This is a genomic window from Pseudomonas sp. GW823-FHT02C05 (genome assembly GCF_058797595.1).
The window spans coordinates 272,360-327,894 of record NZ_JBXAJU010000001.1; the positions used below are offsets into that span (position 1 = coordinate 272,360).

The 55,535-nt window shown below is 65.9% G+C and carries 52 protein-coding genes and 1 pseudogene (2 of these 53 running past the window's edge); 36 read left to right on the top strand and 17 right to left on the bottom strand.

Annotation, left to right across the window (positions count from 1 at the left end):
• Positions 1–218 carry the end of a DMT family transporter gene (locus tag AC1RGE_RS01340; protein ID WP_011060563.1) on the top strand. Its footprint begins 235 nt before the window's first position, so only the last 218 of its 453 coding nucleotides appear in the window; its start codon lies beyond the left edge, outside the window; its stop codon occupies positions 216–218.
• 7 nt (positions 219–225) lie between these two features.
• On the opposite strand, the gene AC1RGE_RS01345 is transcribed toward AC1RGE_RS01340, so the two are convergent.
• The 4 genes from AC1RGE_RS01345 to glcD are packed head-to-tail and all read right to left on the bottom strand — an operon-like array spanning position 226 to position 4,441.
• Positions 226–633, bottom strand: coding sequence for a heme-binding protein (locus tag AC1RGE_RS01345; RefSeq protein ID WP_492583070.1), 408 nt, complete (start codon positions 631–633; stop codon positions 226–228).
• Between the two features lie 23 nt (positions 634–656).
• Positions 657–1,874 carry a glycolate oxidase subunit GlcF gene (glcF, locus tag AC1RGE_RS01350; protein WP_346625257.1) on the bottom strand — a complete coding sequence of 406 codons (1,218 nt, stop codon included), beginning with the start codon at positions 1,872–1,874 and terminating at the stop codon, positions 657–659.
• A gap of 3 nt (positions 1,875–1,877) precedes the next feature.
• The gene (glcE, locus tag AC1RGE_RS01355) at positions 1,878–2,942 is read right to left on the bottom strand and encodes a glycolate oxidase subunit GlcE (protein ID WP_072451394.1); all 1,065 of its coding nucleotides are present in this window, start codon (positions 2,940–2,942) and stop codon (positions 1,878–1,880) included.
• Complete coding sequence (gene glcD, locus AC1RGE_RS01360) at positions 2,942–4,441, bottom strand: glycolate oxidase subunit GlcD (protein WP_011060567.1); 1,500 nt, start codon at positions 4,439–4,441, stop codon at positions 2,942–2,944. Before glcD ends, glcE begins: the two co-directional genes overlap by 1 nt.
• A 231-nt stretch (positions 4,442–4,672) precedes the next feature.
• Between glcD and glcC the strand changes: the two genes are divergently transcribed.
• Positions 4,673–5,440, top strand: coding sequence for a transcriptional regulator GlcC (glcC, locus tag AC1RGE_RS01365; protein ID WP_011060568.1), 768 nt, complete (start codon positions 4,673–4,675; stop codon positions 5,438–5,440).
• Between the two features lie 132 nt (positions 5,441–5,572).
• Positions 5,573–5,743, top strand: a complete 171-nt coding sequence (locus tag AC1RGE_RS01370) for a hypothetical protein (RefSeq protein ID WP_015635060.1) — start codon at positions 5,573–5,575, stop codon at positions 5,741–5,743.
• Between the two features lie 49 nt (positions 5,744–5,792).
• On the opposite strand, the gene AC1RGE_RS01375 is transcribed toward AC1RGE_RS01370, so the two are convergent.
• Positions 5,793–6,020, bottom strand: coding sequence for a DUF6555 family protein (locus AC1RGE_RS01375; protein ID WP_011060569.1), 228 nt, complete (start codon positions 6,018–6,020; stop codon positions 5,793–5,795).
• 224 nt (positions 6,021–6,244) lie between these two features.
• Here AC1RGE_RS01375 and AC1RGE_RS01380 point away from each other — a divergent pair, with 224 nt between their 5' ends.
• From AC1RGE_RS01380 to AC1RGE_RS01390, 3 genes are all read left to right on the top strand, one after another.
• Complete coding sequence (locus tag AC1RGE_RS01380) at positions 6,245–7,018, top strand: AraC family transcriptional regulator (protein WP_011060570.1); 774 nt, start codon at positions 6,245–6,247, stop codon at positions 7,016–7,018.
• A gap of 396 nt (positions 7,019–7,414) precedes the next feature.
• Positions 7,415–7,588: a DUF1427 family protein gene (locus tag AC1RGE_RS01385; RefSeq protein WP_015635062.1), complete on the top strand. Its 174-nt coding sequence runs from the start codon at positions 7,415–7,417 to the stop codon at positions 7,586–7,588.
• Positions 7,589–7,629: 41 nt separating this feature from the next.
• Entirely contained in the window at positions 7,630–8,586 is a 957-nt protein-coding gene (locus AC1RGE_RS01390; RefSeq protein ID WP_053157584.1) for a quinone oxidoreductase family protein, read from the top strand.
• Between the two features lie 286 nt (positions 8,587–8,872).
• Here the strand turns inward: AC1RGE_RS01390 and AC1RGE_RS01395 are convergent, their stop codons facing one another.
• Positions 8,873–9,901 (bottom strand): purine-nucleoside phosphorylase, encoded by a 1,029-nt coding sequence (locus AC1RGE_RS01395; protein ID WP_337153466.1) that lies wholly within the window; start codon positions 9,899–9,901, stop codon positions 8,873–8,875.
• A gap of 87 nt (positions 9,902–9,988) precedes the next feature.
• Positions 9,989–10,945, bottom strand: coding sequence for a nucleoside-specific channel-forming protein Tsx (locus tag AC1RGE_RS01400; RefSeq protein ID WP_015635066.1), 957 nt, complete (start codon positions 10,943–10,945; stop codon positions 9,989–9,991).
• A 262-nt stretch (positions 10,946–11,207) separates the two neighbouring features.
• Between AC1RGE_RS01400 and AC1RGE_RS01405 the strand changes: the two genes are divergently transcribed.
• The 3 genes from AC1RGE_RS01405 to mnmH are packed head-to-tail and all read left to right on the top strand — an operon-like array spanning position 11,208 to position 13,781.
• Positions 11,208–11,609 (top strand): nuclear transport factor 2 family protein, encoded by a 402-nt coding sequence (locus tag AC1RGE_RS01405; protein WP_239690425.1) that lies wholly within the window; start codon positions 11,208–11,210, stop codon positions 11,607–11,609.
• Between the two features lie 43 nt (positions 11,610–11,652).
• Complete coding sequence (gene selD, locus AC1RGE_RS01410; RefSeq protein ID WP_015635068.1) at positions 11,653–12,687, top strand: selenide, water dikinase SelD; 1,035 nt, start codon at positions 11,653–11,655, stop codon at positions 12,685–12,687.
• Positions 12,687–13,781, top strand: a complete 1,095-nt coding sequence (mnmH, locus tag AC1RGE_RS01415) for a tRNA 2-selenouridine(34) synthase MnmH (protein ID WP_492583072.1) — start codon at positions 12,687–12,689, stop codon at positions 13,779–13,781. The genes selD and mnmH overlap by 1 nt, the downstream gene beginning before the upstream one ends.
• A 168-nt stretch (positions 13,782–13,949) precedes the next feature.
• On the opposite strand, the gene AC1RGE_RS01420 is transcribed toward mnmH, so the two are convergent.
• Entirely contained in the window at positions 13,950–15,005 is a 1,056-nt protein-coding gene (locus tag AC1RGE_RS01420; RefSeq protein ID WP_248766040.1) for a permease, read from the bottom strand.
• Between the two features lie 414 nt (positions 15,006–15,419).
• Positions 15,420–16,196 carry an IclR family transcriptional regulator gene (locus AC1RGE_RS01425; protein ID WP_492583074.1) on the bottom strand — a complete coding sequence of 259 codons (777 nt, stop codon included), beginning with the start codon at positions 16,194–16,196 and terminating at the stop codon, positions 15,420–15,422.
• A gap of 171 nt (positions 16,197–16,367) precedes the next feature.
• Here AC1RGE_RS01425 and AC1RGE_RS01430 point away from each other — a divergent pair, with 171 nt between their 5' ends.
• From AC1RGE_RS01430 to AC1RGE_RS01445, 4 genes are read left to right on the top strand one after another with little or no spacing between them, the layout of a single operon-like run.
• Complete coding sequence (locus AC1RGE_RS01430; RefSeq protein ID WP_019094199.1) at positions 16,368–17,138, top strand: ABC transporter substrate-binding protein; 771 nt, start codon at positions 16,368–16,370, stop codon at positions 17,136–17,138.
• A 60-nt stretch (positions 17,139–17,198) separates the two neighbouring features.
• Positions 17,199–17,855, top strand: a complete 657-nt coding sequence (locus tag AC1RGE_RS01435; protein WP_011060581.1) for an amino acid ABC transporter permease — start codon at positions 17,199–17,201, stop codon at positions 17,853–17,855.
• Positions 17,852–18,598 (top strand): amino acid ABC transporter ATP-binding protein, encoded by a 747-nt coding sequence (locus AC1RGE_RS01440; RefSeq protein WP_492583076.1) that lies wholly within the window; start codon positions 17,852–17,854, stop codon positions 18,596–18,598. Before AC1RGE_RS01435 ends, AC1RGE_RS01440 begins: the two co-directional genes overlap by 4 nt.
• Entirely contained in the window at positions 18,595–19,884 is a 1,290-nt protein-coding gene (locus AC1RGE_RS01445) for an NAD(P)/FAD-dependent oxidoreductase (protein WP_019094198.1), read from the top strand. The genes AC1RGE_RS01440 and AC1RGE_RS01445 overlap by 4 nt, the downstream gene beginning before the upstream one ends.
• On the opposite strand, the gene AC1RGE_RS01450 is transcribed toward AC1RGE_RS01445, so the two are convergent.
• On the bottom strand, positions 19,885–20,559 hold the full coding sequence (locus AC1RGE_RS01450; RefSeq protein WP_492583078.1) for a histidine phosphatase family protein: 675 nt from the start codon (positions 20,557–20,559) through the stop codon (positions 19,885–19,887).
• A 227-nt stretch (positions 20,560–20,786) separates the two neighbouring features.
• Between AC1RGE_RS01450 and AC1RGE_RS01455 the strand changes: the two genes are divergently transcribed.
• From AC1RGE_RS01455 to AC1RGE_RS01485, 7 genes are all read left to right on the top strand, one after another.
• Positions 20,787–21,491, top strand: coding sequence for a glutathione binding-like protein (locus AC1RGE_RS01455; protein WP_011060585.1), 705 nt, complete (start codon positions 20,787–20,789; stop codon positions 21,489–21,491).
• A 217-nt stretch (positions 21,492–21,708) separates the two neighbouring features.
• A complete protein-coding gene (locus AC1RGE_RS01460) occupies positions 21,709–22,611 on the top strand; it encodes a PhzF family phenazine biosynthesis protein (protein WP_019094196.1) in 903 nt (300 codons plus the stop codon).
• Positions 22,608–23,204: a hypothetical protein gene (locus tag AC1RGE_RS01465; RefSeq protein WP_019094195.1), complete on the top strand. Its 597-nt coding sequence runs from the start codon at positions 22,608–22,610 to the stop codon at positions 23,202–23,204. The genes AC1RGE_RS01460 and AC1RGE_RS01465 overlap by 4 nt, the downstream gene beginning before the upstream one ends.
• A 286-nt stretch (positions 23,205–23,490) precedes the next feature.
• Positions 23,491–24,465, top strand: a complete 975-nt coding sequence (hemB, locus tag AC1RGE_RS01470; protein ID WP_011060588.1) for a porphobilinogen synthase — start codon at positions 23,491–23,493, stop codon at positions 24,463–24,465.
• A gap of 110 nt (positions 24,466–24,575) precedes the next feature.
• Entirely contained in the window at positions 24,576–25,097 is a 522-nt protein-coding gene (locus AC1RGE_RS01475) for a sigma-70 family RNA polymerase sigma factor (protein WP_011060589.1), read from the top strand.
• Positions 25,094–26,065, top strand: a complete 972-nt coding sequence (locus AC1RGE_RS01480; protein WP_011060590.1) for a FecR family protein — start codon at positions 25,094–25,096, stop codon at positions 26,063–26,065. The genes AC1RGE_RS01475 and AC1RGE_RS01480 overlap by 4 nt, the downstream gene beginning before the upstream one ends.
• A gap of 102 nt (positions 26,066–26,167) precedes the next feature.
• The gene (locus AC1RGE_RS01485) at positions 26,168–28,642 is read left to right on the top strand and encodes a TonB-dependent siderophore receptor (protein ID WP_492583080.1); all 2,475 of its coding nucleotides are present in this window, start codon (positions 26,168–26,170) and stop codon (positions 28,640–28,642) included.
• 39 nt (positions 28,643–28,681) lie between these two features.
• Here the strand turns inward: AC1RGE_RS01485 and AC1RGE_RS01490 are convergent, their stop codons facing one another.
• Complete coding sequence (locus AC1RGE_RS01490) at positions 28,682–29,587, bottom strand: LysR substrate-binding domain-containing protein (RefSeq protein WP_492583082.1); 906 nt, start codon at positions 29,585–29,587, stop codon at positions 28,682–28,684.
• Positions 29,588–29,748: 161 nt separating this feature from the next.
• Here AC1RGE_RS01490 and AC1RGE_RS01495 point away from each other — a divergent pair, with 161 nt between their 5' ends.
• Positions 29,749–30,606 carry an SDR family NAD(P)-dependent oxidoreductase gene (locus AC1RGE_RS01495; protein ID WP_103407871.1) on the top strand — a complete coding sequence of 286 codons (858 nt, stop codon included), beginning with the start codon at positions 29,749–29,751 and terminating at the stop codon, positions 30,604–30,606.
• Here AC1RGE_RS01495 and AC1RGE_RS01500 read toward each other — a convergent pair.
• Positions 30,593–32,143: an FAD-dependent oxidoreductase gene (locus AC1RGE_RS01500; RefSeq protein WP_492583084.1), complete on the bottom strand. Its 1,551-nt coding sequence runs from the start codon at positions 32,141–32,143 to the stop codon at positions 30,593–30,595. The genes AC1RGE_RS01495 and AC1RGE_RS01500 overlap by 14 nt on opposite strands.
• A 51-nt stretch (positions 32,144–32,194) precedes the next feature.
• Positions 32,195–32,809, bottom strand: coding sequence for a LysE family translocator (locus AC1RGE_RS01505; RefSeq protein WP_011060595.1), 615 nt, complete (start codon positions 32,807–32,809; stop codon positions 32,195–32,197).
• A gap of 331 nt (positions 32,810–33,140) precedes the next feature.
• On the opposite strand from AC1RGE_RS01505, the gene AC1RGE_RS01510 reads away from it, so the two are divergent.
• Positions 33,141–34,232 carry a DUF1615 domain-containing protein gene (locus tag AC1RGE_RS01510; RefSeq protein ID WP_207239038.1) on the top strand — a complete coding sequence of 364 codons (1,092 nt, stop codon included), beginning with the start codon at positions 33,141–33,143 and terminating at the stop codon, positions 34,230–34,232.
• A 413-nt stretch (positions 34,233–34,645) separates the two neighbouring features.
• On the top strand, positions 34,646–35,188 hold the full coding sequence (locus AC1RGE_RS01515) for an ATP phosphoribosyltransferase regulatory subunit (protein WP_026020092.1): 543 nt from the start codon (positions 34,646–34,648) through the stop codon (positions 35,186–35,188).
• Between the two features lie 329 nt (positions 35,189–35,517).
• Here AC1RGE_RS01515 and AC1RGE_RS01520 read toward each other — a convergent pair whose 3' ends face one another.
• On the bottom strand, positions 35,518–36,315 hold the full coding sequence (locus AC1RGE_RS01520; RefSeq protein WP_072444668.1) for a DUF4349 domain-containing protein: 798 nt from the start codon (positions 36,313–36,315) through the stop codon (positions 35,518–35,520).
• A gap of 197 nt (positions 36,316–36,512) precedes the next feature.
• Between AC1RGE_RS01520 and AC1RGE_RS01525 the strand changes: the two genes are divergently transcribed.
• Positions 36,513–36,932: a PaaI family thioesterase gene (locus tag AC1RGE_RS01525; protein WP_325985849.1), complete on the top strand. Its 420-nt coding sequence runs from the start codon at positions 36,513–36,515 to the stop codon at positions 36,930–36,932.
• A gap of 124 nt (positions 36,933–37,056) precedes the next feature.
• Here AC1RGE_RS01525 and rtcR read toward each other — a convergent pair whose 3' ends face one another.
• Entirely contained in the window at positions 37,057–38,649 is a 1,593-nt protein-coding gene (rtcR, locus tag AC1RGE_RS01530; protein ID WP_011060600.1) for an RNA repair transcriptional activator RtcR, read from the bottom strand.
• Positions 38,650–38,854: 205 nt separating this feature from the next.
• Between rtcR and AC1RGE_RS01535 the strand changes: the two genes are divergently transcribed.
• The 12 genes and pseudogenes from AC1RGE_RS01535 (at position 38,855) to AC1RGE_RS01590 (ending at position 54,782) form a co-directional block, all read left to right on the top strand.
• A complete protein-coding gene (locus AC1RGE_RS01535) occupies positions 38,855–40,399 on the top strand; it encodes an RNA-binding protein (RefSeq protein ID WP_011060601.1) in 1,545 nt (514 codons plus the stop codon).
• Between the two features lie 772 nt (positions 40,400–41,171).
• Positions 41,172–42,398: an RtcB family protein gene (locus tag AC1RGE_RS01540; protein ID WP_011060602.1), complete on the top strand. Its 1,227-nt coding sequence runs from the start codon at positions 41,172–41,174 to the stop codon at positions 42,396–42,398.
• Positions 42,399–42,402: 4 nt separating this feature from the next.
• Complete coding sequence (locus AC1RGE_RS01545; protein ID WP_015635089.1) at positions 42,403–43,746, top strand: hypothetical protein; 1,344 nt, start codon at positions 42,403–42,405, stop codon at positions 43,744–43,746.
• Between the two features lie 16 nt (positions 43,747–43,762).
• A complete protein-coding gene (locus AC1RGE_RS01550; RefSeq protein WP_103291292.1) occupies positions 43,763–44,392 on the top strand; it encodes a hypothetical protein in 630 nt (209 codons plus the stop codon).
• 15 nt (positions 44,393–44,407) lie between these two features.
• Positions 44,408–45,196 (top strand): nucleotidyltransferase domain-containing protein, encoded by a 789-nt coding sequence (locus AC1RGE_RS01555; protein WP_077933831.1) that lies wholly within the window; start codon positions 44,408–44,410, stop codon positions 45,194–45,196.
• Positions 45,197–45,204: 8 nt separating this feature from the next.
• The gene (rtcA, locus tag AC1RGE_RS01560) at positions 45,205–46,233 is read left to right on the top strand and encodes an RNA 3'-terminal phosphate cyclase (protein WP_492583086.1); all 1,029 of its coding nucleotides are present in this window, start codon (positions 45,205–45,207) and stop codon (positions 46,231–46,233) included.
• Between the two features lie 39 nt (positions 46,234–46,272).
• Positions 46,273–46,911, top strand: coding sequence for a glutathione S-transferase family protein (locus AC1RGE_RS01565; RefSeq protein WP_011060607.1), 639 nt, complete (start codon positions 46,273–46,275; stop codon positions 46,909–46,911).
• Between the two features lie 315 nt (positions 46,912–47,226).
• Positions 47,227–48,348, top strand: coding sequence for a site-2 protease family protein (locus AC1RGE_RS01570; RefSeq protein ID WP_072451372.1), 1,122 nt, complete (start codon positions 47,227–47,229; stop codon positions 48,346–48,348).
• A gap of 166 nt (positions 48,349–48,514) precedes the next feature.
• Complete coding sequence (locus AC1RGE_RS01575) at positions 48,515–48,808, top strand: DUF3144 domain-containing protein (RefSeq protein WP_492583088.1); 294 nt, start codon at positions 48,515–48,517, stop codon at positions 48,806–48,808.
• Positions 48,809–48,962: 154 nt separating this feature from the next.
• A complete protein-coding gene (locus AC1RGE_RS01580) occupies positions 48,963–52,406 on the top strand; it encodes a glycosyltransferase (RefSeq protein ID WP_239690424.1) in 3,444 nt (1,147 codons plus the stop codon).
• 618 nt (positions 52,407–53,024) lie between these two features.
• Positions 53,025–53,372, top strand: a pseudogene (locus tag AC1RGE_RS01585) (cache domain-containing protein); the annotation flags it as partial.
• A gap of 120 nt (positions 53,373–53,492) precedes the next feature.
• Positions 53,493–54,782: a methyl-accepting chemotaxis protein gene (locus tag AC1RGE_RS01590; RefSeq protein ID WP_492584232.1), complete on the top strand. Its 1,290-nt coding sequence runs from the start codon at positions 53,493–53,495 to the stop codon at positions 54,780–54,782.
• Positions 54,783–54,854: 72 nt separating this feature from the next.
• On the opposite strand, the gene AC1RGE_RS01595 is transcribed toward AC1RGE_RS01590, so the two are convergent.
• Positions 54,855–55,304 carry a hypothetical protein gene (locus tag AC1RGE_RS01595; RefSeq protein ID WP_210694245.1) on the bottom strand — a complete coding sequence of 150 codons (450 nt, stop codon included), beginning with the start codon at positions 55,302–55,304 and terminating at the stop codon, positions 54,855–54,857.
• A 27-nt stretch (positions 55,305–55,331) separates the two neighbouring features.
• A protein-coding gene (locus AC1RGE_RS01600; RefSeq protein ID WP_492583090.1) for a LysR family transcriptional regulator crosses the window boundary here: on the bottom strand, positions 55,332–55,535 show its final stretch. The gene runs 714 nt beyond the window's last position; the window shows 204 of its 918 coding nt (coding positions 715–918); the start codon falls outside the window, past its right edge; it ends in the stop codon at positions 55,332–55,334.

Sequence of the window (55,535 nt, forward strand, 5' to 3'; positions counted from 1 at the left end):
TCTACATGCTGGTGATGGTGGGGGCCGTGCCCCGGGTCGGCACTGCGGTGGCCACGGTGGCGGTGATTCTCGGGCAGTTGGGCATGGGCATGCTGATCGACAACTTCGGCTGGTTCGGCAACCCGGCCATCGAACTGTCGCCCAGCCGCCTGCTGGCGATGCTGTGCCTGGCCCTGGCGCTGCTGTTCATGTACCGCAGCAGCGTGCGCCGCGCCTGAACCCGCTTCAATCGCGCTCCAGGCACGCGGCGCCAGCCAGTGCCACCTGGGCGTCTTCACCGGACTTGACCCCGGAAACCCCCACCGCGCCGACCACCTGGCCGCCGACGCGGATCGGCACGCCGCCTTCCAGGGAGGTGAGCAGCGGCGCCGAGAGAAAGGCGCTGCGCCCGCCATTGACCATGTCCTCGTAGGCCTTGGTTTCGCGCCGGCCGAGGGCCGCGGTGCGGGCCTTTTCGGTGGCGATATAGGCACTGATCGGCGCGCAGCCGTCGAGGCGTTCCAGGGCCAGGGGATGGCCGCCGTCGTCGACCACGGCGATGCTCACCGCCCACCGGTGGCGCTGGGCCTCGGCGCGGGCGGCGGCGAGGATGCGGCGGACTTCGTCTTGACCCAGTACGGCTTTGTGCTGCATGGCGAGCTCCAGGGGCGTGAGGTTCAGGGCAGGGCGGCTTCCAGCACTTCGATCCAGTGCCGTACCGGGGTCCGGCCGGCGCCGTCGAGGTGGCTCTGGCAGCCGATATTGGCGGTGGCAATGAGGTCCGGCTGGCCGCTTTCCAGGGCCTGCAGCTTGTCGTCCCGCAGTTGCCGCGCCAGCGTCGGCTGGGTCAGCGAATAGGTGCCCGCCGAACCGCAGCACAAGTGGCTGTCGGGCACCGCGGTGAGGTGAAAACCCAGGCGTTGCAGCAGGCGTTCCACGGCGCCGCCGAGCTTCTGCGCGTGCTGCAGGGTGCAGGGGCAGTGGAAGGCCAGGCGCTGGTCGCTGTGGGCGCCGAGCTGTTCCAGGGGTTCGTCCCGCAGCACTTCCACCAGGTCCCGGGCCAGGGCACTGACGCGCTGGGCCTTGCTGCGGTAGGCCGGGTCATGGGCCAGCAGGTGCTGGTAATCCTTGATGAAGGCGCCGCAGCCGCTGGCGGTCTGGACGATGGCTTCGGCCCCCAGTTGCAGGTGCGGCCACCAGGCGTCGATATTGCGCCGGGCGCGCTGCAGACCGGCTTGCTGGGCATCCAGGTGATAGTCCACCGCGCCGCAGCAGCCGGCCTCGCTGACCGGTTGCACGCTGATGCCCAGGCGATCCAGGACCCGCGCTGCGGCGGCGTTGGTATTGGGTGACAGCCCCGGCTGCACGCAGCCTTCGAGCAGCAGCACGCGCCGTGCATGGCGCATGGGCGGACGCGGTTTGGCGCTGGGCACCTGGCGCGGCAGCTTGTCCTGCAGGGCCTGGGGCAATAGCGGGCGCAGGCGGCTACCGCCATGGATCAGGGCCTTGAACAGCTGCGGGTTGGCGCTCAGTGCCCGCAGGCCGCGGCGCAACAATTGCTGGCCGGCGGGCCGGGGCAGGGCGGCATCCACCGCGGCGCGGCCGATGTCCAGCAGGTTGTGGTAGTCGACCCCGGAAGGGCAGGTGCTTTCGCAGTTGCGGCACGACAGGCAGCGGTCCAGGTGCTGCTGCGTCTGGGCGGTGGCCGGGGCGCCTTCGAGCACCTGCTTGATCAGGTAGATGCGCCCCCGCGGGCCGTCCAGCTCATCGCCCTGCAACTGGTAGGTGGGGCAGGTGGCGTTGCAGAAGCCGCAATGCACGCAACTGCGCAGGATGCGCTCGGCTTCGGCGGCCCGGGGCAGTTGCCGGGCCTCGGGGCTGAGGGTGGTCTGCATGGTCTAGAGCTCCGCGTAGAGTCGGCCGGGGTTGAAGATCCCTTGCGGGTCCAGCTGGGCCTTGAGGCGCTGGTGGTAGTGCAGCAGGGTCGGCGCCAGGGGCTGGAACGGGCTGTCCAGCAGGCCGTGGCTGTAGCAGCTGGCGTGGCCGCCAACGGCGCTGACAACGGCGCGGATGTCGGCGGCCGTGGCATCGGTCTTCAGCCAGCGCTGGGCGCCGCCCCAGTCCAGCAGTTGTTCGCCGGGCAGGGGCAGCAGCGGCGTGTTGTGCGGCACCGACAGGCGCCACAGCGGCGGGCCGGGGTTGAAGAAGTCCAGTTGCTGCTCGTTGAGCTGGCTCCAGTAGCCCGGGTCCAGGGGCTCGCCGCCGAGCCGGTCATGGGCCGCCGCCACCGAGCCTTCACCGCCCTCCAGGCGTAGGTGCAGGCGTTCGCCGTCATGGCAGGCGGCGCTGATGGGCAAGGGCTGCTGGCCCCATTCGGCAAGCTGGGCGAGGGCCCGCTGGCGGTCCATTTCCAGGCTCAGGCTCAGGCATTGCCGGGGCTTGGGCAGGACCTTCAGCGAGACCTCGGTGACCAGCCCCAGGCAGCCGTAGCTGCCGGCCATCAGCCGTGACAGGTCATAGCCGGCGACGTTCTTCATCACCTCGCCGCCAAACCGCAGGTGTTGGCCGCTGCCGCTGATGACCCGGGTGCCGAGGACGAAATCGCGCACCGCCCCGGCCCAGGGCCGGCGCGGCCCGGACAGGCCGCTGGCGAGCATGCCGCCCAGGGTCGCGCCCGCGCCGAAGGACGGCGGTTCGCAGGGCAGCATCTGCCCGGCGGCGTCCAGGGTGGCGTGCAGCTCGGCGAGCGGCGTACCGGCCCGGGCGCTGATCACCAGCTCCGTGGGGTCGTAGCTGACGATGCCGCGATGGCTGCGGGTATCGAGTATTTCCCCGGCACTCTCGCGGCCGAGAAAGGCTTTGCTGTTGGAACCCTGGATGCGCAGCGCGGTGTCGCTCGCCAAGGCATCGCGCACCTGTTCCAGCAAGGTCTCGGCGGCGTCGAAATCGCTGGCCACGTTCATCAGAATCGCTCCAGTTCGGGGAAGGGCAGTTGCCCGTGGTGGATGTGCATGGCGCCAAATTCGGCGCAGCGGTGCAGGGTCGGGATGTTCTTCCCCGGGTTGAGCAGGCCGCTGGGGTCGAAGGCCGCCTTGATGGCGTGGAACAGGGTCAGCTCGTGGTGGTTGAACTGGGCGCACATCTGGTTGATTTTCTCCCGGCCCACCCCGTGTTCGCCGGTGATGCTACCGCCCACTGCCACGCACAGTTCGAGGATCTTGCCCCCCAGGGCCTCGGCCCGCTCAAGCTCGCCGGGCTGGTTGGCGTCGAACAGGATCAAGGGGTGCATGTTGCCGTCGCCGGCATGGAACACGTTGGCCACCCGCAGCTGGTGTTCGTCGGCCAGGCGGGCGATGCCCCGCAGCACCCCCGGCAGCTCGCGGCGGGGAATGGTGCCGTCCATGCAGTAGTAGTCCGGGGACAAGCGCCCCACCGCCGGGAAGGCGTTCTTGCGCCCGGCCCAGAAACGCACGCGCTCGGCCTCGTCCCGGGCCAGGCGCACCTCGCTGGCGCCGGCCCGTTCCAGCACCTGGCGCACCCGCTCGCAATCGTCGTGGACATCGGCTTCCACGCCGTCCAGCTCGCACAGCAGGATGGCCTCGGCGTCCACCGGGTAGCCGGCATGGATGAAATCCTCGGCGGCGCGGATCGCCAGGTTGTCCATCATCTCCAGGCCGCCGGGGATGATGCCCGCGGCAATGATGTCGGCCACGGCGCGGCCGGCGGCTTCCACCGAGTCGAAGGCCGCCAGCAGCACCTTGGCGATCTGCGGCTTGGGCAGTAGCTTGACCGTGACTTCGGTGATCACCCCCAGCAGGCCTTCGGAGCCGGTGAACAGCGCCAGCAGGTCGAAGCCCGGCGCGTCCAGGGCCTCGCTGCCCAGGGTCAGGGGCTGGCCTTCGACGCTGAGCATCTGGACCTTGAGCAGGTTGTGCACGGTCAGGCCGTATTTCAGACAATGCACGCCGCCGGCGTTTTCCGCGACATTGCCGCCAATCGAACAGGCGATCTGCGAAGAGGGGTCGGGGGCGTAGTACAGGCCGAAGGGCGCGGCGGCCTGGGAGATCGCCAGGTTGCGCACCCCGGGCTGGAGCCGGGCGCAACGGGCGGCGGGGTCGATCTGGAGGATTTCCTTGAAGCGCGCCATCACCAGCAGCAGGCCCTTTTCCAGGGGCAGGGCGCCACCGGACAGGCCCGTGCCGGCGCCCCGGGCCACCACCGGCACCCGGTGGGCGTGGCAGATCTGCAGGATGCGCTGCACCTGGTCCAGGTGCCGGGGCAGGGCCACCAGCATCGGCGTGCTGCGGTAGGCGCTCAGGCCATCGCATTCGTAGGGTTTGAGCTGTTGCTCCTGGTCCAGCAGCTCCAGCTCCGGTAGCTGCTGGCGCAGGGCCTGGATCAGGGCCTGGCGGTCGACGTCGGGCAGGGCGCCATCGAGGCGTTCGTCGTAGAGAATCGTCATGGCGGCTAAGGACCTTGTGTGGTTTTTATCAGGTCGCGAATGCTGTACGGCTGCCTTGCATGATTGGCCCGGCGGGCTTTAGTGTCCATGTGCGTTAGCAGTGGTCGAACCACTTTGTTTTCCAGGGCAGGCCGGGGTTTTTCCGAAAGATCAGGTTTTTCAAAAGCTTGGCGGGCGCGCGGAAATAGCCGGACAAATGGCACAGGGCTGGTCATACCAGTGGGAGGAAGCATGCAGGACACGCAAGCGGGGCGTCGGCCCCAGGTGGCGGACCTGGTCTGCGCACGGATCGAGCGGCTGATCGTCGACGGGGTATTCAAGACCGGCCAGTTGCTGCCCTCGGAACGGCGCCTGACGGCCAAGCTCGGGGTTTCGCGCACGGCTCTGCGCGAGGGCCTGAAACTGCTGCGGGCGCGGGGCATCATCGACACTCGACAGGGCCGCGGCTCCCAGGTGGCGCAACTGTCGGCCCCGGCGGCGCAGTCGCCGCTGATGCATCTGTTCAGCTCCCAGCCCCGCACCCTCTACGACCTGCTGGAAGTGCGCAGCCTGCTTGAAGGCGAGTCGGCGCGGCTGGCGGCCCTGCGCGGCACCGAAGCGGATTTCGTGCTGATCGAGCGCGCCTACCAGGCCCTGCTGCAGGCCCATGAACAGGCCCTGGAGCCCGCCGCCCTGGCGCGCCTGGACCACGCCTTTCACCTGGCGATCTGCGAGGCCTCGCACAACCCGGTGCTGGTGCAGACCCTGGGCTCGCTCACCGACCTGCTGCTGAACTCGGTGTTCGCCTCGGTCAACAACCTCTATCACCGCCCGGCGCCCAAGCGCCAGATCGACCGCCAGCATGCGCGGCTGTACAACGCAGTCACCGGGCGCCTGCCGGAACAGGCGCGCAAGGCGGCGGTGGCGCATATCCAGGGCATTGCCCGCAACCTCAGGGACATCGAGGACGAAGAACAGCGGCTGGTGCGCGCTACCTTGCGTTTGCAGGGCTGGGAGTGAGGGGCCGACCATCAGTCGCGTGCGCCCTGGCCGGGCGGTGCCTTGGCCTAACCTGTGGGGACTCGGCCCGAGCGGGGCGCTCGGTGAAGCACCCGCCCAAAGGCCCGAGCCTTGAACCCTAGGAGCCATGCCATGTCCACGCAAACCTGTGCCTGCCCGGCCTGCACCTGCAAGCTGGGCGCCCATGCCATCGTCCGTCACGGTAAGCACTACTGCTGCCAGGCGTGCGCCGACCATCACGCCCACGGCGAGCCTTGCGCTTCCACCGAAGGCTGCAAATGCGCCAAGGGCGCCCACGGCTGAGGGGGGATCGGCGGGTGGGGCCGTGCGGCTCCACCCGCGTTGCTGCGTCCTAGACCGAAGGGCGCCAGGTGACGTTTTCGATACCGAACTTTTCGGCCATGGGCTTGCTGGTCTTCTTCACCCGTTCGCGGCCGAAACGTCCTATCCGACCCACTCCAGCGTCGCAACTGGCCCAGTGCCAGGCCTCGGCGTTGTCCATCTTTTCCTGGCGGATGATGAAGGACTTGGGGGCGCCGTGGAGGGTGTATTCGATGACGAAAAGTTTTGCGTTGTTCATAAAGCCTTTGTTCCTCCCTGTGATCTTTTAGTGATCCTGGGGCGGCGGAAAAATTCACTCTGATTGTCCGTCCGGGCTACCGACGGTCATGGGCCGCCAGCCGCTCTATCCGAATGGATTCCCGAGCGGCGCCCAGGCCTTCATCCGGATGGGCGCGGCAGCGGTTGGCGGCGCCCCGGGCGGCTGGTTACCATGGGCGCCCGCCGACCTGCCGCGACCTTGCCATGGCCCTAGCCGCACCCCCCGACCTCAGCGACCCCGCGATCCCGGTGCAACCCCTGGCCCGCACCTATCCGCGGGGCTTGTTCATCGAGCCCCATGAACACGATTGGGGCCAGTTGCTCTACGCCATGAGCGGGGTGATGTGGGTCGAGACGCCCCATGAAGCCCTGGTGGTGCCGCCCCAGCGCGCGGTGTGGTTGCCGCCGGGGGTGAGCCACGGGATTCGCGTGGTCAGCGACCTGCAGATGCGCAACATCTACTTGCGCCCGTCCCTGGCGGCGACCCTGGACCCCAGCGTCCAGGTGCTGCAGGTGGACAACCTGCTGCGCGAATTGATCGTGCGCCTGGTGGAACTCGACCCGCCGCAGCCGGAGTACTACGAGGCGCTGGTGGGGCTGGCCCTGCTGGAACTGCGCCGGGCTCACCGCTCGCAATTGAAGATAGCCCTGCCGGACGCCTCCGACCGGCGCCTGGGCAGCCTGTGCCAGGCGGTGATGGCGGCGCCGTCCCTGGCCATCTCCTTTGAACAGCACGCCGATGCGGCGGGGGCCAGCGTGCGCACCCTGGCGCGGCTGTTCAAGGAGCAGTTGGGCGTGGGCTTTGCCGAATGGCGGCGCCAGGTGCAACTGGCCACCGCTGCCGCGGAGCTGATCCAGGGTGTACCGGTGAGCCGCATTGCCCGGGAGCTGGGTTATTCCCCCAGCAGCTTCAGCGACATGTTCCGCCGGGAACTGGGTGTCGCGCCTTCCCAGTACGCCAGCGCCAACCAGGTGTAGCCGCTGCCACAGGCTCGGGCCGCGTTCGGACGAACGGCTCCGCAGGAGACGCGGCAATCTCAAAGCCGCCATAGGTTCGTCGGGATATCGCCAAGCAAGGCCCTTCGGTCCTTTTCGCAGCTTCGCAGGCTCAGCAGCGGCTACAGGGACTGCCTGGCGTCGTGTAGCCGCTGCCGCAGGCTCGGGCCGCGTTCGAACGAACGGCTCCGCAGGAGACGTGAAGATCCGGAGAGCGCCGGATGTGCATCAGGCGGACGCCAGCCAAGCGACCGCCAGGGTTTCGGCCTTGGCCGAAATCCTGAAGCACTTGGCCGATGCCGCGGGACCGTGCCACCTAGACTGTGCCGCACACGCCACTTCACCCCGGCATGAGCCGCACGGCCTCTGGAGCGCAGCATGAACTACCTGATTTCCCTGGCCGCCGGCCTGTTGGTCGGCCTGCTTTACGGCGCCTTGCAGGTGCGTTCTCCGGCGCCGCCGGCAATTGCCCTGGTTGGCCTCTTGGGCATGCTCGGCGGTGAGCAGTTGTGGCCCCTGGGGCGCCAGTTGCTCGGGAGCTGGCTGTCCTGAACACGCATTTTTCCTTTCTCCCCCGACTCATGGAACCGACGATGAAAGCACTGCAATTTTCCGCCACCGGCGACCTCGCGGCCCTGCACGTAGTGGACCTGCCCACCCCGGTACCGGGTGCTGGCCAGGTGCTGGTGCGCATCAAGGCCGCGGGCCTCAACCCCAGTGATGTGAAGAACGTCCTCGGGCGCTTTCCCTACACCACACTGCCGCGGGTGCCCGGGCGGGACTTTGCCGGGGTGGTGGAGCAGGGGCCGGCGCAACTGCTGGGCCAGGAAGTCTGGGGCACCGGCAAGGAGCTGGGCTTCTTCGCCGACGGCAGCCATGCCCAGTACGTGGTGCTGTCCGCCCAGGGCGTGGCCCGCAAGCCACGGCACCTGAGCTTTGCCCAGGCCGCAAGCCTCGGGGTGCCCTACACCACAGCCTGGGATGCCCTGGAGCGCAGTGGCGTAGCCCGTGGCACCCGGCTGCTGGTGATCGGCGGCGGCGCGGTGGCCTCGGCGGCCCTGGCCCTGGCCAAGGTGCGCGGCGCCCGGGTGCTGGCGGCGGCGCGCCGGGTGGAGCAGGTCCAGGCGCTTGAAGCCCAGGGCTACCCGACCCTGCACCTGCAACAGCCGGAAACCCTGGCGGCCCAGGTGGCCGAAGTCTATGCCGGCGGTGCCGAGGTGATCTTCGACACCACCGGCTTCTGGCTGCCGGCCTCGGTGCCGGCCCTGGCCACCTTTGGCCGCATCGCCATCATCGCCGCCCCGGTGGACGGCCATGTGCAACTGCCGGCTCTGGCGCTGTACCGCAAGGGGGGCTCGGTGGTGGGGATCAACTCGCTGTTGTATGGCGTAGAGGCGTGCGCGGCGATGCTGGAGCAGTTCGGCCGCTATTTCGATGAAGGCCTGCTGCCGCTGCCGGAAGGCCTGGTGGAATCGCCGCTGGAGCGGGGGCTGGAGCGTTATGCCGAAGTGAACCAGGGGCGCGGCGAAAAAATTATCCTCATCCCCTGAGCGCAGCGGCCATCCCTGCGTAGGAGCCCGCTTGCTGGCGAAGGGGCCCTGAGATCGCCTTCGCCGGCAAGCCGGCTCCTACGGGGGATGCGTGCGCCGTGTGTCCTGTGTAGGAGCCAGCTTGCTGGCGAAGGGGCCCTTGAGATCGCCTTCGCCGGCAAGCCGGCTCCTACGGGGGATGCGCGCGCTGTGTGTCCTGTGTAGGAGCCAGCTTGCTGGGGAAGAGGGCCCAGAGATCGACTTCGCCGGCAAGCGGAACGCCGCCTGGCCGCTCCCGGGAGAGAAATCAGGTCTCGGGCACGCCCTTTTCCCAGGCCGACCAGTTGCCGAGGATGTCCTGCACCAGCGGATTGCCGGCCCGGTAGAGGTTCTCCAGGGCCGGGACAAAGCCGCCCTGGTCGGCGTACTTGAGCAGGTTGTCCACTTCGCTGGCCCCCGGGGCCGGGCGGTCGAAGTCGGAACCGGCGCGCACCACCGCCAGGCGCTGAATGTCCAGCAGGCCCTCGCGGCTGGCCCGCAGCAAGGCTTCGTAGGTGGAGTTGTCTTCCTGCTGGGTGGTGCAATAGGTGCCTTTGTTGTCGGTCAGCAAGCGGGTCCAGACCTCCGCCCGTTCGCTCAGGCGGGTGCCGGAAAACCAGGTGTTGCCCGCCAGGGTGTCGCAACGGGTCACCACCGGTGGCTGGTTGGCCGGGGCCTTGGGGTATTTCAGGCGCCAGGCCGCCGACTCCTTGCTCTCGCTCAGGGCCACGTTGCGGCTCAGGGCGAAGGCCTTGGCCTGGAGCTTGGGGTTCAGCTCGAAGACTTCGGTCTTGTAGTCCAGGGGCGGTTTTTCGTTGGGGCCCTTGGTGTTGATCCCCAGGTAGCCGGTGGGCCAGCCCTCGGGCGCATCCCGGGAGTCGATTTCCCACTGGGTGCCGAACTCCACTAGGTAATGGGCCCAGGCGGCGGTGCCGATGGTGCCGTGCTGGGGGCTGATGCCGGCGATCCCGGCAATCAGGAAATAGCTTTTGCGCAGGTCGAACTTCGGCGACAGGGCCAGCGCCAGGGTTGACGCCGCGGCGTTGGTCTGGCCCATGCCGGTGGTCAACAGGCACACGTCCCGGTCATTGCAGCGAATGCTCGGGTACTCCGCCGCCAGCCCCGGCACGCGAATCTCGCGCTTGAGCTCCAGGCGCTCGATCCAGTGCTGCGCTTCCGGCGCGAACATGCTGATCAGCACCACCTTGGGCTTGATCGGTGCCTCACTGGCCCAGGCGCCGCTAGCCACCAGTGCACTCAAGCCCATTGCCCACGAAACCTTTTGAATCCCACGCATACAACCTCCATGACTGCCGTTAACCGGCGCTTATCCTGCCTGATCCAGGTTGCAACTCATCGCAACCGCTCTTGTCTTGCCGCTGCTTTAAAACTGATAGCCAACCCCGGCGTAATAGCCCCAGCCATTGGAGCGGGCGCGGAACTCGCCGTCGCCGAAATTCAGCACGCTGCCATCCTCCCAGTTGCCGCCGTTGTGGAAGTAGCGGCCCACCAGGGTGAAGCGCAGGTGGGTGAAGGAATAGAGCAGCACGTTGGTGGCCACCGTGGCGTTGGCGGTGCGGGCCGGGTTGTCCTTGTGCAGGTCGGAGCCGAAATCGAAGTTGGTGAAGCCGATGTAGGTCAGCGAGGCACCGTTGCTGAAGCTGTCGATGGGCACGATGTATTTCAGCTGGGCGCGGTAGCCGTCCCAGGAGTATTCGTTGCTGGCGCCGTAGTTTTCCCACTGGTAGCGGCCATAGAAGTTGGCCGAGAGGTTGACCCGCGAATGGGTGTCAATGTCGGTGCCCAGGCCGCTGTACAGGGTGTTGGCGCGGTTGGCGGTGCGGCTACCGTGGTCGTAGATCCAGTCGAAGGCCACGTACCACTCCTTGAACGGGCCGATGGCCAGGCTGCGGCCGGCCAGGTAGTCGATGGAGATTCGCGGCTCGTGCTCCATGAACAGCGGCGAGCCGTGGTCCCAGATGCCCTTGTCGTGGCTGTTGCCGATGTCGAGGATCTTCGGCAGGTCGATGTAGCCGTACAGCTCGAAGGGGCCCTTGCGCCCGAAGTATTCGTATTCCAGGTAGATGTCGTCTGCCGGGCGCGGGCCGAAGCTGATGTCCTTGCTGCCGATGAGCATCAGGTCCTGGTTGTACCAGTCGGAGAGGTAGGCGCCCTGTTTGGCCGGTTGCACATCGGCGCTCAGGCTTTCGCCCTGGGCCGAGTCGTCCGCCGGGGCGGCGGGGGGCTGGGCGAAGGCGCTGGGTAGACCCGTAACGCCGGCCAGCCACAACGAAACAGCCAGGGTACGGCAGGACGCATGGCGTCGCAGAGGGTTGAGCATGGAAAGTCCCTGTTCTTGCAGTGTGAAGTCCCTTGTGCTCGACACTTCGAAAGAAGGCGGCGAACACCCACAAAATTACAACTCGCAAACGTTTGCATATGGCGTACCAACTTGAAACAGCGGCTTGCGACAAAGGCGTGAATGGCCGCGGGATTGGCGCTTGGGGCGGGGTGCGTGCCGATGGCGGGGAGGGCCGGGCGCTGCAGGCCTGGGCAATGCCCGGCCCCCAGGCCCGGCGCTGGTGCAGGCGCGCAATGCTAGAGTGCGCCACTTACCCGCCACCACCTCGGGAGTGACCATGGAGCTGTCCGACCACCTGCTGATGCTTGAACGCCAGTTGCAACAGGCCGAAGTGCGTGCCGATCGCCAGGCGCTGGAGGCCTTGCTGGCCGATGACTTTCTTGAATTCGGCGTCAGCGGCGGGCGCTGGGACAAGGCCCAGGTGCTGGCCAGCCTGCCGCAGCAGGTGTTCATCGAACGGCGCATCAGCGAGTTCGCCGTGCAGTGCCTGGGGGCCGAGCTGGCCCAGGTCACCTACCTGTGCCATAACGCCGCAGCGCCCGGGCGGGCGGCCAGCAGTGCCTGGCGCAGCTCGCTGTGGCGCTGCCAGGAGGGGCGCTGGCAGATGCTGTTCCATCAGGGCACGCCGCGGCCAAGTGCCTGAGGGCTCTGCTAGAATCCCGGTCCCAGACTTGACGAGGTGCCCCATGAGCGAGCCGATTCGCCTGACCCAGTACAGCCACGGAGCCGGCTGCGGCTGCAAGATTTCCCCCCAGGTACTGGAGGTGATCCTGGCCGGCAGCGGGGCGCAGAACCTCGACCCCAAGCTCTGGGTCGGCAATGCCTCGCGCGATGACGCGGCGGTGTACGCCATCGATGAAGAGCGCGGCGTGGTCTCCACCACCGACTTCTTCATGCCCATCGTCGACGACCCCTTCGACTTCGGCCGCATCGCCGCCACCAACGCCATCAGCGACATCTACGCCATGGGCGGCGACCCGCTGATGGCGATTGCCATTCTCGGCTGGCCGGTGAACGTGCTGGCCCCGGAAATCGCCCGGGAGGTGATCCGCGGCGGTCGCGCGGTGTGCGACGCCGCGGGCATTCCTCTTGCGGGCGGGCACTCCATCGATGCGCCGGAGCCGATCTTCGGCCTGGCGGTCACCGGGCTGGTGGAAAAACGCTTCATGAAGCGCAACGACACCGCCACCGCCGGTTGCCTGCTGTACCTGACCAAGCCCCTGGGGATCGGCGTGCTTACCACCGCCGAGAAAAAGGGCAAGCTGCGCAGCGCCGACATCGGCCTGGCCCGGGACTGGATGTGCACCCTGAACAAGCCAGGCAGCCGTTTCGGCAAGCTCGAAGGGGTGACCGCGATGACCGACGTCACCGGTTTCGGCCTGCTCGGGCACCTGGTGGAAATGGCCGACGGCAGTGGCCTGACCGCGCGCATTCACTACGACCGCGTACCGCGCCTGCCGGGGGTCGAATACTACCTGGACCAGGGCTGTGTGCCCGGTGGCACCTTGCGCAACTACAGCAGCTACGCCGACAAGGTCGGGCGAGTGCAGGAACTGCACAAGCGCGTGCTCTGCGACCCGCAGACCAGTGGCGGGCTGCTGGTGGCGGTAACCCCGCAAGGCAATGCCGAATTCCTGGCCCTGGCGGCGGAACTGGGCCTGGAACTGGCGCCGATTGGCGAGCTGGTAGAGCGACAGAGCCACGCGGTCGAGGTGTTCTGATGTCTCTGGACTGCACCGACTACCGCGAGATCTTCCTCAACGACCGGCCGATGATGGACACCCGCGCGCCGATCGAATTCACCAAGGGCGCCTTTCCCGGGGTGCTCAACCTGCCCCTGATGACCGACCAGGAGCGCCAACGGGTCGGCACTTGCTACAAGCAGCAAGGGCAGCAGGCGGCGATTGTCCTGGGGCATCAGTTGGTGTCCGGCGACATCAAGCAACAGCGCATCCAGGCCTGGGCCGATTTTGCCCGGGCCCATCCCGACGGCCTGCTGTACTGCTTCCGTGGCGGCCTGCGCTCGCAGATCGTCCAGCAGTGGCTCAGGGAAGCGGGCATCGACTACCCGCGGGTTGGCGGCGGTTACAAGGCCATGCGTACCTTCCTTCTGGACACCACCGAACAGGCGTTGCAGCAGTGTGATTTCGTCCTCCTGGGGGGCATGACCGGCACCGGCAAGACCCAAGTGCTGGGCCAGTTGGACAACGCCCTGGACCTGGAAGGCCACGCCAACCACCGCGGCTCCAGCTTCGGCCGCCGCGCCACCGGCCAGCCGAGCAACATCGACTTCGAAAACCGTCTGGCGGTGGACCTGCTGAAAAAGCGTGAGCGCGGCGTGCAGGCTTTTGTCCTGGAAGACGAAAACCGCATGATCGGCAGCTGCGCCTTGCCGCTGCCGCTGTACCAGAGCATGCAAGGCTTGCCCATGGTCTGGCTGGAAGACCGCCTCGACAGCCGGGTGCAGCGCATCCTTGACGACTACGTGGTCAACCTCAGCGCCGAGTTCGTGGCCGTGCATGGCGAAGAAGGTTTTGCCCTGTTTGCCGAACGCCTGCTGGAAAGCCTGAACAAGATCCACAAACGCCTGGGGGGCGAGCGTCACCAGCGCCTGTTCCTGCTGATGGAAGCGGCCCTGGAGGAACAGGCCCGCAGCGGTGACGTGGAGCTGCACCGGGCCTGGATCGAAGGCTTGCTGGGCGAATACTACGACCCGATGTACGCCTTCCAGCGCGAGAGCAAGGGCGCGCGGATCGAGTTCAGCGGCGAGCACGGCGCCGTGCTCGATTACCTGCGCCAGCGCTCACCGCGCTGATTCGTTCGCCGGCAAGCCGGCTCCTACAGGGCAGCTCCCACCAACCGTAGGAGCTGGCTTGCCAGCGAAGGGGCCCGCGAGATCGCCTTCGCCGGCAAGCCGGCTCCTACATGGGCAGCTCCCCACCGACCGTAAGAGCTGGCTTGCCAGCGAAAGGGCCCTCCAGCCCTACAACAACGCCGCACCAATCAACCCGCAGACAATCCCCACCAGCATGGTCAGCACGGCCACGGTCACCAGCACCCGGGCATCGAAATCCTTGCGCAGCATCAGCAGCGACGGCAGGCTGATGCTCGGCAGGGTCATCAGCAGGGCCACCGCTGGGCCTGTACCCAAGCCCAGGGTCATCATGGTCTGGACGATGGGAATCTCCGCTGCTGTGGGGATCACGAACAGGGTCCCGGCAATCGCCAGCGGCACCAGCCACCACAGGCTGTCACCCATGGCGCCGTCGATATGGGGGAACAGCCAGACCCTCGCTGCGCCCAGCACCAGTACCGCCAGCACGTAGATCGGAATGGTGCTCCAGAACAGCTGCCACAGGGTCTTGCCCCAGCGGCTGAGGAACGGCTGGTCGTTCAGCGTGCTGGCTTCCACCACCGCATCCACCGCGGCTTCGGGCAGTTGCTCGGGGCCGGCGACACGCTGCGCCACCAAGGACACGCCCAACACCAGGACAATGCCCGCCACCAGGCGCAGGGCGGAAAAGCCCCAGCCCAGGACAAAGCCCATGAACACCAGGGTGGCCGGGTTGAGCACCGGGTTGGCGATCCAGAACGCCAGGGCCGCACCCACCGAAACCTTCTGCCGGCGCAGGCCAGCAGCCACCGGCGCGGCGCAGCAGGAGCACATCATGCCCGGCAGGGCGAACAGGCCGCCGCGCAGGGTCGAGCCGAAGCCGGCACGGCCGAACAGGCGCAGCAGCCAATCCCGGGGAATCAGCACCTGCAGCAGGGAACCCAGGATCACCGCCAGCACCGCAGCCTTCCAGATGGCCAGGAAGTACACCTGGGAATAGGCCAGGGCGGCGCTCCAGGGCGAGCTCTGCTGATCGTTGAGGATCGAGGCGCCGATGCTGTGGCTGTCGGCGGCGACAAAGGCCTTGAGGTAGTAGGGCGACCACTTCACGTAATACAGGCCGATGGCGGCGACCAGCAGGAACAGCAGGGGTTTGCACCAGAACGCCCAGCCGCGGTTGGGCTGGGTGGAGGCGAGGTTGGACATGAAAGGTATTCCGCACGAGGACAATAAGCGCGAATTGTAGCCGCTGGCGCTGGCGCGCTGCGAACCGATCTCGTCCGGCCTTGCCTGGCGATCCCCCGTCGGGAGGTCATCGGCCTTGAGAACGCTGCGTCCCTACGGGCCGTTCGTCCGAACGCGGCCCGAGCCTGCGGCAGCGGCTACACCAATCTTGGATCGGCACTGGCCCTGTAGCCGCTGCCGAGCGTCAGCGAGGCTGCGCAAAGGCCCGCAGGGCCTTGCCTGGCGATCCCCCGTCGGAACTCTGTCGGCCTTGAGAGCGTCGCGTCCCTACGGGCCGTTCGTCCGAACGCGGCCCGAGCCTGCGGCAGCGGCTACACAAATCCCTGATCGGCACTGGCCCTGTAGCCGCTGCCGAGCGGCAGCGGGGAGCGATTTTCAGAGGGTGCGAATCGAGGTGCGGATGGCCCGGGCGCATTCGATCACCGAGGGCGCGAGTTTGCGTTCGGCTTCTTCCAGGGTCCAGCGGCTGCTGGGCACCACCACGTGCACCGCGGCCACCGGCAGGCCCTGGCTGCCGAGGATCGGCGCGGCAATGCTCATGTCCCCCAGGAACAGCTCTTCCGGGTTCAGGGCGTAGCCGCGACGCTGGGTGGCGTCGATCTCGCGCTGGATGTCCGCCAGTTCGGTCAGGGTGTGCCGGGTGTGGGCCTTGCGCTCGCTGGCTTCGAGAATCTGGGTGGCCTCGGCGGCGGGCAGGGCGCTGAGGTAGGCGCGGCCCGAGCCGGTGCAGTACATCGGGATACGACTGCCGATGGGCATGTGGATGGGGATGAACTTGGGCGCCACGAAGCGCGCCACATAGACCATGTCCAGGCCATCGGGCTCGGTGAGGTTGGTGGTTTCCCCGGTGATCTGGGCCAGCTCGGCGAGGAAGGGGTTGGCCACGTCCACCAGGGTGTCGGCGGCCAGGTAGTTGTAGCCGATCTCCATCACCCGCGGGGTCAGCTGGAAGCGCTTGGTCTGCGGGTGCTTACGCACGTAGCCCAGCTGTTCCAGGGTGTGGATCATGCGCTGCGCCGAGCTTTTGTTGATGTCGGCGGCCGTGGCGATTTCCGCCAGGTTCATGGTCCGTTGCGCGGCGTTGAAGGCCCGCAGCACCGCCAGGCCCTTCTCCAGTGACTGGTTGAAAAGGGAGTTGTTGTTATCGCTCATGACCAGTCCTTTCAGGTTATTTTGTGTTTTTAATATCGATATTCGATATTTATAAATCTCTTTACGATTTTTGTAAATTGTTTATAGTCGGGTTCATGCCTCCTGCCTTCCACACCAGAGGCTATCCATCACGGACTTCAAACAATAAAACCGTCCAATGGGAGATTCGCCATGCACACCCGCACTCGCGTCCTTGCACCCGCTGTTTTCGCATTCTGTTGCGCCCTTGGCCTGGGCCTTTCGGCGTCGGCCCAGGCCGAGCCGCTGTACAAGGTCGGGGCCACCGCCACCGGCATTCCCTTCACCTTCCTTGACGTCAAGAGCCAGAGCATCGAGGGCATGATGATCGATGCCGCCCGGGCCGTGGGCAAGGCCGGCGGTTTCGCCGTGGACATCCAGCAGACCACCTTCGCCGCGCTGATCCCGTCTCTGACCTCGAACAAGATCGACATCATCTCCGCCGCCATGCTGCGCACCCCGGTGCGCGAGAAAGTGGTGCAGTACTCCGACCCGGTGTTCAGCTACGGCGAGGGCCTGATCGTCAAGGCCGACGACACCAGCGACTACCGCCGCATGGAGGACCTGGCCGGAGAAACCGTCGGCGCCCAGGTCGGCACGGTGTTTATCGACGAGCTGAACAAGCGTGGGATCTTCAAGGAAGTACGCGGCTACGACTCGATTCCCGACCTGATGCGCGACCTGGCCCTGGGGCGGATCAAGGCCGGTTTCGCCGACCGGCCGATCCTCGCCTACCAACTGGCCCAGGGCACCCAGAACAAGGTGCGGCTGGTCAAGGGCTACCAGCCGGTGGTCATGGGCGATGTCTGCCTGATCGTGCGCAAGGGCGATGCCCAGACCCTGGCCGAGGTCAATCGCGGGATCGCCGCGATCAAGGCCGACGGCACCCTGGACCGCATCATCGAGCACTGGAAGCTCAACTGATCCAGTCGCGGCCCGGCGCCTGGCCCGGGTCCCTTTCCTGCTGATTAAACGGGTCTCTCCATGTTTCTCCAGAACGCTCTGGACTTCCTGCCCATTCTGTTGAAAGGCGCAGTGGTCACCCTGCAGGTTACCGTTGGCTCCTTCGTGCTCAGCTCGCTGATCGGCCTGGTCTTCGCTCTGATGATGGTGTCCAAGGTGCGCTCGGTGGCGTTGTTCGCCATCGGCGTGGTCAACGTCATTCGCGGGCTGCCGATCATCGTCCAGCTGTTTTACATCTACTTCGTGCTGCCGGATTTCGGCATCCAGCTCACCGCCATGCAGGCCGGGGTGATCGGCCTGGGCATCGCCTACTCGGCGTACCAGGCGGAAAACTTCCGCGCCGGTATCCAGGCCATCCACCAGGGCCAGATCGAGGCCGCCGAATCCATCGGCATGCGCGGGCCGATGATCATGCGCCGGGTGGTGCTGCCCCAGGCCCTGCGCATCGCCTTGCCGCCCTATGGCAACACCCTGGTGATGATGCTCAAGGACTCGTCCCTGGTGTCCACCATCACCGTGGCCGAGATGACCCGGGCCGGGCAGCTGATCGCTTCCTCGACCTTCGAGAACATGACCGTCTACACCCTGGTGGCCTTGCTCTACCTGGCCCTGAGCCTGCCGCTGTCCTTTGCCCTGCGCCGCCTGGAAGCGCGCATCAGCACCCGGAGAAAGCCATGATCCAGATCAAGGGCGTACACAAGAGCTTTGGCAACGTGGCGGTGCTCGAAGGCATCGACCTACAGGTGCACAGCGGTGAAGTGGTGTGCCTGATCGGGCCCTCGGGGTCCGGCAAGTCGACCCTGCTGCGCTGCATCAACGGCCTGGAAAGCTACGAGCAGGGCGACATCCTGGTGAGCGGGGCGCGGGTCGACCGGCAGGCCAAGAGCATCCATGAACTGCGTACCCGGGTGGCCATGGTGTTCCAGCGCTTCAACCTGTTTCCCCATCGCACGGCCTTGCAGAACGTCACCGAGGGGCCGATCTACGTCAAGAAACAGGACCCCCGGCAAGCACTCCTGCGGGCCGAGGCGCTGCTGGAAAAGGTCGGCCTGGCCCATCGCATGCACGCCTACCCGGACGAGCTTTCCGGCGGCCAGCAGCAACGGGTGGCCATTGCCCGGGCGCTGGCCATGGACCCGGAGGCAATTCTCTTCGACGAACCGACTTCGGCGCTGGACCCGGAACTGGTGGGCGAGGTGCTGGCGGTGATGCGCAAGCTGGCCGACGAGGGCATGACCATGATCGTGGTCACCCATGAAATGGGCTTTGCCCAGGACGTGGCAGACCAGGTGTGCTTCCTCCACAGCGGGCGCATCGTCGAGGCCGGCCCGGCCCGAACCGTGCTCAGTACCCCGAGCCACCCGCGCACCCAGGACTTCCTGCGGCGCTTGCTCAACCAGGGCGCGGAGGTGCAGGCATGAGCGCATCCGAGCCCCTGCGCATGCCGCCCTCGCTGTGGGCGGCCACGGCCATGCCGGCCGAGCACACCCCGGCACTGGCCGAGGACCGGGAGGTCGATGTGGCGATTGTCGGCGCCGGCTACACCGGGTTGGTGAGCGCCCTGCGCCTGGCCCAGAGCGGTGCCAGCGTCTGTGTGCTGGATGCCGGCGAGCCCGGCTGGGGCGCCTCCGGGCGCAACGGTGGGCAGGTGATCCCCGGGCTCAAGTTCGACCCCGAGCAACTGCTGGCCAAGTTCGGCCCGGTACAGGGCGAGGCGCTGGTCGATGCCGTGGGTGGCGCGGCCGATGAAGTGTTCGAGCTGATCAAGGAACACGGCATTCGCTGCGACGCCACCCGCAAGGGCTGGATCCAGCCGGCGTTTTCCGGCGCGGCGATGCACACCCTGGAGCAGCGCGCCGAGCAGTGGCGCCAGCGCGGCGTGGCCGTGGAGTTGCTGGACAAGGCCGCCGTGAGCCAGCGCATCGGCAGTTCGCAATACCTGGGCGGCTGGGTCGACCCGCGGGCCGGCAGCCTACACCCGCTGAACTACGCCCGGGGCCTGGCCCGGGTGGCGATGGGGCTGGGGGTGAGCATTCACGGCCAGAGCCGGGTCCGGAAGCTGCAGCGCGATGGCGGGCGCTGGACCCTGGAGACCGACCGCGGCGCTCGGGTGCGTGCCTCGAAGGTACTGCTGGCGACCAATGGCTACACCGACGACTTGTGGCCGGGGTTGCGCCAGACGGTGATCGCCGCCAACAGTTTCATCATCGCCACCCGGCCGCTGCCTGCCGAGCTGCGCCAGAGCATCCTGCCGGGCGGCGAGGTGTGTTCCGATGCCCGGCGCCTGCTGCTGTATTTCAAGCAGGACGCCCAGGGGCGCCTGCTGCTGGGTGGGCGCGGGCCGTTTTCCGAGCCGCGCCGGGATGCCGACTGGAACCACCTGGAGCGTTCGTTGCTGAACCTGTTTCCGCAATTGGCGGGCGTCCCCATCGAGTATCGCTGGAGCGGGCGCGTGGCCCTGACCCCGAGTTTTCTGCCGCAGTTGCACGAGCCGGCGCCGGGGCTGTCGATCCTGCTGGGCTACAACGGGCGCGGCATTGCCTTGTCGACCCTGCTGGGCAGGCACCTGGCGGCGCGGCTGACGGGAGCGGGGCAGGGTTTTCCTTTCCCGGTCACGCCGTTGCGGCCGATTCCGCTGCACGGCCTGCAACGCCTCTACCTGGGGGCGGGGATTGCCTGGTACCGGTTGCTCGACGCCCTGGGCTGATCAGCTCGGGCAATCCTGCTCGCCGCCGTCCAGGCCCTGTTTGTAGCTCTGGCTGTGCAGGCTGGCCTTGCCGTTGCGCCAGGTCAGGGTCAGCACGTACAGCGAGTCGAAGTCGCTGGAGGCCCAGTCTTCGGTGATCGGCTGCTGTTCGCCCACGGCTTCTTCGGCGACCTTGTTGATCAGCTCCGGCAGGTAGCCGTGGGACCAGGCGGTGTAGATGATCGAGTTGTGGTAGCGGTCATGCAGCAGCTCGTCCGCCAGGTCGCTGGTGTCATTGGCGGCAAAGTCGATGTTCACCGGCAGGCCGAGCTTGATGGCGCTGGGGCTGATGGTCATCAGCGGGCGGATATAGCTGTAGGAGTTGTCCAGCTCGCCTTCCTCGACGTTGCGCGTGGGGTTGGCGGCGAACACGTACTGCGCCTTGCCGAATTTCTCCGGCAGCAGCGAGGCCAGGTCGATGGCCCGGTTCAGGCCCTGGCAGTTGAGCTGCCCGAGGCCGCCGGCGGGCTTTTCCGCGTGGCGCAGGAACACCAGGGTCTGGGTGCCGTCCACCGGTTGCGCGCGGCTGGCGCTGGATTCCAGGGACAGGCACAGGGCGCTGCCCAGCAACAGGGCCGGCAACGGCAGGTAGCTGCGGTGCTTGAAGTGGCGGGCAAGGCGGCGGGGCAGGTTCATGGTGCGGTCATTCTTCAAGTGCGATGCGTGAGGCTGACAAACCCATGCTCCCTGTCGTTGCTCATGGCCTGATCGGGCCGTGGCTTATGAGTCCCTGAACGGCTTTTGGTTCGATTGCAGGCAGCTTAAGCGCTGCATGTTGCCGATTTAAGAAAACCCGGCGGATAATTCCCCGCCGTTGCCCATCCGTGGCGCCACCCCCCTTTGATTGAGACTGGAAGCCTGTCATGAGCGATCTTTCCGCCTTTGCCGTCACCCAGAAATGGCCTGCGCAATTCCCTGAGTGGATTCAGTTGTATTCCTTGCCGACCCCCAACGGGGTCAAGGTCTCGATCATGCTCGAAGAGATCGGCCTGCCCTATGAGGCGCACCGGGTCAGCTTCGAGACCCAGGACCAGATGACCCCGGAGTTCCTCAGTGTCAGCCCGAACAACAAGATCCCGGCGATTCTCGACCCCCACGGCCCGGGGGACCAGCCGCTGGCGCTGTTCGAGTCGGGGGCGATCCTGATCTACCTGGCGGACAAGAGCGGGCAACTGCTGGCCCAGGAGTCGGCGGCGCGTTATGAAACCATCCAGTGGCTGATGTTCCAGATGGGCGGCATCGGCCCGATGTTCGGGCAGGTGGGGTTCTTCAACAAGTTTGCCGGCAGGGAGTACGAGGACAAGCGGCCGTTGGAGCGCTACGTGAACGAGGCCAAGCGTCTGCTGGGGGTGCTGGACAAGCACCTGGGGGGGCGCGAGTGGATCATGGGCGAGCGCTACACCATTGCCGATATCGCGACCTTTCCGTGGATTCGCAATCTGATCGGGTTCTATGAGGCGGGTGAATTGGTGGGCATCGACAACTTCCCCGAGGTCAAGCGAGTGCTGGCCAAATTCGTGGCGCGCCCGGCGGTGATCCGCGGGTTGGAGATTCCCAAGGTTTCTTGACGCACGCACGCCCTGTAGCCGCTGCCGCAGGCTGTGCACGAGCGCGCAGCGGTGGCGGCGATCCCAAGAATGCCAGGGGTGTGTCTGGGGGCGCCAAGCCAGGGCCTGCGTACCGAACGCAGCCCGCTCTTTCGCAGCTTCGCCCTGGCTCGGCAGCGGCTACAGCCAACGTTGTGCCTCATAATGCTGGGCCTTATTAAGAAACAGGAATTTTTGCATGCACCCCTTAAGTTTCAAGCAAGTCGATGTCTTCAGCTCGACTCCCCTCAAAGGCAACCCCTTGGCCGTGGTATTCAACGCTGACGAGCTCAGCACCGAGCGCATGGCCACCTTCGCCAACTGGACCAACCTCAGCGAAACCACCTTTCTGCTCCAGCCCCGCGATCCCCGGGCCGACTACCGCCTGCGGATCTTCACCACCACCCAGGAATTGCCCTTCGCCGGCCACCCGACCCTGGGCAGTTGCCACGCCTGGCTCGAAGCCGGCGGCGTGCCCCGGGGCGAGGAGATCATCCAGGAGTGCGAAGTGGGCCTGGTGCGCATCCGCCGCCAGGGCGATCAGTTGGCCTTTCTCGCGCCGCCGCTGCTCAAGGCCGGCCCGGTGGAGCCCCAGGTGCTGGAGCAGGTGCGCCGTGGCCTGCGCCTTACGCCCGGCGACATCGTGCAGGCGCAGTGGGTTGACAACGGCGCCGGCTGGCTGGCGGTGATGCTCGGCGAACGCCAGCAGGTGCTTGACCTGCAACCGGACTACCCGGCGCTGATCGGTCTGGCGGTCGGGGTGATCGCGCCCTGTGACCCCGAGCGTGATGACAGCGACGCGCAGTTCGAGGTACGGGCCTTTATCGCCGGTGATGGCATGCCCGAAGACCCGGCCACCGGCAGCCTCAATGCCGGCATCGCCCAGTGGTTGCTGGGCGCCGGGCTGGCACCGGCTCGCTACCGGGTCAGCCAGGGCCTGAGCATGGGGCGGGCAGGGCGGATTGACGTGGAACAGATCGGCGATGAAATCTGGATCGGCGGCACGGTGCGAACCTGCATTGAGGGGCACCTGCGGCTTCTCCAAACCAGTGAGCAAACGTGCGGGAATACACCTTCGCCCACTGGACCGAGGCATCCATGAGCGCGCTGGCACCTGGCGATTTTGCAGGCACCGGCACGCACAGGCAGGCATGGCTCCTGTGCGCCTGGGCCCAGGTTGTGTCCTGTAAGGGCTGGATGCTGCGGGCAGGCCTGCTGGGTTTGCTGGCGCTTGATCCACTGCTTTGCATTGCACAAACCACGGCGGTCAAACAACCGCCCGGCCCGGCAACCTTGCCTGGTAATACACCGCGCAGCGAATCCGCGGCATCCGCCAGCGTGGCGGCCACGCCAGGGGACAAGGGCGTGGCGGTGAATGCCACGTGCAACCTGCCGCTCAAGCCATCGGCCGGCAAAGTCGTGGAGATATATTGGACCCAGGGCCCGGAAAATCGTCGCGTGGTGGGTCGCGAGGCTGACCATTACGTCGATCTCAATCTGATCGTTCGAACTGTGGGTTACCGGCCTGGCGAGTGTATCGAAGCGACGATTCAGTCCGAAAACGCTGCCGATGAAATTGCCGACCGGATCAAGAAGATCGTGCTCAGGGGAAAGGTTGACGATACCGGCATGGCCTACTTCAAAACGCCTCTGAAGGACTACACCCTCAATTTGCAGGGCAGCGAGCCGCCGTAGTGTGCACACCCGTGCGGGAGCCAGGAGCTGCTGCAAGCGGCCAACCGCCGGATTTGTCGCACGCAGGTTTTTCAATGGCGGCTGCCGCTGTTGCGTCAGATGGTCGCAGGCTGGCCGCGTCGAGTGACCGATACCCCTTGGATCGCGGGGCCTCAAGGGCATTGTTACGGCTTGGGCAAGACTCTCTTGAGCCGTGCGGGTTTGTACCGGGGCGGCTGCGGGCATAAGCTTTCAGCCTTTTTTCGCCATAGCTCGTGTTGTTTCGCGCTCAGCCTTAGGAAAAATCATGTCCAGCCAGTTCCCAGAAGCCCGTCCGCGTCGCCTGCGTCGCTCCGAACAACTGCGCAGCCTGTTCCAGGAAACCGAATTCACCCTCAACGACCTGGTGCTGCCGATTTTCGTCGAGGAAGAAATCGACGATTTCGTGCCGATCAAGAGCATGCCCGGGGTGATGCGCATTCCCGAATCCAGGTTGGCCGGCGAGATCGAGCGCTACGCCCGCGCCGGGATCAAGTCGGTGATGACCTTCGGCGTCTCCCACCACCTGGACTGCGACGGCAGCGATACCTGGAAGGAAAACGGCCTGGTGTCGCGCATGTCGCGCATCGCCAAGGATGCGGTGCCGGAGATGATCGTGATGTCCGACACCTGCTTCTGCGAATACACCGATCACGGCCACTGCGGGGTCATGCACGGCCATGAAGTGGACAACGACCAGACCCTGCTCAACCTCGGCAAGCAGGCGGTGGCTGCGGCCCGTGCCGGCGCCGATGTGATCGCGCCGTCGGCGGCCATGGACGGTCAGGTCCAGGCCATCCGCCGCGCCCTGGATGCCGCCGGCTTCACCCAGACGCCGATCATGGCCTATTCCACCAAGTTCGCCTCGGCGCTCTATGGCCCGTTCCGTGAAGCCGGCGGCAGCGCGCTCAAGGGCGATCGCAAGAGCTACCAGATGAACCCGATGAACCGCCGCGAAGCGGTGCGCGAGTCCTTGCTGGACGAGCAGGAAGGCGCCGACTCGCTGATGGTCAAGCCCGCCGGGGCCTACCTGGACATCATCCGCGACATCCGCGAGGCCTCGCGTCTGCCGGTGGCGGCGTACCAGGTCAGCGGCGAGTACGCGATGATCAAGTTCGGCGCCCAGGCCGGCGCCATCGACGAGCCGCGAGTGGTGCGCGAAACCCTGGGTTCGATCAAGCGCGCCGGCGCCGATCTGATCTTCACCTACTTCGCCATGGACCTGGCCCTGGCCGGGATCTGATTAGGCCCCGCAGTACTGCCACGAACGTCGCCCGGCGTTCGTGGCTATTGCCAAGACTTCCGCCTCTACATGACAATGCGATTCATTATCAAATATGAATCCTTACTGTCATGCCCGCCGACGACTTATCCCTGCGCTGTGCCGTCACCGACCTCTACACCCATCACCATGGCTGGCTGCAGGGCTGGTTGCGCCAGCGCCTGGGCAACGCCTTCGATGCCGCCGACCTGGCCCAGGACACCTTCGTGCGGGTGCTCAAGGCGCGCAACGCAGTGGAGATCCGTGAGCCGCGGCCCTACCTGTCGCGCATTGCCCGGGGCCTGCTGATCGATCTGTTTCGCCGACGTTCCCTGGAGCAGGCCTACCTCGAAGCCCTGGCCCTGGTACCCGAGGGCGAGCATCCGTCGCCGGAGGAGCAGAGCGTGCTGTTCCAGGCGCTGATGGAAGTCGACCGGCTGCTGGATGGCCTGGGGCCCAAGGTGAAACAGGCTTTCCTGCTGTCCCAGTGCGACGGCCTGACCTACGAGCAGATCGCCGAGCGCCTGCAGATTTCCGTGCGCAGCGTGAGCAACTACATGGCCAAGGCCATGGAGCATTGCTGCCTGATGCAGATGCGGATGCAGCTGTCATGAGTTTTGCCGGCCTGCAACTGAGCGTCGGCGAGCGCCAGGCCATCAGCGGCGCGGCACGCTGGTACGCGCAATTGCGCTCCGGCAGCGCCAGCGAGCAGGAGCAGGCCGCCTGGCGCGAATGGCTGGCCGCCGACCCCTTGCACCGCCAGGCGTGGGAGCGCATGCAGCAACTGGGCGAGCAGATGTCGGCACTGCCCGGCGGCCTGGCCGGTTCCACCTTGCGCGGGGCAGGGCGCTCGCGCCGCGAGCTGATGCGCAACCTGGTGGTGCTGGCCTCGGCCGGTTCCCTGGGCTGGCTGGGCTGGCGCAGCGACAGCGCCCAGCAACTGCTGGCGGATTATCGCACCCAGATCGGCGAGCGCCGGCAAGTGCGCCTGGCGGACGGCACTTCGCTGCTGCTCAATACCAACACCTCGATCAACGTGCAGTTCGACAGCCAGCAACGCAAGGTGCAGCTGTTGTGGGGCGAGATGCTGGTCAGCACCGCTGCCGATCCCTTGCAGCGGCCGTTCCGGGTCTTCACCCGGGACGCCGAGGTGTTGGCCCTGGGAACTCGCTTCGTGCTGCGCAGCGATGAGCGTGAGGAGCAGGTGGCGGTGCTGGAGCACGCGGTGCAGGTCAGCCTGGGCGCAGGCCTTGCGCCGCGTCGGGTCGAGGCCGGCCAGCAACTGGCGTTCAGCGCCGGGGGCTTTGCCGCGCTGCGGCCCAACGATGCCGCGGTGGGTGCCTGGCGCCAGGGCAGCATCATCGCCATCGACCGGCCCCTGGGGGAATTGCTGGCCGACCTGTCGCGCTACCGCCGCGGGGTTGTGCAGTGCGATCCGCAGATTGCCGGGCTGAAGATCTCCGGGGCCTTCCCCATCGATGACACCGACCGCGCCCTGGCGGCGCTGGAAAGCGGTTTCTCCCTGCAGATCAAGCGCTACACCCGCTACTGGGTACGGGTTTGCGATAGCCGCGTGGGTTGAATCCGCGGGGCGAAAAAAAATTCAAGGGTCTTTGCATGTTTGCCCCTCCTGGTCCGGCTTATCCCCCAGTGGATTCATTTTCGTTAGCGGGGAAGGCAAAGCATGTCTGATGTTCACAAGTCGAAGTTGGCCCAGGCGATCAAGGTCGGGCTTTGGGGCGCACTGGCGGTCTACGGTGCGGCACTGCTGCCGTTGACCGCAGTGGCGGCGAGCGAACAGACCGCGGTGCGCCGCTTCGATATTGCCGCCGGTGACCTGACCGAGGTGCTGAGCCGTTACGCCAGCGCCGCCGCCGCGGCAATTTCCTTCGATGCCCGGCAGACCGCCGGCCTGCGTTCGGCGGGGCTCAAGGGTGAATACGGGGTACAGGAAGGCTTTGCGCGGATTCTCGCCGGCAGCGGCTGGCAGGCCGAGCCCCAGAGCAACGGCAGCTTCGTGCTGCGCCCCGTACCCCAGGGCAGCGGCGCTCTGGAGCTGGGCACGACCCAGGTGCAGGGCCAGGAGCTGGGGGCCACCACCGAGTATTCCGGTTCCTACACCACCGGCGCGGTCACCATCGGCAAGGGCCAGCACTCGCTCAAGGAAACCCCGCAGTCGGTGACCGTTATCACCCGCAAGATGCTCGATGACCAGAACCTCAACACCATTGACCAGGTGATGGAGAAGACCCCGGGCATCACCCTTTACGACTCGCCCATGGGCGGCAAGTATTTCTACTCCCGGGGCTTTCGCATGACCGGCCAGTACCAGTACGACGGCGTGCCCCTGGACATGGGTAGCAGCTACGTACAGGCCGACAGCTTCAGCAGCGACATGGCCTTCTATGACCGGGTGGAGATCCTGCGCGGCGCTGCCGGCATGCTCAAGGGCGCGGGCGGCACTGCCGGCTCGGTGAACTTCGTGCGCAAGCGCGGCCAGGCCACGCCGCACACCGAACTGACGATGTCCGCCGGCAGCTGGGACAACTACCGGGCCCAGGTGGACACCGGCGGGCCGTTGAACGATGCCGGTACCGTCCGCGGCCGGGCGGTGGTGACCCAGCAGACCCGGCAGTACTTCTACGACCTGGGCGAGCGCAAGGACCAGGTCTACTACGGCGCCCTGGATTTCGACCTCAGCGACGCCACCACCCTGGGCCTGGGCATGGCCTATGAAGACGTCGACTCGCGCCCGTGCTGGGGCGGCCTGCCGCGCTACAGCGACGGCAGCGACCTCAAGCTGGGCCGTTCCACCTGCCTGAACACCGCCTGGAACAATTCGCGCAGCAAGCGCGCGACCTATTTCGCCGACCTGCGCCAGCAACTCAACGACGACTGGGCGCTGAAGGTGGCCGGGGTCTACACCCGCAATACCCAGGATATCGAGTACGCCTTCCCCAGCGGTTCGGTGCCGGTGGGGGCCAGCCGTTCCAGCACCCTGATGCTGGGCAGCATCTACGACTACGACCAGGTGGACTACGGCTTCGATGCCTATGTCGACGGGCACTTCCAGGCCTTTGGCCAGGAGCACGAGCTGACCTTCGGCGCCAACGCCAGCCGCTCGATCAAGGACGACTTCTACGCCGTGGCCGGCTTGCCCCAGCGGCAGAATGTGCTGGACCCCGATCACCACCTGCCCAAGCCCGACGACAGCTACTACGAAAGCAACTCCACCCGGGGCGGCCCCACTGATCTGCGGATCCAGCAGCAAGGGTTGTATTCCACTGTGCGCCTGAAGCTGGCCGACCCGCTGACCCTGGTCATGGGCAGCCGTGTCAGCTGGTACAAGTCGCAGAACGATTCGGTGGCCTACTGGCGCGATACGCGCACGCCCAGTAGTGCCCGATCCAAGGAAACCGGCGAGGTCACGCCGTTCGCCGGGGTGCTGTACGACCTCAACGACAACCTCACGGCCTACGCCAGCTACTCCAGCATCTTCACCCCCCAGGGCAGCTATCGGACCCTGGACGGCGCCTCCCTCAAGCCGCTGGTGGGCAAGAGCTACGAGCTGGGGATCAAGGGCGAGTGGTTCGATGGCCGCCTCAACAGCGCCTTCAGCCTGTTCCGCACCATCCAGCAGGACGCGCAGCAGGACGACCCGGCCTGCCCGGACAGCACCTGCTCGCTGAACTCGGGCAAGGTCCGCGCCCAGGGCTTTGAAGCGGAGCTCAGCGGTGAGGTGATCGAACGCCTGCAAGTGCTGGCCGGCTACACCTACACCCAGACCAAGACCCTGGAGGACGCCAACAGCGCCAACAACGGCTTGCCGTTCACCACCTACGTGCCGCGGCACCTGCTGCGGGTCTGGGGCGACTATCAGCTGGGCGGTGCCCTGGAGCGCTTCACCGTGGGGGCCGGGGTCAACGCCCAGAGTGACAACTACCGAGTCTCGCCCACCAGCGGCAACCACATCCGCCAGGCCGGCTATGCGATCTGGAACGGACGCATCGGCTATCGCATCGACGACACCTGGTCCCTGGCGCTGAACGGCAACAACCTGCTGGACAAGCGCTACTACACCACCATCGGCACCGAAGGCTTCGGCAATTTCTACGGTGACCCGCGCAACCTCACTCTGTCGGTCAAGGCCGACTTCTAAGGCCCGGTGGCGGCCGCGCAGACCTTCTGCACGGCCGCTTCAGGCCCCGGGCCCGGCGTCGAGCAAGGCCATGAAACGCTGCAGCTGTGGCGAAGGGTTGTCCCGGTGCCAGTTCATATACAGCCCGATGCTTGGCCCGGGCTGCGTGCCCATGGCCCGCAGCGGGCGGTAGGCGACGCTGCCCTGCAGCACCGCATCGGCCATCGAGCGGGGCACCAGGGCCACGCCGAAACCGCAGCCCACCAGGCCCAGCTGGGTCTGGACCCGGGCCACTTCCTGGACCACCTTCGGGGTGAACCCGGCCGCGCTGCACAGCGCCATCAGCTGGTTGTGGTAGCCGCTGCCCAGGGCCTGGGGCGTGAACACGAAGTCGTCGTTGGCCAGCTCCCGCAGGTCCACCTCTGGCGCCTGGGCCTGGGGGTGGTCGTGGGGCAGGGCGATGACGATCGGCTCATCGAGGATCAGGCGCGAGGCTATCTGCCCTTCGGGCAGCGGCAGCTCACGCATGAACGCCAGGTCGATGTCGCCGCCGAGCAGGCCCTTGAGCTGCTCGGCCGAAGGCAGTTCCCGCAGTTCCAGGCGCACCTCGGGCAAGGCCTGGCGAAAGCCCCGCAGGCTGGCGAGCAAGCTCGGGTAGCCGGCCAGTGACAGGCTACTGACGCACAGGCTGCCGGCCAGGCCCTGGGCAATATGGCGCGCCTGCTCGATGCCCTGTTCCAGGGTAGCCAGGGTGCGCCGGGCGCTGTGCAGAAAATCCGCCCCGGCCGGGGTCAGGGCCACGCCTCGACGATTGCGCCGCAGCAGGCTGAAACCGAGTTTTTCCTCCAGGCGGGCGATGGCCTGGCTCAGGGGCGGCTGGGCCATGTGCAGGCGCGTGGCAGCCTTGTGAAAGTGCAGTTCTTCGGCGACGGCGATGAACTGGCGCAACAGGCGCGTTTCGATCATGGCGATGCTTCCTGGCTGGGGGCTGTGGGACTGTAAACTCCAAGGCTCATGGTTTCACAGCGAATTCATTGATATCAAAAACCTCTCACAGAACCTGGAATTTAGTATTAAGTCACTGATTTTCATGCTGTTACCCTGGAATTCACACAGGAGGGAAGAGCATGGATTTCAGCGGCAGAACGGCGATTGTCACCGGCGCCGGGCGCGGCCTGGGCTTGAGTTATGCACGGGCCCTGGCCCGTCGTGGTGCCCAGGTGGTGATCAGCGATTGCGGGAGTGACGGCAGCGGCAGCGGGGCGGATGACAGTGTCGCCCATGATGCGGTGCAGGCCTTGCGGGCCAGCGGTGCCAGGGCGCTGGCCGACACCGCCGACCTGGGCACCGAGGCCGGTTGCCAGGGGCTGGTGCAGCGCACCCTGGAGGCCTTTGGCAGCCTGGATATCCTGATTCACAACGCCGGCTGGGTTGGCTACCAGGCGCTGGAGCAGACCGACGCCGGGTTTCTCGAGCGCATGCTGGGGATCAACCTGTATGCGCCCATCTGGCTGGCCAGGCATGCCTGGCCCCATCTGCGGCAGTCCGCCGCACCGAGGCTGCTGTTGACCACCTCCGACCGTGCGCTGTACCCGGAATATGCCCAGCCGGGGCTGCTGGCCTACTGCGCGGGCAAGATGGCCCAGGTCGGGATCATGAATGCCCTGGGCCAGGAAGGGGCGGAGCACGGGATCCGGGTCAACGCGGTGTCGCCGGTGGCCAAGACCCGCATGTGGGGCGTCAGCGAGGAGCCGCCGGAACTCAAGCCGGACTGGGTGACGCCGGGGGTGCTGTTTCTGGTCAGCGAGCAGTGCCAGGACAGCGGCTACATCCTGCGGGCCAGCAATGGCCAGTTCAGTGCCTGGCGCCCCCAGGAGGCCCCCGGTGTGGATTACCCCCGGGACCTGAAGCGGATCGCGGCGGCCACGCCGGAGCAGTTCGCCCGGCGCTGGGGGCAGATCAAGCAGCCTTTCATCGGGGCTTGAGGGAGGGGGCGGCGCTCTGCGGGGAGATCTCCCGTTCGCGGAAGTAGCGCTCCAGCACGCGCGGGTCGGCCGAGCGCTCGGCCAGGGCCACGTAGGTGTCCGGGCGCAGCAGGTAGAAGGCGTTGCGCGCCAGCCCCGCGGCGGCATGGGCCGGGCGCCAGTCGAAGGTGCGCAACGGCACCTGGTGCGCGGTGCACCAGTCGCGCAGGGCGTCACTGGTGACGCCGTAGACATGCACCTGCCAGCCCAGGTACTCCAGGCTGTCGAAGTTGTCGTGTTCACCATCGCGCACCCAGGGCAGGCGGTCGCCGCCGTGCACCGGGCCGACGCCGCCGGCGCTCAGGGGCATGCCGCGGTAGTTCAGGGTGATCTGCGACACGGTACGGAAGAGAAACTCCCGGGCGCTGTCGAAGGCGGCGATCTTCGGCAGCAGCAGGGGCGCCAGGCGGGTGCGCGCCAGGTAGGCCACCGGGCCGTCGGCGGTGGCGAAGCTGAACACCCGGTCGGTGGTGGCCACCAGGCGCCGGGCGAACTCCATGCGTTCGGTGGCGTAGGTTTCCAGCAGGCGCTCGGCACTCTTGCCGCTCAGTACCGCTGCCAGTTTCCAGGCCAGGTTGATGGCGTCGCCGATCCCGGTGTTCATGCCCTGGCCGCCGGCCGGGCTGTGCACGTGGGCGGCGTCCCCGAGGAGGAACACCCGGCCGGTGCGAAACTGCTCGGCCACCCGGTGATGCACCTTATAGGTGGAGAACCAGTTGACCTGGGCCACCTCGACCTTGAGCTGGCGCATGGCGCGCTGGCTGACATCCTCGAAGCGCAGGTTCTCCGGGTGCTCGGCACGCTCGTCGCGCACCGTGCCGATCAGCCGTGCGCGGCCGCTCTGGGCCAGGGGGAACACCGCGAGAAAGTCGGCGTCATCCAGGTCCACGTGCAACTGGCCGTCGATGCTCGGGCCGCTGGCCTGCACATCCGCGACGTAGAACACCTGCTGGTAGGTGCCGCCGGGAAAGCCGGTGCCCAGGGTCTTGCGCACCGTGGAGCGGGCGCCGTCGCAGCCGGCCAGGTAGAAGGCCTGGCAGTGTTCTTCGCGCCCGTCGGGGCCGCGCAGGCGGGCGTTGATCAGGTGGCCGTGGTCGGTGAAGGCCAGCAGCTCGGTGTTGCGTTCGACCTCCACCCCCTGCAGCGCCAGGCGTTCGATCAGCAGTTGCTCGTGTTCGTCCTGAGGAAAGATCTGCAGGAAGGGGTAGGGCGTCAGGTCTTCGCCGATGGCGTTGAACGGCAGGTGGGCGGCGCGCTCGCCCTTGACCCAGAGGTTCACCGCCGGCACATGGTGGCCGCGCTCGACGATGGCCCGGGTCAGGTCCAGCTGGCGGTACAGCTCAAGGGTTCGCGCCTGCACCGCCAGGGCCCGGGAGGTAGTGCCCGGGCCTGGGGGCTTGTCGATGATCCGCACCTTGACCCCCTGCCGGCGCAGCCAGAGCGCCAGGACCAGGCCGGTGGGGCCGGCGCCGATGATCAGTACGTCGCTGCAATTCATGGGCTTGCCCTCGGTAGACGATCAAGGTCATGCAGGCGGCTGCCGCCGGGCTCAGCGCTGGGCGAAGGCCAGGTTCAGGCCGAGCCCGGCGAAGCTTGCGGCAAAACTGCGGCGCAGCCAGTTCTGCACCTGGGGCGATTCGATCACCGCGGTGCGGAACAGGTTGGCCAGCAGGCCATAGAGCACGAACACGAAGAAGGTCATGGCCATGAACACGCCGCTCAGGAGCAGCATCTGCGGGATCGGGTCGCTGCCGTCATGGGCGATGAACTGGGGCAGGAAGGCCAGGAAGAAGAGGGTCAGCTTGGGGTTGAGGATATTCAGCAGGCAGGCCTTGAGCATCAGCGCGCCGGGGCCATGGCTGACGGCGTTGCTGTCCACGGCGAAGGCCGAGCGGTCGCGCCAGGTGGCGTAGGCCAGGTACAGCAGGTAGGCGACGCCGGCGAACTTCAGGCCCTGGAAGGCCAGCGCGCTGGAGTGCAGGATGGCCGACAGGCCGAGGATCGAGGCCAGCAGGTGCGGGACAATCCCGGCGGTGCAGCCGATGGCGGTGAACAGGCTGGCGCGCTTGCCGGCCACCAGGGCGGTGGAAATGGTCAGGATCACGCCGCTGCCGGGAATCAGCACGACGATCAGGCTGGTGATCAGGAAATCCAGGGTCAACATCCGGGCATCACTCCATTGAGGGCAGGCGCAGGTTCAGGGCTGGGCGCCACACCTAAGTCGGGGTCATCAAAATACACCCAGCCACACCGCCAATAGAAGGATTCTAGCCTGTAGCCGCTGCTGAGCCCGCGAAGCTGCACAAAGGTCCGCAGGACCTTGCCTGGCGATCTCCCGCCGATCGCGCAGAGGCCTCAGGGTCGCGGCGTCTGCTACGCAGCCTGCGGCAGCGGCTACGAGGGCCGCGGCGGGAACAGCGCTCGCATTCCTTGGTCGAACGCCCCAGCCGCTGCTTTACTTGCACGGCCCTCGCCCAGCCATCTCGCGGAGCCCCATGATTTCCTCTCGTCTTCTCAGTTGCTTCCTGGGCCTGTCGCTGCTGGCCGGTTGCGCCAGCCAGCGCGGCCCCCAGGCACCAACACTGACCCCCGAACAGACCCAGGCCCGGATCCTGCGCCTGCTGCCGGCCCAGGTGGCGGACCGCCCGGGCTGGGCCCGGGACATCCAGGTGGCCTTCAGCGCCCAGGGCCTTGAGCCGAGCCAGAGCAACCTGTGCGCAGTGCTGGCGGTGACCGAGCAGGAATCCACCTTCCAGGTCGACCCGACGGTGCCGGGCCTGGGGCGCATCGCCCGGCAAGAGATCGACCGCCGCGCGGCCAAGGTGCATGTGCCGGCGCTGCTGGTCAGCGCCGCCCTGCAAGTGCGCGGCGCGGACGGCCAGTCCTACAGCCAGCGCCTGGCCAGTGCCCGCAGCGAGAAGGAATTGAGTGCGATCTTCGATGACTTCATCGGCATGGTGCCCCTGGGCAAGACCCTGTTCGGCGGCTTCAACCCGGTGCACACCGGTGGGCCGATGCAGGTCAGCATCGAGTTCGCCCAGCAGCATGCCCAGGGCTATCCCTACCCGGTGCAGGACTCCATCCGTCATGAGGTCTTCAGCCGCCGCGGCGGCCTGTATTTCGGCATCGCCCACCTGTTGGGCTACCCGGTGGACTACCCGCAGCCGTTGTACCGTTTCGCCGATTTCAACGCCGGCTGGTACGCCAGCCGCAACGCGGCGTTCCAGAGCGCGGTGAGCCGGGCCAGCGGGATCAGGCTGGCGCTGGATGGCGACCTGATCCGCTACGGCTCGATCATGCCCGGCAGCACCGAGCTGGCGGTGCGCACCCTGGGCAAGCAGCTGGGGCTGCGTAACCCGCAGATCCGCGCCCAGCTGGAGAAGGGCGACCGCCAGGACTTCGAAGAAACCGAGCTGTACCGTCAGGTGTTCGCCCTGGCCGATCGCACGGCGGGCAAGCCCGTACCGCGCCAGCAACTGCCCGGTATCGAACTCAAGAGCCCGAAGATCACCCGCCAGCTGACCACTGCCTGGTTCGCCAAACGGGTGGACGAACGCTACCAGCGCTGCCTGCAACGCCCGCTGTAGGAGCTGGCTTGCCAGCGAAGGCGGCCGCCAGGGCGATGCAGAGCCTCTTCGCCGGCAAGCCGGCTTCCACAGGGGGCACTGTTGTGCGGGGCGCAGGTGCTTGCTTGTCAGGCCCGGGGGCGGCGTGGCAGGATGCGCCATGAATTTTTTCCGGCTCGTCTCCCGCCTTCATCACCATCGACCTCATCTCCGGGGCCGTGGTCGCTTGTGCGCGTCGAGCCGTCAGTCATCGAGCAATCGCGATCACTGACCTTCGATGAAAAAAACCAAGGCGCCCCACAAGGCGCCTTTTTTATTGCCTGTCAAAAAACCAGAGGAATGACCCATGACCATGTTACGTGGCACTCGAATGATCACCGGCGAACAAGCCGCCACCCTGCGCACCCTGGAAGGACGCTTCCGGAGCTGGCTTCATCGAAGCGGGCGCTGAAGAAGTCATTGTCCCGGCGCTGTGGGGCCAGGACACCTTTATCGAGAAGGCTGGCGGCAGCGAAGTCATCGGCCAGATGTGGGCCTTCAACGACAAGGCCGGGCGGCCTTGCTGCCTGATCCCGGAAGCCACCGCGCTGTTCCAGGAAACCGCCGGCGAGCTGCTGGCGGGGCGCGAGCAGGCGGCCTTCTTCTACGTTGCCCGCTGCTATCGCTACGAGCGGCCGCAAGCCGGGCGCTACCGCGAGTTCACCCAGTTGGGCCTGGAGATTCTCGGCCCCGATCCGCAGCGCGCCCTGGAGCAGGCGCGGGCACTGTGCGTGGGCTTTCTCGACGTCTTGGGCCTGGAATACCAGCTCAACCTCGGGGTCAAGCGCGGCCTGACCTACTACCTCAATGGCGAGGGTTTCGAAGTGCGCTGCCCGCGCCTGGGGGCGCAGCAGCAAGTGGTGGGGGCAGGCGCCTATCGCCAGGGTGCCGGCTTCGGCATTGGCCTGGAGCGCCTGCAACTGGCGCTACAAGCCTGACCGCCTGCGTGCGGTAGGGACTGGCTTGCCAGCGAAGGCGTTCGCCAGGGCGGTGCAAGGCTTGAGGACCTCTTCGCCGGCAAGCCGGCTCCTACGGGGTGGTGCTCCGGGATGTGCCTGCTTGCTGTAGGAGCTGGCTTGCCAGCGAAGGCGTTCGCCAGGGCGGTGCAGGGCTTGCGGGCCTCTTCGCCGGCAAAGCGGCTCCTACGGGGTGGGGCTCTGGGATGTGCCTGCTTGCTGTAGGACCTGGCTTGCCAGCGAAGGCGTTCGCCAGGGCGGTGCAAGGCTTGCGGGCCTCTTCGCCGGCAAGCCGGCTCCTACGGGTGGGGTCAGGGGCGCCGGCGTACGAATTTGCGCCACAGCCAGACCCACAGCAGCACCAGGGGGAAGGCCAGGATCACGAAGGGCAGCACATAGCTGCCTTTCTCCAGGGCCTCGGCGGTGCCGTCGGCCAGGTTGTCCAGCAGGTTGCTGAAGGCCCGCTTGAGGCTGGATTCGCGCTGGACGCCGTCGCTGGGCAGGAACTTCAGGGTCAGGAGGTTGGTGTCCAGGCGGCGTTGCTGGCCGGCGGCGGTCTGGGCCAGGGCCTGCAGGTCGTTCTCGATGCCGGCCTGTTCCCGGCTCAGGGCAATCAGGTCGCTGACGCTGATGTCCTTGCGCGCCGCCAGTTCGTCCAGGCGCTGCTGCTGGGCCTTGAGCCGCTGCTGCTGGCGCTGCACATCGGCCACGGCATCGGCCAGGTCTTCGGCGCTGGTGATGCGCTCGCCCAGTTCCGCGCCCTGGGAGGCCTGCTGGACGATGGGCTCCACACCGTCCGGGACTATTCGCAGCGTCACCTGGGCGCGGTACTTGCCCTGTTCCAGGCGCAGGATATTGCACGGGCCGAACTGGGCCTTCTCGCAGGCTTCGCGGGTTTGCGCCAGGCGCGGACCGATCTGCTCGGCTGGCAGCGACAGGCTCAGTTCATGCTCATAGGCCAATTGCGCGCCGGCCTTGCCCTGGGCCCCGCCCAAGGCCACGGCGCTGCTGTTGTGGTCGCCGGGAGAGCAGGCGCTGAGGGCCAGGGCGCCGAACAGGGCCAGGGCCAGTCGACGGAATTTTGCAGGGTGATCGTCCTGATGCTGCATGGGGGCTCCTTGAGGGATGAATCGGCGACAGGGTCGCAGGTGCGCATCTTACCGTCGTTCGGGGAAAGACCACGATCCCGGCTTGGCTTATCGGCGACAATTTTCCTGGCTGATGCTGATAGGCGCGGCGCGGGTTCAGGACTACACCTGTGTCAGCCCGGGACGACGGTGTTTCGGCGCAGATCAAGGAGTGCGTCATGCGCGAGTCGGCTATTCCCCCAGGCTTTGCCCCCTTGCCCCGCAGCAGCCCGCTGCTGGAACTGATCGGCCCGGTCTACGGCTGCGGCAGTGGCAGCGAACTGCGCGTCGGCCTGCGGGCCGATGCCCGGCACGCCAACGGCCGGGGCACGGTGCATGGCGGCATCATCGCCACCCTGGCGGACATCGGCATGGGCTACGCCATGGCGTTTTCCAGCGATCCGCCCTTGCCGTTGATCACCGCCAGCATGACCCTCGACTACCTGGGGGCGGTGCAGGTCGGGGAATGGATCGAGGTGCACCTGGAGCATGCCAAGCGTGGCCGGCAGATGGCCTTTGCCACCGTGGTGCTGCGGGTCGGCGAACGGGAAGTGGCCCGGGCCAGCGGCGTCTTCGCCGTCCCAGCCGCAGCCCTGTAGCCGCTGCTGAGCCCGCGAAGCTGCGCAAAGGTTCGCAGGACCTTGCTTGGCAATCGCCAGCCAAACCTCTATCGATCTTGAAAACCCTGCGTCCCTCCGGGCCGTTCGCAGCCTGCGGCAGCGGCTACAGCTGTTTCCAATCCAGGCCGAAACGCGCCAGGTATTTGCGCAGGCGGTCGGCGTCGTTGGGGTTGGCCTTGCCCAGGCGTGACACGCCGAACAGCCGGCGCCCCGCCTCCGACAGGCTGTCGGCGCGGCGGCACTCGGCAATCACTGCCTTGAGTTGCAGGCGGTCGAACAGGTCCAGCTCCACATCATCGCCCAGCAGTTTCTGCAGTTCGTCCTCTTGGCTCTCCAGCCCCCAGGCGTGGCGCAGGCGCTGGATCTCTTCCTCGGCCTGGGCCTGGTCGATGCGCCCGCTGTCGGCCAGGGTGGCCATGCGGGTGATGGACGCCGACAGCTCGCGGAAGTTGCCCAGCCACGCCGCTTCGCTGGAGCTGGCAAAGGCCAGGTAGCGTCGCCGCGCTTCAAGGTTGAAGCGCACCAGCTGCCCTTGTTCCCGGGCGTGACGCTCCAGCTCGAAATCGATGTTCGGTTCGATGTCTTCGCGGCGCCCCGCCAGCCCCGGCAGGTTGAAGGTCCAGAGGTTGATCCGCGCATACAGGTCCTCGCGGAACAGGCCCTGGGCCACCCGGCCACGCAGGTCGCGGTGGGTGCCGGCGATGATCAGGAAATCGCTCTGCACCTCCTGGTCCGAACCCATGGGAAAGAAGCGCTTCTCCTCGATGGCCTTGAGCAGCATGGCCTGTTCGTCCAGCCCCAGTTCACCGATCTCGTCGAGAAACAGCATGCCGCCATCCGCCGCCCGCAGCAGGCCTTCACGGGCATTCTGGGCGCCGGTGAAGGCGCCCTTGATATGGCCGAACAGTGCCGACATGGCCCCGTCCCCACGCAGGGTGGCGCAGTTGACCTCGACAAAGCGCCCCTGCACCTGGTGCCGGCCACGCTTGAGCTCATAGATGCGCCGGGCCAGGAACGACTTGCCGGCACCGGTGGGGCCGATCAGCAGCATCGGTGCCCTGGAGCGCACGGCGACCCGTTCGATCTGCTCGATGGAGCGGTTGAATGCCGGGTTGCGGGTGGCGATCCCGGACTTGAGGAAGGCCAGGCCCTCCAGGCGCTTGTGGGCAAAACGTGAGGCGATGCGGTCGTAGCGCGACAGGTCGAGGTCGATCAGGGCGTGGGTGCCGGTGGCGTGCTGGTCCGGGTCGCGGCGCCGCGCCGGCGAGGTCTGGATCAGCCGGGCAGGGAGGTAGCGCGCCTCGGTCAGCAGGAACCAGCAGATCTGCGCCACGTGGGTGCCGGTGGTGATGTGCACCAGGTAGTCCTCGCGCTCGGTGTCGAACGGGTAGGCGCTGGTGAAGTCGTGCAGGGCGCCGTACACCTCCTCGAAATCCCAGGGATTGTTCAGGCCCATGGGGTGCAGGCGCACCTCGGTTTCCGGCGACACCTGGCGCACGTCGTTGGCCACCCGTTCGGCCAGGCTGACATCCCGCGCGTCCAGGCCATGGATCAGTTCCAGGCGGTTGATCAGCACATCCTGCTGCTGGCACAGACCGACCGTGGGCCGCCAATGGCTCCAGCGGTTGGCACCCTTGCCGACGCGATCGAGGGTGGAACCGACAAAACCTATGGCGACCGTGGGCTTGTTCGACATGTTTATACCTGGAGATAAAAAACGATAAGCAAAGATATAAAATTATCGAGGCGTTTGTCTTGCCGGATACGTGATGAAAAAATGATAAAAAATAAAAAACCTTATAAATCAATTAGATAAAAAATAATTTGTTGGAAAATCAAAACCTGGCACAGCGGCTGCAATATCTCTGGCAACGAACAAGACAACAGAGCGAGACGCCAAGATGGCCAACTTCCAGCTGTTCAACACCCAACAGGCAAAAGCGCCAGCGAGCACCACCCTGAACGCTTCCAAGGCCGGGGCCTATGCCTACAACGCCAAGCATCGCCTGGCCCAGCTGGCGGTTACCGGTTGCTTGAACTCGACCTTCTACACCTCGCCTGAAGGCCAGTTGGAAGCGGTGCTGCAACTGGTGAGCGAGCTGGACAGCCGCTTCGTCGCCCAGGCCGCCCGTTACGCTCGGCAGCAAGGCCATATGAAGGACATGCCGGCGCTGCTGCTGGCGGCACTGACCGCGCAACGCTCGGCCCTGGTGCCGGAGCTGTTCGCCCAGGTGGTGGACAACGGCAAGATGCTGCGCAACTTCGTGCAGATCCTGCGCAGCGGCGTGACCGGGCGCAAATCCCTGGGTTCGCAGCCCAAGCGCCTGGTGCAGAACTGGTTGAACAGCGCCACCGAGCGCCAGCTGTTGCAGGCCTCGATCGGCAACCAGCCGTCCCTGGCGGACGTGGTGAAGATGGTTCACCCCAAGCCAAGCGAGGCCTGGCGTGAAGCCTTCTTTGCCTGGTTGATCGGCAAGCCGGTGGATGTGCAGGCGCTGCCTGAGCTGACCCGGGACCTGCTGGCGTTTCGCAGCGGAGCGACCCGGGAAGTGCCCCAGGTGCCGTTCCAGTTGCTCGGCAACGAGACACTGAGCGCCGAACAATGGGCCGGGCAGGCCCGCAACATGGGCTGGCAGGGGCTGCGCATGAACCTCAATACCCTGGCGCGCCACGGTGCGTTCCAGGTGCCGGGTTGCACCGAGTACGTGGCGGCGCGGCTGGCGGATGCGGGGGAGGTGGCCAAGGCTCGGGTCTATCCGTACCAGTTGCTGGCGGCCTACCGCATGGCCGGTGACGAGGTGCCGCAGCCGGTCCGCGAGGCGCTGCAGGATGCCCTGGAGCTGTCCCTGGCCAACGTGCCGGCGCTGGCGGGCAACGTGGTGGTCTGCCCGGATGTCTCGGGCTCGATGCACAGCCCGGTCACTGGCTATCGCCAGGGCGCCACCACCGCGGTGCGCTGCATCGATGTGGCGGCACTGGTGGCGGCCGCGGTGTTGCGCAAGCAGCCGGCGGCGCGGGTCATGCCGTTCGAGCGGGGGGTGGTGAACATTCACCTCAACCCGCGGGACAGCGTGATGAGCAACGCGCAAAAGCTGGCGAACATCGGCGGAGGGGGGACCAACTGCTCGGCGCCCCTGGCACAACTGGCCAACGCCAAGAGCCGCGTGGACACGCTGATCCTGGTCTCGGACAACGAGTCGTGGATCGATGCGCGGCGCCACGGCGCCACGGAAACGATGCGCCAGTGGGAGCGGATCCGGGCCATCAACCCGCAGGCGAAGCTGGTGTGCATCGACATGCAGCCCGGGGCCACGACCCAGGCACCGGACCGCGAGGACATCCTCAACGTCGGCGGCTTCAGTGACGCGGTGTTCGATGTGATCGAGCAGTTCACTGCGGGCAATTATGGTGCGCAGCACTGGGTAAAGGCGATCGAGGCGATGTAACGCTGATCGGTAGAGGATGAAACACACCGTGCGCCGGCCAGCCGGCGCACACCACAGATTTTTTGCTCATTGGCCCTGAATGCCGCTGTGACTACATCCAAAGGCGTCTCAGCAACTCTTGTCAGGGCCGGTGACGGCACGAATGCCAGTGGCTGTACATATTGGTTAAGCCGGTTCGAATCCGGCGATCAGTCACTACTTTTGTCGTGCCACCTTTTTTGCAGTTTTTGCGACGAATGCTGATGGAACTACATCCAAGGTTCGAGATGCGGGTTCGATTCCCGCCGGTGCCGGAAAACGGCGCCGTGGTTCAATGGTCAGAACGCGAGTGCACCGTTTCATCGACTCCTTGTCGTCGCATCTTTTCCCCCCGCCTCGGCGGGATGGCAGCGAATGCCACGGGTACTACATCGTGTCGCGGGTTCGAACCCCGCCAGCCGCAAGGCTGTAGCTCAGTCGGTAGAGCAAATGTGCCTGTTCCCTTGTCGCTGCCCGCAGGCCCGGCCTGCACCGATTGACCCGGCGAATGCCGGTGGAACTACAGGACAGCGTGGTCGCGGGTTCGAGTCCCGTTCACCGCAAGGTGCTAGCTCAGAGGCAGAGCGCGCTGCATGTTTCACCTCCACTTGTCGCCGTTTGCACCGAACACCGCAATTTCGTAGGAGCTGGCTTGCCAGCGAAGAGACTCCCGAGATCGTCTTCTGCGACCCGGCTCCTGCGCACCCTATTGAACAAGGCCGTATCCGCGGCCACAGGAAAAAGAGTCAACGACATGGAACACAAGACCTACCAACTGCTGGAAGTCGCCAACGGCAAGCCGATCAAGATGTGGACCCAGGGCGTGCCGGTGGAAAACGAAGCCCGCCAGCAATTGATGAACACTGCGAAGATGCCGTTCATCTTCAAGCACCTGGCGGTGATGCCCGACGTGCACCTGGGTAAGGGTTCGACCATCGGTAGCGTGATCCCCACGGTGGGCGCGATCATCCCGGCTGCGGTCGGGGTGGATATCGGCTGCGGAATGATCGCCGCCCGTACTTCGCTGACCGCCTCCGACCTGCCGGATAACCTGGCCGGATTGCGTAGCGCCATCGAGGCGGCGGTGCCTCACGGTCGTACCTCGCCCCGTAGCGGTCGCGATAAGGGCGCCTGGGGCGACGTGCCGAATCAGGCCGACCAGGCCTGGGCTGCGCTGCACCCACGTTTCAAGGCGATCACCGATAAGTACCCGGCCCTGGCCAACAGCAACAACCGCAAGCACCTGGGAACCCTCGGCGGGGGTAACCACTTCATCGAGGTCTGCCTGGATGAGGCCAACCGGGTCTGGTTCATGCTCCACAGCGGTTCCCGTGGCGTAGGTAACGCCATCGGCAACCTGTTCATTCACCTGGCCCAGGCCGATATGCGCCAGCACATCGCCAACCTGCCGGACCGCGACCTGGCCTATTTCGAGGAAGGCAGCCAGCACTTCAACGATTACGTGGAAGCGGTGGCCTGGGCCCAGGATTTCGCCCGGCAGAACCGTGAGCTGATGATGCAACTGGTGATCCAGGCCACCCGAAAGGTGATCAGCAAGCCCTTCGAGGTGGCGCTGGAGGCAGTCAACTGCCACCACAACTACGTGCAGAAGGAGCGCCACTTCGGTGAAGAGGTGCTGGTGACCCGCAAGGGGGCGGTGTCGGCGAAGAAGGGCGAGCTGGGGATCATTCCGGGTTCGATGGGGGCCAAGAGCTTCATTGTCCGCGGATTGGGTAACGAGGAGGCGTTCTGCTCCTGCAGCCACGGCGCGGGGCGTACCATGAGCCGCACCAAGGCCAAGAACACCTTCACCCTGGCCGACCAGATCCGCGCGACCGCCCATGTGGAGTGCCGTAAGGACGAAGCGGTGATCGATGAAATCCCGATGGCCTACAAGGACATCGACCAAGTGATGCACGCCCAGCGCGAGCTGGTGGAAGTGCTGCACACCCTGCGTCAGGTGGTGTGCGTTAAGGGGTAGAGCAATGGACGACATGGATGCATTGATAGCAACCCCGCCCGGCTGGCAGTACCAGCTGAGCGACTACGAAGCCCGCCGCGTGCGGGAGGTGATGGACGAGTTGGACAGGCACAGCGCCTGGCTGGAGCTGAGCCGCTTCGGCAACGGTTTCGTGCGTCAGGCCGCGGTGCGCGGGCTGGCCGCGCAGCCTTCGGCAGAGGCCCTGGTGGCTTTGCTGGAGCGCCTCAACGACTGGGTGCCCCAGGTTCGCCAGGAGGCCGCCGCGGCGGTCGAGGCCTATTGGGTGCCGGAGCATGCCGGGCTGCTGTTGCAGACCCTGGCACCGCTGCTGGCCCTGGCCGGCAAGCAGCGCGCCGACCACGGCGCGACCCTGGAGCGGGCCAGCGCCGTGTTGCAACTGGCCCAGGTGCGCGACCAGGTGCAAGGGGCCTTTGGCACTTGCCGGGGCAAGGCTGCGCGCTTTGTCTTCGAGCTGTTGCTCAAGGGCGTCGAGGACCGACCGGCGCTGCTGGCCATGGCCCTGCGCCACCCGGAGGTCAGCGTGCGGCAGATGGCGGTGGACGCCTGCGCTGAACTGCCCGATGAGCAGGCGCTGCCCTTGCTGGAAGAGGTGATGCGCAGCTGCGGCGCCAGTGTGCGGGTCAAGGCCCTGCGGCTGCTGCTGTCGCGCCTGGCCGATTGTCGCGAGTATCTGGCGCAGGCCCTGCTCGACCCTTCGGGGGCCTTGCGTTGCCTGGCCCACTGGGCCGCGCCGCGCCATGGGCTGGACCCGCGGGCAGTGCTGCTGGCCCGCTTGCAGCAGCCGGCCCCGGGCAACAAGCGCCAGTGGCTGGGGCTACTGGGGTTGGTCAGGGAGCTGCAGGAGCCACAGGCCGATGCCATGGTGCGCCAGGCCCTGGCTTCGCCGGCGCTGAGCGTGCGCCTGCAGGCCCTGCAAACCCTGGGTGAACGTGGCATGGCCGAGCAACTGGCGGCCCTGGACGATGCCTCGGACAAGGTCTTCGACTGCGCCCTGGGCCTGTTGCGCCAGCAGCCGTGGGCGGTATTCGACGAGGCCCTGGAGCAGCGTCTGGACCAGCATTGGCACGATCTGCCCAAGGCGCGACGCTGGGCCATGCTGGCCCTCAAACCGGGCTGGCGTCAGTTGGAGTACCTGCTGTGGCGCCTGGGGCAGGGCGGCAGTGACGCCGCCTATTGGCGCGAGGCCCTGGCACGCTGGTGCGATAGCCGCTACGGGATGTTCGACCCGGTGACCCCCAAGCCCCTGCGCGAGGCCATGGTGCAACGCTTGCAGGCGATGGAAGCCGCCGGGGAATTACCCGCCGGTTCGGTCCAGCGGCTGTTGTGAGGAAAGGAGAACCGCCATGTTGACCCCGGTTGAAGATGAGCACAGCCAGGCGCTGCGCCAACAGCTGGAAGCGGCGTTTTGCGTGTTCGATTTTGTGCGGCTGGCGGTGGAGCCGGGTGTCGAGGTGAATCAGGCCTTGCATCGCCAGGGCTTGCAGCACCTGTATCAACACCTGATGGCCAGGCGCCGTGAGGCCTGGAAAAAGCTGCGCCAGGACCCGCGCTACGCCGACGTTGGTGAACCGCAGATGCGCTGGGAACCGGAGCGGGCACTGCCTGAGCGGCTCAGCCCGCAGCAGGTCCGGCAACTGGTTTGCGAAGACCCGGAGCAGCAGGACTGGGCCTTGTACCGGGCGTTTTGCCAGCCACCGTACGGGCTGCATTTCCCGGGTGGGGCCGAGCAGGCCCGGCAGGTGTACGGCCAATGGCTGGACCTGCTGGGGCTCGATCTCCAGCAGCAGCCCCAGGTGATCAACTGGGTGGGCGACCTGGAGCTGGATTGTCAGGCCTCGGCCATGGGCCCGCATCTGCTGCCCTGGAGTGAATATTTCGACGAAGGCCTGGAATGGTGGGGCGTCTGGTGCCTGACGGTGTGGAACCCCGAGCGCCGGACCCTGAGTGTGCTGGCCGCCAGCGCCACGGATTGAACAAGGAAAAGGATCATGGAACATCTGGAGCGCCATCCCCTGAGCAGCGCCATGCGCGAACGGGTATTGGCCGAGCTGGCGCGGATCGAGCGCGAGCGCAATGTGCAGGTGCTGTATGCCTGCGAATCCGGCAGTCGGGCCTGGGGCTTTGCCTCTGCCGACAGCGATTACGATGTGCGTTTCGTCTATGTGGAAAAGCCCGAATGGTTCATCCAGGTGGATGCCGGGCGCGACGTGATCGAGCGGCCCCTGGACGACGAGCTGGACATCAGCGGCTGGGAACTGCGCAAGACCCTGGGGCTGTTGCGCAAGTCCAACCCGACCCTGCTGGAATGGCTGGACTCGCCCCTGGTGTACCGCAGCGAACCGACCGCCGCCGAGCGCCTGCGCGAGCTGGCCGAGGCGTTCTACAGCCCGCCGGCGGCGCGCAACCATTATCTGTCGATGGCCAGGAAGAACTTTCGCGGTTACCTGCAAGGCGACAGCGTGCGCTTCAAGAAGTACTTCTACGTCCTGCGGCCCTTGCTCGCGGTGCGCTGGATCGACCAGGGGCGCGGCCGACCGCCGATGACCTTCGCCGACCTGCTGACCACCGTCGACCATCAGCCACTGCTGGACGAGGTGGCCGAGCTGCTGGTTTTGAAACGCTGCGCCGACGAGTCCGCCTACGGACCGCGACGCCCGGCACTGCACGCCTTTATCGCCGCCGAGCTGGAACGCCCGGTGCCGAAACTGGCGCGTACCCATGAAGACAACGCGTTGCTGGACGCTTACCTGCGGGAAACGGTCCGGCACTACGCCTGAGGAATGTGATGAAACAGGATGTAGTCGAACTGGACGGCGCCATCGGCGGCGGTCAGGTACTGCGCAGCGCCTTGAGCCTGTCGATGCTCAGTGGCAAGACCCTGCGTATCCATAATATTCGCGCCCGGCGCAGCCGCCCGGGGCTGTTGCGCCAGCACCTGACCGCGGTGCTGGCGGCGGCCCAGGTATGTGGCGCCAGAACCACTGGGGCCGAGCTTGGCTCCCAGGTCCTGAGCTTCGAGCCGGGGCCGATCCGCGGCGGCGACTACCGCTTCGCCATTGGCACCGCCGGCAGTTGCACCCTGGTGCTGCAGACCCTGCTGCCGGCCTTGCTGCGAGCGCCGCAGCCGAGCCGCGTGAGCATCAGCGGCGGCACCCACAACCCCCTGGCGCCGCCGGTGGATTTCCTCCAGCAGGCCTGGCTCCCGCAACTGCGGCGCATGGGCGGGCGGGTGGAACTGCAGCTGCTGCGCCATGGTTTTGTCCCGGCCGGCGGTGGCGAGCTGGAGGCCTTTATCCAGCCTTCGGAGCTGCAACCCTTGCATCTTCAAGAGCGCGGAGCATTGCTCGGCAGTCGAGCCTGGGCCTTGAGCGCGGGCCTGCCCGAGCATGTGGCGGAACGCGAGTTGCGCCGGGTGCACGATCGCCTGCAACTGCCTCGCAAGCAGCTCACCCCGGTGCTGCTGGATGAAGAGTACGGCCCGGGCAATGTGCTGCTGCTGGAGTTCGCCTTCGAGCACCTGACCGAGCTGTTTTGCGGTTTCGGCCAGAACAGCCTGCGGGCGGAGAAGGTCGCCGACGGCGCCATCGATCAGGCCCGGGACTGGCTGGACTCCGGTGCCGCAGTGGCGGAACACCTGGCCGATCAACTGTTGCTGCCCATGGCCCTGGCCGGTGGCGGCAGCTTCACCACGCCGTGCATGACCGAGCACCTGCAGAGCAATATCCGGGTGATCGAGGCATTCTTGCCGGTGCGGATCGAGGCGCGGCCACTGAGCGAGCAAGTACTGCAGGTGCAATGCCACGCCCTGTCGTGAAAGGGCTAATGGGCCCGGGTCATCAAGGAAGTTGTCGCCATGTATCACCTGTATGGAAGCCAGGGCACCGGCTCGGCCATCGTCGAGATCGCCCTGGAGTACTGCCAGCTGGCCTACCGCCGCATCGAGGCCGCGCCCTGGGAGGACAACCCCGGGCGCGAGGCCCTGGCACGGCTCAATCCGCTGTTGCAGATTCCCACCCTGCAACTGCCCGATGGCAGCATCCTCACCGAAAGCGCGGCGATCCTGATCCACCTGGGCCTGGAGTTTCCCGACTCCGGGTTGCTGCCTGCGCCAGCGTCGGCCCGGGCCCAGGTGATACGCGGCCTGGTGTACATCGCCGCCAACTGCTATTCGGCCATCGGCATCCTCGACTACCCGGAACGCTGGATCAGCGACCCTGACGAACCGCTCAAGGCCCGGGTGCGCGCCGCCGCGGCCGAGCGCCTGTATCGCAGCTGGGGGCTGTTCGCCGAGCAGTTTGCGTCGCGACCATATTTCGGCGGTGCGGCGCCGGGTGCCCTGGATATCCAGGCGGCAGTGGTGTCGCGCTGGTCCGGTGCGCGAGAGCACCTGCGCGATAGCCATCCCGATTTTCTCGCCCTGCTGCAACGCATCGACCGCGAACCGCGCATCGCCGCGGTCCTGGCCCGCCACTGGCCCCCCGCATCCTCGTAGGAGCTGGCTTGCCAGCGAAAGCGACCGCCAGCCGTATGCAGGGCTCGCGGGCCCCTTCGCCGGCAAGCCGGCTCCTACGGTGGGTTTTGATATTGATGGGAGAGGGGCACTCTGCCCCGCGTCGTAGGAGCTGGCTTGCCAGCGAAAGCATCCGCCAGACATATGCAGGGCTCAAGGGCCCCTTCGCCGGCAAGCCGGCTCCTGCGGTTAGGAGGTGGGGTGATAGAGAGGTGAATCAGCGGTTGAGTTTCCTGGGGCGAAGCTGGCAGTCTGCGCGCCCGGTTCAGTGTCGGTTTTCTCTCAGGGACGTACTCGATGGATGGCAACACCTGGCTCAAGGCCTTGAACACTCTGCTGACGATTGTGCAGCGCCTGGTGCTGCTCAGTGGCTGGTTTATCGCCGCGCTGGTGCTGGGGTTCACCATCAAGTCCGGGTTGCAGCCCTTTCTGGCGATGTTCCTGGCTTCGCTGTTGGGGGTTGTCGCGTTGGTGGTGCATGAGGGCGGGCATTACCTGGGGGCACGCGGGTGCGCGATGCCGGTGTTGCATGTACGGGTGGCCGCCGTGGAGATCCAGGTGCTGCGGCGCGGCTGGCGGGTGCGCTGGGCGCCGCAGCTCAAGCGCAATCGCCTGGGCGGCTATGTGATTGCCGCGAGCAATCTGCAACGGCCACTGCGGCAGCAGTGGATGCTGGTGGTCCTGTGCGGGCCGCTGCTGAATCTGCTGGCGGGCGGCGCTTCCCTGGCGCTTGGGCTGTCCTGGCCCGGGGTGCCGGGGGCCATTGCCCTGGCGTTTGCCGTGATCAATCTGGCCATGGGGGTGGGTAACCTGATGCCTGCCTGGCGGGTATTGCCCAGCGACGGCATGCTCCTGCTGGGCTGGTACCGGCATCGCGACGATCAACGTCCGGAGCTGGCCCAGGCACGCCTGTTGGCCCTGACCGTGGCCGGGGTGCCCAGCGCACAATTGCCGGTGGACGATCTTCAGCGCCTGGCCGAAGGCCCCATGCCCGGGCCCCTGGTCGCATTCGGTTGCCGCCTCAATGCCCTGCAGGACCAGGGCGACTGGCCGGCCGCGGTGCAGATGGAGCAGGAACTGGATCAATTGCTGGCGGCCCGATCGGCGCAACTGAACGGCATGAGTGGCCTGATCGAGTTGTTGAGGGGCGAGTTGGCGTTCTGCCGCGCTTTGCTGCAGCGTGACGCCGCGCCCCTGAACAACACGCCGATGAGCGCCGAAGTGGATTGGAACGCACCCTGGCTGCGACCGCGCTGCCTGGCCTTGCAAGCCATTCTTGAAGGCGACCGGCAGCGGGGCGAGCACCACCTGCAACAGGCGCTGCAAGCGGCCAATAACAGCGTGGTGCTGTCCCAGGGCAAGAGTGAAGCCCTGCTGGCCGAACAGCTGCGAGCCTTGCCGGCGCCCACCCATCTGTAGGCGCTGGCTTGCCAGCGAAAGCGGCTGCCAGCCGGGTGCAAGGCTCACGGGCCGCTTCGCCGGCAGCCCGGCTTGTGCGGCCTGGGGATGAAAGTAGTCGGTGCAGGAGGACAAAACTCTTATACTCCGGCGCTTTATTTTCCCCACTCCGCCAGAGGAACGCCCCGTGGCCAATGACACCGACCAGGATTTCTACAACCGCGCCGACGCCGTTATCGAGCTGGCCAATTCCCATATCGCCGACAGCAGCCGTGGCAAGGCCAGCGCTTCGCTGATGTACGCCAATGCGCGCTTCAGTGCCTGGGTCAGTGCCTGCGGCTGCCGCAATGCCGAAGAGCTGGCGGCGGCCAAGCAGCAGGCGGTGGATTACTTCGTCGAGGAGTTCCGCCTGATGATGGAAGAAAACCTCGCCGACTACATCGAGAATTTCGAGCTGTACATGGGCGCCAAGCAGGACTGAGCACGGCACGTCTTGATCAGCATCTCAAGGCGCGCAACACGCTATGGCTCTATGCCGCCTTCTGTTAGATTCGACCGTTTCTGCGCGCCTGCCTTTGCTCAAATCGCTGTCGTCCGGAATTGCTGTCAACGATCAACGTTCCAGGCCGAGTGTAATGAGCGAATCAACAGATCTACATGGATTGACCGGTGCGCACCGCAAAGCTGTTGCCGAGGAGCTTTGGCATGCCTGGCAAGTGGAGCGGCGGGCCGCTGCGGTAATTACCGGGGTTTCGGGTATTGGCAAAACCGACCGTCTGGTGCGCCCACTGGTTGCCAGGGCGCGGGCTAGAGGAGGGTTGGCGTTGCATGTCGAGGTGCCGCAGGCGGCATTGTCGACCGACGAGGAACTGAAGTCCCTGGTGATTCAGGAACTACGTGACTGCGCTGACGAGCAACTGGTGAGTGTCTGTGAACAGCGTTCAACATTTGCTGAAGTGGCTCGGGAGGTATTCAGGCGCGGCGGGTTACTGGTGGTTGATGAGTTCCAGCGATTGCTGGAACCGGGCTCTGCGTTGCCAATTGCTGCGTGGCGTAATGTCTTCGGCCGCCTGGGAACTCGCGTAGCAGACGAAGGGTGTCTTTGGCTGGTGTCCAATCGTGAGGTCTCTGCCGATTGGACTGAACCGTTCCACCAGGCTTTCCTGACCGCGCCAGCCTCTGTCGATGAGCAGATACAGATGGTCCTGGATGCCTTGGGTACTACCGATCCTGATGGGCAATTTCCCGTGGCCAGGCGTATCGAGGTCGCCAGGCGTCTGGGCGGTAATCCCCGAGCCTTGCGTTTGCTAGGCAACCTCCTGCGTACTCATGTCCTGGATGACATGCTAGGCCCTGCTCAAGCCACGCCCGAGGGTCCGGTTGATCCTGCGTTGGTGGCGGCGCTGGAGCGTCAGTTGGTACGTCGGGCAGCCGAAGGTCTTACCCCAAAGGCGAGTGTGCTACTAGAGGCGTTGACTGTGTTACCCGATCCAGCGCCTTGGGGATTGATCGCTGCAGTCGCCGGATCGGATTCAGCGGGCCTGTCCGAGGAACTCCAGAGTCGCTATCTATTGGGAGCCAAAGGTAGCCGCTACGATATACATCCGGCAGTGCGCGAAACGCTCGGCCCCAAGCTGCGAGCTCAGGAGGTGGCCTTCAGGGAGGCTCATCTACGTGCTGGTCGGTGGCATGCCAGGGCTCTGGGGCTCGCGCTGAATCGATCAACTCGCGATGCCGATATTGCCTTGCGACTTTCAGGTGCCCGTTTTCATTTGCTTCAGGCCAATGCGCCAGATGAGCTGAATACTTCGCTGCTTCCGCTTCAGGAATATATTGTTTCAACGTTCGGCTGGTCCGCCCGAACGCCCACCAGCACGTACGAGCGCGATGGAGTTATCTCTCTGCTTGAGGCTTTTTTGATCAAGCCTGGGCCTGCTGCCGTCGAATTTACCTACGCGAAGTTATTGAGGGCGCGCGACTTGCCTGGAGACGCGGCTCTGGCGCTGCCCCATGCGCAACGATCAATGCAGGATCAGGACTTCAGTCATCCATGGGTACTCTGGATAAAGCTCGTCCGATCAGTTGAGGGGAGTGAGGCTGCGGTGGTGGCTGCCCAAACCGCAGTAAAGAAGGTTGCCCCAGAAAAGAATCTGTTCTCGGTTTATCAGTTCCTAGGGGCATGCCTAGCTAATCTGGGCAGGCCGGCCCAAGCGGTTGGTATTCTTGTTGCCGGAGCTGCTATTGCAAAGGGGAGTGAACAGCGTCTGGCCGAGCAGGCCATATTTTGTGCTGCGTCGACAGGAGATTTGCAGTTATTGCAGAAAGTCAGGGAAGACATTTCTCAGTGTGGAAACTTTGTTCTCCAGGTGGCATTAGCCGATGTGATTGTGCTTGAGCAGAAAGGTTTGTGGGCGCAAGCAGCAGCATTGGCTGCAGGGCTACGAGTTGAGTATCCCCACTATATCCATCTTTGTAATCACGAAGTTGTGAGCCATCTTGGGGCTGCCAATCCAGAGGCGGCGCAGAATGCTATGGCGAAGTACCCAAACACCTTCCGTGCGGAAGCGCGTAGTGGTATTCAATGGTTGATCAGCATGGTGGCAACCCAATGTAATGACTACGCCACAGCAGCGAAACACTACTCAATCTACACCGATGGTACGACTGCCCCGGCCACCCTCAATGGCGTCCAAGCGGCTTTGTTGCGGGAGTGGGACCACCGTATCGGCACAACCGGTGAAGCCAATCCCGGTTTGGTGGCTCCTATTCTCCCCAAAGCCCTGACAGGCCTTGAGCAAGACATGTGTCGCCCGCAGTTCGGTCCACCGGTGCTGCCGCAGCATCATGCCAGCACGCATTCAGTGACTCAGTCGAAAAGCAATGCGCTGTCGGTACTGGCCATAGCCACGGAATGGCAGTCCGGCCGGGGAGGCCTGAGTACCCTCAATCGAAATCTCTGTCTGGCCTTTGTTCGCCAAGGTGCGCGAGTGGTATGCGTGGTTGAGCCGGGTTCAGGCCCGTCTATTAACGAGGAGGGAGTCACGGTATTTGCTCCCATCTCGACGCCTGGTCAGGAGCCCCACGAAGCATTGACTCGGCGCCCCGAACTGCCTGCGGGCTTCACTCCAGACATCATTATTGGCCATGGGCGTGTCACCGGCCCGGCTGCGAGTGTTTTGGCAACGGACCACTTTCCCCAAGCGCGGCGCCTGCACTTTGTGCACATGGCGCCCGATGAAATCGAGTGGCTGAAAGGGGGGCGCGAGGATGATGCCGGTCAGCGTGCCGAAGAGCGCACGCGCATCGAGCTGGAACTGGCACGCAACGCTGCTCGTGTGGTCACTATCGGTCCACGGTTGCAGGGGCGTTTCCTGCGGGATCTGGATGCCGAGGGTTTGCCGTCTCCTGTCAGGCTGGACCCCGGCTTTGATCGCCAGAGTGGCGTGCCGCGCCAGCCCCCATTGGGCCAGCCATGGGCGGTGCTGACTATGGGGCGTATGGAAGACGCCAATATCAAAGGGTTGGATATCGCTGCTCAGGCCATGGGAAAGGTTGTTCGCAAGGCGCGAGTTGCACAAAACCTGGAACTGATAGTCCGAGGCGCGCCGAAGGGTTCTGGCGACGAAACCCGAGAGCAAATCCTTGAGTGGGCGGCGGCGCCAGGCCTGGAAGTGTTGGTACGGCCTTACACCGTCGATCCCACGAGATTGGAGGCCGACCTGCGCCGGGCCAGCCTGCTTTTGATGCCATCCAGAGCCGAGGGGTTCGGACTGGTAGGGCTCGAAGCGATCATTGCCGGCACACCTGTATTGATTTCCGAAGAAAGTGGATTGGGGCAGTTGCTCAAGGAAATTCTCTCCAAGGAGCAGGCGGCGCGACATGTTGTGCCCATTACCCGTGACGTGGCGGTAGATGCTGAGTCTTGGGCCAATGCGATTGAAGCAGCGTTGATGGACCGTGAGTCGACGTTTAAGAGGGCGGAAGAGCTGGCAATGACCCTTTCGGAGCAACGGACCTGGAGTTCAGCGATAGCTGGCCTGATCGCCGAACTTGAGTTGCCTTTGAACGCCAAGGCATGACTTCTGACTCGGTGAAGTCAGTGCGCAAAGACCGAGGTGGCATGACTGGTGCCAGTGCGGTACTCGCCGGCCTGATGCAGGCCTATCGCCTCGGCGTGCAGACAACCCTGGGCTGTACCTGGCTGCAAATGGAGTGCCGAAGGGCCTTCAGGAGGCTATCGACGTCAGGCGGTGCCGACGGTTTTCAGTCTTACCTTGCTCTGATGATTCACGAGTGTGGCGGGATAGGACTGAGCCCATTCGTCAAACGTGGACCATGGTTTCCCGAGGGCACGAAAAATGCCAGCGGCATCACTCTTTGTTCAAGGGACCCTGCATCCGGTCGATAAGCTCTGAATGCCTATTGATATGGAGTTCGTCATGGCCTTGCTACCGGTTCGTCTGTCTCATCGTTTGACCCTCGGCAGTGTGTTGCTGTTGCTGTTCACGGCGTTGGCGGTATTTGCCGTGATGACCTTACGGGGGCAGCCCAAAGTGGTGGAGGCAAGCTCGGCACTGATCGAGCAGACCGGCAGCGCCATCGTTCGCCAGCTGGCGTTGCAGTTGGCGGGCATCGAAGGGGTGACCGCGAGCATGGCCCACCTGCTGGAAGGGCTGCCCAAGGAGCAGGCGCTGGTCATGGCTACCCTGCCCAAGGTGATCGACCATGAAGGCGACAAGGCGATCGCCGGGGGCGGCATCTGGCCAGAACCCAATGCCTTCACCCCCGGCGTGGAGCGCCGCAGTTTCTTCTGGGCCCGCAGCGATGTCGGGCCCCTGGCATTCTCAGATGACTACAACGCCGCCGGCAGCGCCGGTTATCACCATGAAGCCTGGTATACCGGCGCCCGCAACAGCGCGCCGGGCCGTTGCCTGTGGTCCGAGGCCTACCAGGACCCGGTGACCCAGGTGCCGATGACCACCTGCAGCGTGCCCTATCGCCAGGACGGTGCCTTTGCCGGGGTCGCCACCATCGACCTGCGCCTGGACGACCTGGCGCGCTTCCTCAAGGAGCAGGGGGCGGTCACCGGTGGCTATGCCTTCGCCCTGGACCAGGCCGGCAACGTGCTGTATTTCCCTGATGCCCAGGCCGGCGGCGGGGGCCAGATGCTCAGCTTCGACGCCCTGAGCAAGCAGCAACCCTGGTTGCTTCCGGTGGCCGAGGCCCTGGCCAAGCCGGCACCGACCGGGCAGGTGCGCAGCCTGGACCTGGACGAGGACGGGCGCTTGCAGGAAGCGGCGCGGGTCAGCTTGTTCAGCATGCCCGGCAGCGGCTGGACCATCGGCCTGGTGACCCCGGAGCAGAAGGTCACCGGCCTGGCCCGGGCCATGACCACCGAGATCTTGCTGTTCCTCCTGCCGTTGCTGGCGCTGCTGCTGTTCTTTGCCTGGCTGGCCGGGCACAAGCTGATTGCCCAACTGGAAGAAACCACCCGGCAGATCGATGCCCTGGGCAGTGGCCAGGCCAGCGACAACGCCGAGCTGCACGTGGCCCGGGCCGACGAGATCGGCGCCTTGCGCGCCGCGGTGAACCGCTATGCCGGGCAGTTGCGGCAAATGCTGCAGAAGATCGCCAGCGAAGCCCGGCAGTTGCAGAACGAAGCCGCGCGCCTGGGTCAACTCAGCAGCACCCTGGCCCAGCGTGCCGAGCAGCAGCGCCAGGAGAACACCCAGTTGGCCACGGCCATCACCGAGATGTCCTCCAGTGCCCTGGAAGTGGCGCAGAACACCAACAATTGCGCCAACACCGCGCGCCAGTCCCTGGTGGTGGTGCAGGAGGGCCAGCACAAGGTCGATGCCAACAGCCAGTCGATCCAGCAGTTGTCCGCGGAAATGGCCGAGGCGGCGGCAGTGATCCAGCGCCTGGAGCAGGACAGCCAGCAGGTCGGCGCGGTGCTGGATGTGATCAAGGCGATCTCCGAGCAGACCAACCTGCTGGCGCTGAACGCCGCCATCGAAGCGGCCCGGGCCGGGGAGCAGGGCCGGGGCTTTGCCGTGGTGGCGGACGAAGTGCGGACCCTGGCCGGCCGCACCCAGACCTCGGCCAACGAGATCAGCGGCATGATCAACGACTTGCAGCAGGCCTCGCGTCAGGCGGTGCAGGCGATCCAGGCCGGCGAAACACGAACCCGCCAGGCGGTGGGCGAGGCGTCCGGTGCATCGGATGCGCTGTCCAGCACGGTGACCAGCTTCGACGATATTTCCCAGCGGGCGCAGCAGATTGCCGTGGCGGCCCAGCAGCAGAGCCACGTGACCCAGGAGATCAACGAACTGGCGGTGCGCATCCACGGCATCAGCGAGGACAACGCCCGGGACGCCCAGGCCCTGGACAAGGTCAGCGAGGCCATGCAGGCCCTGTCCGGGCGCTTGTCGAACCTCAGCCAGGGCCACCACTGAGGCATTGTCTGCCCGGGCCGTCGGTGGCCCGGGCGGGTTTCAGTCCCCCCGGGCCGCATTCGCCGGCCCGTATCAGATCTGGCTGTACATCATCAGCTTGAAGTTCAGCAACAGCCCCAACGACACCCAGCCGAGCCCCAGCAGGCCATTGATCAACGGCTTGCCGGGAGCCACGCGCGTGGCCAGGAAGCGGGCGATGGCGGCGCCGATCAGCGCGCCGGGAAAGTCGAACAGATAGAACAGCCAGCCCAAGGCGCCTTCCGGGGAACTGATCCACAGGCAGAACAGTTGCAGGTGCGCGGCCAGGGCCAGGGCCACCCCGGTGAACAGCGCCGGCGTGGGCCGGGTGTACAACAGCAGGCCGAGAATCAGCCCCTGGGGCAGCCAGTAGGCGGCGAAGTTCTCCCAGAAATAATCTATCGGTTGCCAGGCCCGGACGATTGCCAGGGACAGCCCCCAGAGCAACGCGGCGGCAGCGGGCAGGTGATTCAGGGAGAGCAGGCGCAGGGAGCTGGAAGACATGCAGGATCTCGCTAATGAAGTTGTGGATCAGCCGGGCTGATGGTCGGGGAGGGCGCTCTGGCTGCACAGCTCATGCACCACCTGGCGCAACCAGCGATGGGCCGGGTCGGCCTCCATGCGCGGGTGCCAGAGCAGGGAGATGGTCATCTCCGGCAGGGGCACCGGGAGGCTGAAACCGTGCAGGCCGTGCCGCAGGTTGCTGGTGTGGCGCTCGGGCACCATGGCGATCAG

Coding starts and splice junctions, on each gene's coding strand:
- AC1RGE_RS01345 (WP_492583070.1), bottom strand. CDS start 633: ATGCAGCACAAAGCCGTACTGGGTCAAGACGAAGTCCGCCGCATCCTC.
- glcF (WP_346625257.1), bottom strand. CDS start 1,874: ATGCAGACCACCCTCAGCCCCGAGGCCCGGCAACTGCCCCGGGCCGCC.
- glcE (WP_072451394.1), bottom strand. CDS start 2,942: ATGAACGTGGCCAGCGATTTCGACGCCGCCGAGACCTTGCTGGAACAG.
- glcD (WP_011060567.1), bottom strand. CDS start 4,441: ATGACGATTCTCTACGACGAACGCCTCGATGGCGCCCTGCCCGACGTC.
- glcC (WP_011060568.1), top strand. CDS start 4,673: ATGCAGGACACGCAAGCGGGGCGTCGGCCCCAGGTGGCGGACCTGGTC.
- AC1RGE_RS01370 (WP_015635060.1), top strand. CDS start 5,573: ATGTCCACGCAAACCTGTGCCTGCCCGGCCTGCACCTGCAAGCTGGGC.
- AC1RGE_RS01375 (WP_011060569.1), bottom strand. CDS start 6,020: ATGAACAACGCAAAACTTTTCGTCATCGAATACACCCTCCACGGCGCC.
- AC1RGE_RS01380 (WP_011060570.1), top strand. CDS start 6,245: ATGGCCCTAGCCGCACCCCCCGACCTCAGCGACCCCGCGATCCCGGTG.
- AC1RGE_RS01385 (WP_015635062.1), top strand. CDS start 7,415: ATGAACTACCTGATTTCCCTGGCCGCCGGCCTGTTGGTCGGCCTGCTT.
- AC1RGE_RS01390 (WP_053157584.1), top strand. CDS start 7,630: ATGAAAGCACTGCAATTTTCCGCCACCGGCGACCTCGCGGCCCTGCAC.
- AC1RGE_RS01395 (WP_337153466.1), bottom strand. CDS start 9,901: ATGCGTGGGATTCAAAAGGTTTCGTGGGCAATGGGCTTGAGTGCACTG.
- AC1RGE_RS01400 (WP_015635066.1), bottom strand. CDS start 10,945: ATGCTCAACCCTCTGCGACGCCATGCGTCCTGCCGTACCCTGGCTGTT.
- selD (WP_015635068.1), top strand. CDS start 11,653: ATGAGCGAGCCGATTCGCCTGACCCAGTACAGCCACGGAGCCGGCTGC.
- mnmH (WP_492583072.1), top strand. CDS start 12,687: ATGTCTCTGGACTGCACCGACTACCGCGAGATCTTCCTCAACGACCGG.
- AC1RGE_RS01420 (WP_248766040.1), bottom strand. CDS start 15,005: ATGTCCAACCTCGCCTCCACCCAGCCCAACCGCGGCTGGGCGTTCTGG.
- AC1RGE_RS01425 (WP_492583074.1), bottom strand. CDS start 16,196: ATGAGCGATAACAACAACTCCCTTTTCAACCAGTCACTGGAGAAGGGC.
- AC1RGE_RS01430 (WP_019094199.1), top strand. CDS start 16,368: ATGCACACCCGCACTCGCGTCCTTGCACCCGCTGTTTTCGCATTCTGT.
- AC1RGE_RS01435 (WP_011060581.1), top strand. CDS start 17,199: ATGTTTCTCCAGAACGCTCTGGACTTCCTGCCCATTCTGTTGAAAGGC.
- AC1RGE_RS01440 (WP_492583076.1), top strand. CDS start 17,852: ATGATCCAGATCAAGGGCGTACACAAGAGCTTTGGCAACGTGGCGGTG.
- AC1RGE_RS01445 (WP_019094198.1), top strand. CDS start 18,595: ATGAGCGCATCCGAGCCCCTGCGCATGCCGCCCTCGCTGTGGGCGGCC.
- AC1RGE_RS01450 (WP_492583078.1), bottom strand. CDS start 20,559: ATGAACCTGCCCCGCCGCCTTGCCCGCCACTTCAAGCACCGCAGCTAC.
- AC1RGE_RS01455 (WP_011060585.1), top strand. CDS start 20,787: ATGAGCGATCTTTCCGCCTTTGCCGTCACCCAGAAATGGCCTGCGCAA.
- AC1RGE_RS01460 (WP_019094196.1), top strand. CDS start 21,709: ATGCACCCCTTAAGTTTCAAGCAAGTCGATGTCTTCAGCTCGACTCCC.
- AC1RGE_RS01465 (WP_019094195.1), top strand. CDS start 22,608: ATGAGCGCGCTGGCACCTGGCGATTTTGCAGGCACCGGCACGCACAGG.
- hemB (WP_011060588.1), top strand. CDS start 23,491: ATGTCCAGCCAGTTCCCAGAAGCCCGTCCGCGTCGCCTGCGTCGCTCC.
- AC1RGE_RS01475 (WP_011060589.1), top strand. CDS start 24,576: ATGCCCGCCGACGACTTATCCCTGCGCTGTGCCGTCACCGACCTCTAC.
- AC1RGE_RS01480 (WP_011060590.1), top strand. CDS start 25,094: ATGAGTTTTGCCGGCCTGCAACTGAGCGTCGGCGAGCGCCAGGCCATC.
- AC1RGE_RS01485 (WP_492583080.1), top strand. CDS start 26,168: ATGTCTGATGTTCACAAGTCGAAGTTGGCCCAGGCGATCAAGGTCGGG.
- AC1RGE_RS01490 (WP_492583082.1), bottom strand. CDS start 29,587: ATGATCGAAACGCGCCTGTTGCGCCAGTTCATCGCCGTCGCCGAAGAA.
- AC1RGE_RS01495 (WP_103407871.1), top strand. CDS start 29,749: ATGGATTTCAGCGGCAGAACGGCGATTGTCACCGGCGCCGGGCGCGGC.
- AC1RGE_RS01500 (WP_492583084.1), bottom strand. CDS start 32,143: ATGAATTGCAGCGACGTACTGATCATCGGCGCCGGCCCCACCGGCCTG.
- AC1RGE_RS01505 (WP_011060595.1), bottom strand. CDS start 32,809: ATGTTGACCCTGGATTTCCTGATCACCAGCCTGATCGTCGTGCTGATT.
- AC1RGE_RS01510 (WP_207239038.1), top strand. CDS start 33,141: ATGATTTCCTCTCGTCTTCTCAGTTGCTTCCTGGGCCTGTCGCTGCTG.
- AC1RGE_RS01520 (WP_072444668.1), bottom strand. CDS start 36,315: ATGCAGCATCAGGACGATCACCCTGCAAAATTCCGTCGACTGGCCCTG.
- AC1RGE_RS01525 (WP_325985849.1), top strand. CDS start 36,513: ATGCGCGAGTCGGCTATTCCCCCAGGCTTTGCCCCCTTGCCCCGCAGC.
- rtcR (WP_011060600.1), bottom strand. CDS start 38,649: ATGTCGAACAAGCCCACGGTCGCCATAGGTTTTGTCGGTTCCACCCTC.
- AC1RGE_RS01535 (WP_011060601.1), top strand. CDS start 38,855: ATGGCCAACTTCCAGCTGTTCAACACCCAACAGGCAAAAGCGCCAGCG.
- AC1RGE_RS01540 (WP_011060602.1), top strand. CDS start 41,172: ATGGAACACAAGACCTACCAACTGCTGGAAGTCGCCAACGGCAAGCCG.
- AC1RGE_RS01545 (WP_015635089.1), top strand. CDS start 42,403: ATGGACGACATGGATGCATTGATAGCAACCCCGCCCGGCTGGCAGTAC.
- AC1RGE_RS01550 (WP_103291292.1), top strand. CDS start 43,763: ATGTTGACCCCGGTTGAAGATGAGCACAGCCAGGCGCTGCGCCAACAG.
- AC1RGE_RS01555 (WP_077933831.1), top strand. CDS start 44,408: ATGGAACATCTGGAGCGCCATCCCCTGAGCAGCGCCATGCGCGAACGG.
- rtcA (WP_492583086.1), top strand. CDS start 45,205: ATGAAACAGGATGTAGTCGAACTGGACGGCGCCATCGGCGGCGGTCAG.
- AC1RGE_RS01565 (WP_011060607.1), top strand. CDS start 46,273: ATGTATCACCTGTATGGAAGCCAGGGCACCGGCTCGGCCATCGTCGAG.
- AC1RGE_RS01570 (WP_072451372.1), top strand. CDS start 47,227: ATGGATGGCAACACCTGGCTCAAGGCCTTGAACACTCTGCTGACGATT.
- AC1RGE_RS01580 (WP_239690424.1), top strand. CDS start 48,963: ATGAGCGAATCAACAGATCTACATGGATTGACCGGTGCGCACCGCAAA.
- AC1RGE_RS01590 (WP_492584232.1), top strand. CDS start 53,493: ATGCTCAGCTTCGACGCCCTGAGCAAGCAGCAACCCTGGTTGCTTCCG.
- AC1RGE_RS01595 (WP_210694245.1), bottom strand. CDS start 55,304: ATGTCTTCCAGCTCCCTGCGCCTGCTCTCCCTGAATCACCTGCCCGCT.